This window comes from Deinococcus sp. YIM 77859, assembly GCF_000745175.1.
Lineage (GTDB): Bacteria > Deinococcota > Deinococci > Deinococcales > Deinococcaceae > Deinococcus.
Genome location: NZ_JQNI01000002.1, coordinates 1,325,001 through 1,372,500, shown reverse-complemented (window position 1 = coordinate 1,372,500; position 47,500 = coordinate 1,325,001). Strand labels below are relative to the sequence as shown.

Genomic DNA, 47,500 nt, shown 5'->3' with positions numbered 1-47,500 from the left:
TTCCAGGTTGCGCACGCCTGCCTCGCGGGTGTAGTGGCTGATGAGGCGTTCTAGGGCGGCGTCGGTGAGCTGGAACTGGTTCGGCTTCAGTCCGTTGGCCGTGAGCTGACGCGGCAGCAGGTAGCGCTTGGCGATCTCCAGCTTCTCCTGCTCGATGTACGAGGAGAACTCGATGACCTCCATGCGGTCCATCAGCGCCGCCGGGATCTGCTCGGGGTAGTTGGCGGTGGCGATGAACATGACCTCGCTGAGGTCAAAGGGCACGCCCAGGTAGTGGTCAGTGAAGTGCTGGTTTTGTGCCGGATCAAGAACTTCCAGCAGCGCCGCCGAGGGATCACCCTGGTAGGAACTGCCCAGTTTGTCCACCTCGTCGAGCAGAATCACCGGGTTTTTGGTGCCCGCCGTGCGAATACCCTGGATGATGCGTCCCGGCATCGCCCCGATGTAGGTGCGGCGGTGACCGCGGATATCCGACTCGTCACGGGCGCCACCCAGCGCGATTCGCACGTACTTGCGGCCCAGCGCCTTGGCGATGCTCTGCGCGATGGAGGTTTTACCCACGCCGGGAGGGCCAGTAAAGACCAGGATCGGCCCTTTGTTGACCTCTGCGGCGTCGATTTCGCCGCGTTCGGCACGTTCCCGGCGCAAGCGGCGCACAGCCAGGAATTCCAACACCCGGTCCTTGACCTTTTCCAAACCGTAGTGGTCTTCGTCGAGGATCTGGGCGGCTTCCGCGACGTCCAGCCGATCGTCACTGCGGACATTCCAGGGCAGCTCGGTGATCCAGGTGAGGTAGGTGCGAATCACCGAGGCCTCGGCGGCGTCGGGATGCATCCGGGCCAGACGGCTCACCTCGCGGTCGACTTCCTTTTTCACCTCGGGGGAGAGGCCCAGCGCCTCGATCTTGGCGCGGAAGGCTTCGGCCTCATCGGCGTCCTCATCGTCTCCGCCGCCCTGAAGTTCCTTTTGGATGACCTTCATCTGCTCGCGCAGGTAGTACTCGCGCTGGTTCTTGTCGATTTCTTCCTTCACCTGAGCGCGAATCCGGGCCTGCACCGCCTGCACTTCCTGTTCGGCGTCGAGCAGCATCAGCACTCGGCGCAAGCGGTCCGTCAGCCGGGTGGCCTCCAAAACCGCCTGCTTGTCCTCCAGCTTGAAGTCAAGGTGAAAGGCGATGTGGTCGGCGAGCTCGCCGGGGTCATCCTTGCTCTGGATGGTCTGAACGCTTTCGGCACTGATGCGCCCCCCCTGCGCAACGCTTTCGAACTTCTCGCGCAGCTCGCGGGTCAGCGCCTGAAGCTCGACCGAGTTGCCCGTTTCGGTGGGCAGCGCCTCGAGGTCAGCGCGCAGGTACCCGTCACGGGTGTACCGCAGCACACGAGCACGAGCGATCGCCGCAACCAGCATCTGTACGGTGCCGTCGGGGTTCTTGCGCACCCTCAGCACGTTGCAGGCCGTGCCGACGTCGTACAGATCGCTGCCCTGCGGGTCATCCACATCCTTGTCGCGCTGCGACACGATCAGGATCACCTTGTCGCCCTGCAGGGCGGCCTCGATGGCATGAATAGAGATGGCGCGGCTCGCGTCGATGTGCTGCACCATCGTCGGGTAGATGACGCTGCCCCGCACCGGGCACACGGGCACGTTGGCGGGCAGCGGGATGGTTTGTTCAGAGGGCATGGAGACTCCTTTCGCCCGAAGGTCGTTCTGGTAAGAGGTTTCTGGCACAGAGCATGCCATGAAACTTGAGTGCAACTATATCAACTTTCGGGGCCAGGAGCAAGCCCTCGCCTTGGCTTGAAGACGTGACTCAAAGCGCGCTGGCCACATCAAAACCCTACGCTCCGCCAGCTGACACAACCCTCACGAAAGGCTGACGGAACGTTGAGCGTTGATGGCCGCGTTCAGGCGAGCAGGCTGCGCGCGATGATCACCTTTTGAATCTCGCTGGTGCCCTCGTAGATTCGCAGAAGGCGCTGGTCACGGTAGAAGCGCTCCACGGGCGACTCCTTCATATAGCCCATGCCACCCGCGATCTGCACGGCCTTGTCCGCCACCTGCGAGAGCATCTCGGTCGCGTGGTACTTCGCCACACTGGCCATACGGCGCACGTCCTGTCCCTGGTCGACCATCCAGGCGACCTTTTGCCACAGCACCCGGCTCGTCTGGAGGGCAACCTCCATCTCGGCGAGCATAAACTGCACCGCTTGGAACTCGGCGATGGGCTGCCCGAACTGCTCGCGCGTCTGGGCGTGATGAACCGAGAGATCGAGCAGGCGCTGCATCGCCCCCGTCGAACGCGCGGCGATTCCCACCCGCCCGTTCGTCAGGATGCCCAGCGCCTCGCGGTAGCCCAGGTGTTCGGGGCCAAGGAGGTTTTCCGCGGGAATTTCCGCGTCCTGAAAGATCACTTCGGAGGAGAGGGCCCCCTTCTGGCCCATCTTCTCGTCAATCTTGCCGATGGTGACGCCGGGCGTGCGCTGCGGCTCGACCAGAAAGGCGCTCATGCCGCGCGTGCCCTGGGTGGGATCGGTGACCGCGATGACCGTCAGCAGTCCGGCTATCGGGGCGTTGGAGATGTAGTGCTTGGTTCCGTTGAGCACGTACACGTCGCCGCGTTTCTGGGCCCGGGTGCGGATATTGGCGGCGTCCGACCCGCTGGACGGCTCGGTGATCGCGAAGCCCGCGATGCATTCGCCGCTTGCCATGCGGGGGAGAAAACGCCGTTTTTGCTCCTCGGTCCCCAGTTTGACCAGCCCGCTGGTGCCGATGGAGGCGTGCGCGCTGATCACCCCGCCGAAGCCCATATGCCCCTGCCCCATCGCCTCGTAGACGGCGCAGCGGCCCAGCATGCTCAGACCAACGCCGCCGTACTCCTCGGGAATGCTGAGCCCAAAGAGGCCAAGTTCGGCAGCCTGCCTCAGCAGCTCGGGCGGAATCCGGTTCGTCTCCTCGATCTCGTGGGCGCGCGCCTCGACAGCACCAAGCATAAAGTCGCGAATCGTCGCCTGCATCTCCCGCAGGTCTCCGGGCAGGTTGAAGTCCATAGGTCATTCCAGGGTAGCGCCAGAAGAGGGGAGAAGAGAAACCCCGGGGGGCGCCGTGGCCTGCTCCCCCGCATTGACACCCCGCGCCGGCTCCCCTACAATGTGCGGGCCTGCGAGGGCGCGCCTGTGGTGGGTTTAGCTCAGCTGGTTAGAGCGCCGCTCTGTGGAAGCGGAGGCCGTGGGTTCAAATCCCATAACCCACCCCATTTCTCCCGGTCGCCACGTGGCCGGGGATTTTTTTCGCGAGGATGGCGGAACTGGTAGACGCACCAGACTTAGGATCTGGTTCCGAATAGGAGTGAGGGTTCAAGTCCCTTTCCTCGCACCAGCAGACACCAACAGGAAGAACGCGGCTTCTCGGCGGGCCGCGTTTTTTCCTGCCGGTATCGCGCAAAGGGCAGCTGAGGCACTATGATGCGCGGCGGCATGTCGCGTGCCCCCGGGCCAGGGCCCTTTTGGGCGAATCCAGCTAGGCGCAGGCGGCACAGGCACACAGCAACGCTGCGGCCCTACCGCTCGTTTCGGTGGTGGCGGCAGGCAGGATGGGAGAGGTATGGCAGAGCTGATCAGTAGAGAAGGCAACAAGGTGCAATTCCGAGTCGCGGTGCCCGCCGCCGAGGTGAACCGCGCCTACGACCAGGTGTGGGCGGGGCTCTCGCGCGACGTGCGCGTGCCCGGCTTTCGGCCCGGCAAGGCTCCGCGCAAGGTGCTTGAAAGCCGCGTGGGCAAGGGGTACGTCGAGAACGAGGTGCGCGAGCGCTTGCTCCAGGTGCATTTTCCGCAGGCGGCCCGCGAACTGAAGCTCAGCCTGGTGGACGCGCAGATTGACCCCGGGACGCTGGCGAGCGGTGAGCCCTTCACCTTTACGGTGCGCGGCGAGACGTACCCCGAAGTCACGCTGGGCGACTGGCGCTCGGCGAAGCTCAGCGCGGCTGCCCCCGAGATCACTGATGAGGTGCTGGAGCGCACGCTGGCCGACCTCCAGGAGCGCAACGCGACCTTCCAGACGGCGGACCGCCCCATCGAGGCGACCGATCAGGTCACCATCGAGGAACTCGGCGAGGAGGGCGGCAGCTACCCGGTGTACCTGGATGTGGCCGAGCCCCACGTACGCGACGCGCTGATTGGCAAGAACGTCGGCGACGAGGTGGAGATCACGGTCCCTGCCCACCAGCACGGCGATCACGAGCACCCGGAGCACACCGTGCGGGTGCGGGTGCAGGGCGTGCAGACCAAGCAGCTTCAGCCCCTTGACGACGAGTTTGCGAAGAGCCTGAATTTCGAGAGCCTGGAACGGTTGCGCACCGATCTGCGCGCCGAACTCGAGCGCCGCGCCCGCCAGGAGGGTGACGCGGCCCGCCGCGAGGAATTCATCAACCTGCTTGTGGAGGGCATGCAGGTGGATATTCCCCAGGCGCTGATCGACCGCCGCCGTCAAGCCATGCTGGAAGAAATCCAGGACGACCTGGGTCGCCAGGGCGTGAAGTGGGACGAGTACGAGACCTTTATGCGCGAGCAGGGCAAGCTCGACGAGTTCATGGCGGACCTCGCCAAGAACGCCGAGAACCGTGTGAAGCGTGACCTGGCCCTGGAAAAGCTGGCCGAGGACCTGGGTGTGCAGCTCAGCGACGCCGAGTTCAGCAGCACCATGAATGCCCTCGCGCAGGCGAATGGCCTCACGCCCCAGCAGCTTCAGAGCCAGCTTGGGCCCAACGGCATCAACGCCTACTACGTCAGTTTGACCCGCGAAAAGGCTCTTCAGCAGGCCCTTGGCGAGTTGGGGAACCAGGCGCAGGGCGAGCCCGCCACTCCGGAAGCGGGAACGGCACAGCCTGAAGAGGCAAGCCCCGCTGCGGGCGAGAGCCAGGAAGAGAAGCCGGGCGAGTAATTCCTACCCCATAGAGGCGGCGCGTCCAGCTGGGCTCGCCGCCTTTTGTGGATTGTGGGCACCGGCCTGGCCGTCTCACCCGGAGTATTCATTGAACGACTGTTCAAAGAATGCTAGGGTACCGCTATGAACACCTTTAGCGGGGCTACCGCCAGCCGCCCCAGCCTAGGCATCACCGCTCTGGGAACCTACGTGCCCGAGCGGATCGTGACCAATGCGGACTTCGAGGCGCGCCTAGACACAAGCGCCGAGTGGATCGAGAGCCGCACCGGGATCCGCGAGCGCCGCTTTGCCGCCCCGGATGAGTTCACATCGGACCTGGGGGTAAAGGCCGTGCAGGACATGCTCGCGCGGGATCCAGAGGCCCTGCGGGAGGTAGACGTGGTGATCTGCGCGACCGCGACGCCCGATGCCCTGTTTCCCTCCACCGCGGCCCTGATTGCCGGACAGGTGGGGCTCACCGGCGCCGGAGCCTTTGACCTCTCGACCGCGTGCAGCGGCTTTGTGTACGGCCTTAGCCTGGCGCAGGGCCTGATTCTGGGGGGGACAGCGCGGCGCGTGCTGGTGGTGGGCGCGGAAACGCTGTCGCGGCTGGTGGACCAGAATGACCGCAGCACCGCCATCCTGTTTGGAGACGGGGCGGGCGCGGCGGTTGTGGGTCCGGTTCCGCCGGGGCACGGCTTTCAGGACTTCGTGCTGGGCGCCGACAGCGCGGGTGGCCCCAGCCTCTTTGCCCGCTGTATGGCAGACCGCCTGCCCGGCGGCTTCGCGATGGGGGAGCAGGTGGGCATGAATGGCCGCGAGGTCTTTAAGTTCGCGGTGCGGGTGCTGGGTGACAGCGGCAACGAGGTGCTGGCCAAGAGTGGCCTTGCGAGTACGGACGTCGATTGGGTGGTGCCCCATCAGGCCAACATCCGCATCATCGAGGCGGCCAACGAGCGGTTTGGGGTGCCCATGCACCAGACGGTGGTCAACCTCGACCGCTACGGCAACACCTCCAGCGCCACGGTGCCCCTCGCCCTGCGCGAGGCGGTGGACGACGGCCGTATTCAGCAGGGCCAGCAACTGCTGCTCGTGGCCTTTGGTGGCGGCCTGAGTTGGGCCGCCTGCACGATGAAGTGGTGGTCAGGTGCTCCCAGCCTGACCGCTCGGACCACACGTGCAGAGGTGACGGCATGACGGTCACCGCCCCCCACATAGCGGCCCTCTTTCCCGGCCAGGGCTCGCACGCGGTCGGTATGGGTGCGGACCTCACCGCCGCCTTTCCCCAGGCAGAGCGCGTGTATGCCGAGGCCGAGGCCACCCTGCCCGGGCTGCGCGCCCTGATCGAGGAGGGGCCGCTCGAGGCCCTCACCCTCACTGCCAACCAGCAGCCAGCGCTGGTGGCCGCCTCCGTCGCGGCCTACCGGGCGTGGCAGGCTCAGACGGGCCTGACCCCCGCGTTTGGAGCGGGGCACTCGCTGGGCGAGTATTCGGCGCTGGTGGCGGCCGGAGCCCTGAGCCTCACGGACGCGTTGCGGCTCACGCGGCGGCGCGGCGAGCTGATGCAGGAGGCCGTGCCCGTCGGCAGCGGGGCGATGAGCGCCGTGATGGGGGATCCGGAGGTGGTCCGTGAGGTCTGCGCCGCTGTCGCGCTCACCTCCGGCGTCGTGCAGCCCGCGAACTTCAACGCACCTACCCAGACGGTCATCTCCGGTGAAAAGGCCGCCGTGGAGGCTGCCGCCGCCGAACTCAAGGCGCGGGGGCTCAAGGTGGTCCCCCTCAAGGTGAGCGCGCCCTTCCACTGTGCGCTGATGCAGCCCGCGCAGGACGCGCTCACGCCGGACCTCAGGGCGACGACCTTTCACGCGCCCGCCTTTCCGGTGTACGCGAACGTCACCGCAGAGGCGAACCGCGATCCCACCGCGCTTCCGGACCTCCTCGCGCGGCAGATCACCGGGAGCGTGCGCTGGGTGGAAACCATTCAGGCGCTGGCCGCTGCTGGTGCCGAGGTGTTTATCGAGTTCGGCCCCGGTACGGTCCTCACGGGGTTGGTGAAGCGGATTCTGCCGGAGGCGCAGACCGTGAATGTCGGGACGGCGGAGCAGGTGCTAAGGTTCCAGCTGCCCGTCGTCGGTCGCCCGCACTGATGCCTCCCGGGTTGGCTGCGGCAGGCTTTTGGCAAGGAGAACAATGACCGAACCTCAATCCTCCAACATCGCCCTCGTGACCGGCTCCAGCCGCGGCCTGGGCCGCGCGATGGCCCTCGCGCTCGCTCGTGCGGGCTACGGTGTGGCCGTGCACTACGGCCGCAACAGGGCCGAGGCCGAAAAGGTGGCCGAAGAGATTCGCGCGCTGGGTGTGCCCGTGCAGGTCTTCGGCGCGGATCTCTCTGTTCCGGCGAATGCTGGAAGCCTGGTGGAGACCGTGCTGAGGGCCTTGGGTCGCCTCGACGTGCTGGTGAACAATGCGGGCATCACCCGCGATACCCTGGCCATCCGGATGAAGGACGAGGACTGGCAGGCGGTGCTGGACACCAACCTCACGAGCGCTTTTACCGCCAGCCGTGCGGCCATTAAACATATGATGCGCGCCCGTTCGGGCCGAATCATCAATGTGACCAGCGTGGTCGGCCTGATGGGGAATCCCGGGCAGGCGAACTACGTGGCGAGCAAGGCGGGCTTGATTGGCCTGACCAAGGCCCTCGCCAAGGAGTACGGCGGGCGCGGCATCACCGTGAACGCCGTCGCCCCCGGCTTCATCGAGTCGGATATGACGGCAGGACTCCCCGAAGACGTGCAGCAGAACTACCTGGCCAACATTCCTCTTGCCCGCTTCGGCAAAGCCGAGGAGGTGGCGGCGCTCGTCGCCTTTCTTGCCTCGGACGCGGCCGGATACATCACCGGGCAGGTGATCGGGGTGGACGGCGGGCTGTACCCGCACTGAGGGTGTTCCGGGGACTTGCACCCCGTTCAAGCTTTGTTGCGTTGCGGCACCCCGCGTGTAGACTGGCGCAGACTTCAGCACCAAGGAGGTAGTCAACATGGCGACATTTGATGAAGTGAAGGAAGTGATCGTCGAGAAGCTCGGCGTCGACGCGGATAAGGTGACGCCGGAGGCGCGCTTCGTCGAGGATCTCGGCGCGGACAGCCTGGAGACGGTAGAACTCATCATGGGCCTAGAGGACCGCTTCGGCATCAGCATCAGCGATGAGGACGCCGAGAAGATCCGTACGGTGCAGGCCGCCGTCGATTACATCGGTTCGCAGCAGTAACAGGGCTGGAGCCACATTCGGGCCGGGCGGCGTGGGGAGTTTCCCTGCACCGTCCGGCTCTGCCGCCTGCTGGCCGGACTGGGGACGGCTCGCGCGGCACAAGCGCAAGGAGGGAAGGGGCAGCATGACCATCACAGGACTGAGAAGGGTGGCGATTACTGGCCTGGGGCCGGTGACCCCCATCGGAACGGGGGCCCAGGCCTTTGCAGAGGCGCAGCGCGCCGGCAAAAGCGGCATTGGGCCGATTACCCGTTTCGACACGGCAGAGGTGCCGAGCAAGATTGCGGGTGAGGTCAAAGACGACCTGAGTGAGTATGTCGATGCGCGCGAGGCTCGCAAGCTCGACCGCTACGTACAGTTGGCGCTTGCCGCCGCCGAACTCGCCGTGCGCGACAGCGGGCTTTCAGAAGAGGAGCTGCGTGGCGAGCGGACCGGCGCGGTCATCGGCAGTGGAATCGGCGGCGTCAAGACCTTTGAGGAGCAGGCCGCTGTGCTGCATACCCGTGGCCCCAGCCGCATCAGCCCGATGTTCATCCCGATGATGATCGCCAATATGGCGACCGGGCACGTCGCCATGCGCTACGGCGCGACCGGGCCCAGCAGCACGGTCGTCACCGCCTGCGCGACGGGCACCGGGGCGGTGGGGGACGCGGCGCGCTACATCCAGCTCGGCCTGGCCGACGTGATGATTGCGGGCGGCACCGAGGCAGCGGTGACCCCGATTGCCATCGGCGGCTTTTCCAACATGAAAGCCCTCTCGACACGCAACGACGAGCCCGAAAAGGCCAGCCGTCCTTTCAGCGCCAGCCGCGACGGTTTTGTGCTCAGCGAGGGGGCGGGCGTCCTCATTCTCGAAGACTACGAAAAGGCCAAGGCGCGCGGCGCGACCATCTACGCCGAGATCGTCGGCTACGGCACCAGCGCCGACGCGCACCACATCACCCTTCCGGCTCCAGAAGGCCGCGGCGCGCAGGTGGCCATGCGCATGGCTTTGGCGACGGCGGGGGTCAATCCCGAAGAGGTCGGCTACATCAATGCCCACGGCACCAGCACGCATTTCAACGATCTGCACGAGACGCAGGGCATCAAGCACGTCTTTGGCCCGCACGCGTACAAGCTCGCGGTCAGCTCCACCAAGTCCATGACCGGACACCTGCTGGGCGCGGCGGGGGCGGTCGAGGCCATCGCCGTCGCGCAGGCCTTGGCAGACGGCATCCTGCCCCCAACCATCAACCTGACCGATCCCGATCCGGTGCTTGACCTCGACTACATCCCAGAGGGGGCGCGGGAACAGCAGGTGGAGTACGCCCTCAGTAACTCCTTTGCCTTTGGGGGGCAGAACGCGGCGCTGCTCTTTAGGCGGGTTTAACTTCGCCTCCCCGCCGAAAGTCTTTTGTCGCTGGGTGCGTGCGAGGCTGCCCGCTACGCTCGCCCCAACCTCTTTGGGCGCCGTGACGCTTGCCTGACGCGACGAACGTTTCCTGCACTGAGGTTTACCGTGCCTGCCGAGACTCCCCTTCCGCCTGTTTCCCAAGAGTTGCCGCCTTCCGTGAAAGGCGGAAGACGCAAGAAGGGCCTGCGGGCCGCCCCTGCTGCCGAGGGGGTGGGGCAGACCTTCAGCACGGTCGCCAACCCGGACAGCCCGTTTCTCAACCGCGAGCTCTCCTGGCTGGCCTTTAACGCGCGGGTTCTGGCCGAGGCACGCGACGAGCGCAACCCGCCCCTAGAACGCCTGAAGTACGCGGCGATCTGCGGCAGCAACCTGGACGAATTCTTTATGGTGCGGGTGGCCGGAATTCACCGCCAGATCGCGGCGGGGGTCAACACCCCCAGTCCCGACGGCCTGCTTCCCCGCGAGACCCTCGCCCTCGTGCGCGAGCGAACTCAGGTGATGCTGCGCCAGATCGAAAAGGCCGCTCGGCGCACGCTGCGGGACCTCGCTGCTCACGGCGTGCGGCTGGTGCGCGTGGCAGACCTGGGCAAGCGGGCGCGGGCGGCGCTGCGCGAGCATTACCTCGCAGAAATTCAGCCGGTGCTCACGCCGCTCGTCGTGGACCCCAGCCACCCCTTTCCTTACCTCAGTAACCTCAGCTTGAATCTGGCCGTGCTGCTGGACGGGGGCGAGGGCGAGGAACCCGACTTCGCCCGCGTCAAGGTGCCCGTGGGCGTGTTGCCGCGTGTCGTGGCGGTGGGAGGCAGCCTGCTGCTCCTTGAAGACGTGATCGCCGCCCATCTCGGGGATCTGTTTAAGGGCCGGCGGGTGCTGGCCGCCCATGCCTTCCGCGTGACCCGCAACACCGACTACGAGTTCGAAGAAGAGGAAGCCGAAGACCTCCTCGCCACCATCGAAGATGGCCTCAGGCGGCGGCGTTTCGGCTCGGCGGTGCGGCTGGAAGTGATGGCGGACATGCCGCCGAGCGTGACGACCTTCCTCCAGGAACGGCTGCGGCTCGCGCCGGAAGATATCTTTCGGCTGGAAGGTCCCTTGGGGACCGCTGACCTGATGAGCCTGCCGGTGCAGCGGCCCGACCTGAGCTTTCCGCCCTACGCGCCAGCCGTCCCGGACCTCGATGGCGACGACGAAGACGCCATATTCAGCACGCTGCGCCGCGGTGACGTGCTGCTGCACCACCCGTACGACAGCTTCACGAATGTGCTGGACTTCGTGGAGGAGGCTGCCCGCGACCCGCAGGTGCTCGCCATCAAGCAAACCCTGTACCGCACCGGCGACGATCCCCGGTTGCTGGCGGCTCTGCGCCATGCCGCCGAAAACGGCAAGCAGGTCGTGGCCCTGATCGAACTCAAGGCGCGCTTTGACGAGCAGCGCAACATCTCCTGGGCACGCAAGCTCGAGCGGGCCGGAGCCCACGTCGTGTACGGCATGGCGGGCCTCAAAACCCATGCCAAAGTCACCCTGGTCGTTCGCCGCGAGGAAGGGGGGCTACGCCGGTACGTCCACATCGGCACCGGCAACTACAATCCCAAGACGGCGCGGCTCTATACCGACCTGAGCCTCCTCACCGCCGATCCCGATCTGGGGGCGGACGTCTCCGAGCTGTTTAACCACCTCACCGGGTATGCCGAAGCCCGCTACAGCCGTCTGCTGGTCGCGCCCGACACCGCTCGCCGCGGCTTCGAGGCGCTGCTGGACCGCGAGATCGAGCACGCGCGGGCAGGAGAAGACGCCTGGGTCCGGGTCAAGGTCAACCAGCTCACCGATCCCGGCATGATCGAGGCCCTCTACCGCGCCTCGCAGGGGGGCGTGCGGGTCGAGCTGATCATTCGCGGCGTCTGCTGCCTGCGCCCTGGCGTTCCCGGCCTTTCCGAGAAGATCCGCGTGCATAGCCTGCTGGGCCGTTACCTCGAGCACGCACGTCTCTACGCCTTTGGCAACGCGGGTGACCCCGAGGTGTACCTGGGCAGCGCTGACTGGATGAGCCGCAACCTCGATCGCCGCGTCGAGGCGGTCACTCCTGTTCTGGACGACGGCCACCGTGACCATCTTCTGCGCCTGCTGGCCACCGAATGGGCCGACGAACGAGGCTCCTGGGAACTGGGCCCGGACGGCGTGTACGAGAAGCTGAGCGGTGACTTCAGCGCCCAGCAGGCTTTTGCCGATGCCCGTCACCCCACCTGAGCACGGCAATACCGGAGATGCGGCGTGCAGCCTGCATCCCCGGTCCTAGAGGGCTTGGGTCAGCGGTCAGCCAGGAGGTCGGTGGCCTGACTGGCAGTTTGCTTGGCAGGAGCGGCAACACCATAGTCAGGGGGACCCGCCTGTGCCACCGAGAAGACGACCGCCGCCAGAACCGCCAGAACCTTCACGGTTTTTTTGATGGGCATGCCTTACTCTAGCATAGACGCGATGACCCCCGATGTGGACCGGTTCATAGAACTTCAGGCGCAGTTTGACGCCGGACGGTATGACATGGTCATCACGCGGCTGACGGCTGTCCCGCCCCGCACAGCAGCGGAGTGGCGTCTTCTGGGGATGGCGTATCTTTGGAGTCGGCTTTTACCCGAAGCAGAGTTACCCCTGCTGCGGGCCAGTGAGCAGGGAGACGCAGAAGCGCGGGTCGAATACGGCAATGTGCTGCGGCTTCAGGGCCGCTTTGCGGAGGCCATTCGGCACTTTCAGGCAATCACCCCCGGCCTGACGGGAGAACTCGCGCTGCGAGCGCTCAGGTGGTGGGGAACAGCGGAATTCCAGGCAGGGCACATGGCGGGGGGCCTGGAGCGCTGCGAGCAGGCCTGGCGCGGCTATCTGGCCCTGGGGGACGACGAGCGGATTGGGCGCGTGACCCAGACGGTCGCGCAGATGCTGGTCCAAATGGGGGATATGGCCCGTGCCCGGCACCTCTACGGCGAGGCGCTGCGCCTTCTGCCGACCGACAGAACGCCTGTGGCTCGCCTGTCCGCACTGACGGGGCTGGCCAATGTGCAGGTGCTGACCGGGGACTTCGCTGGAGCGCGGGCGACCCTGACGCAGGGCTGGGAGGTATTGACTGACACTGAGGCGCTTACACCTAAGGCTTATCTACTGGCCATCGAGGCGGAGCTGCACTACCTGACTGGAGAACAGGCCGCGTACATGCAGAACCTCCAGGATCTGCGCAGGATTGCCGAAACGACCCGTGATTTCGAGCTGCTGACCTGGACGGCCACTCGCCTCGCGGACCTGTACAGCCGCCAGGGAGAGCACGGGCGGGCGCTGGAAGTCCTGCTTGACCTGGCACCGGACGCCGCGCATCCAGCGGTGATCCTCACGCGGGGGATTCTCCTGCGGCGCCGGCAGCATCACGCCCAGGCGGCCGAGCACCTCACGCGAGTGCTCGAGACCCCAGGGCTGGGAGAGGGGCTGCGGGTTCGGGCGCTGCTGCATCTCGCCGAGGCCCAGGCCGCCCTGGGGGACGCGGCGGCGAGTCTCAACACGTTGGGCGAGGCGCTGAGGGTGCTCGTCAGCGCTCGGGACCGCATGCTGTACCGCCCCGATGTTCAGGAACTCCCCAATCTGGTCCAGCGTGCCCTGCTGGATCCGGACCTGGCCCCTGATACGCAGCTCGTGCTGGAGAAGCTGGCCTTTCCGAGGCCGCAGGACCCTCCGGCGACCCCCCTGCGCCTGCGCGTGTTGACGCTGGGCCGCGCGGAGGTGGAGCGGGGAGGCGAACGAGTGCCCCTCAGCCTGGAAGGAAGTGTCCTCACCCTCGCCTACCTCGCCCTCCATCCGGGCCGCAGCCGCCGGGAACTGGAAGCGAGCATCTACCCCGACCGCGATCCCAAGACCGCCGGGGATTACTTCCGAGCGGTGTTTCGTGAGCTGCGCCAGCGCCTCGGGCCAGAAGTGCTGCAGATGGAGGGCAGCGCCAAGCAGCCCCGCTATCGCCTGGGCCCAGACGTTCACGTGGAGCTCGACGTGACGGAGCTGCGCGCGGCGCTGAGGGCGGGGGACCTGGCCTGTGCGTTGGCCCTCTACCGTGGTCCCTTTTTGCCGGGCCTGCGGCTAGAGAGCGAGTGGGCCGACGAGCTGCGGGAGGAGCTGCGGGTGCTGCTCACGCTGGAGTTGCGCGCCCATCTGAACCGTGCCCGCGAGGAGGGTGATCTGCGGCGGGCACTCCTGCTGACCAACGAGTTCCTGCGCGTGGACCCCTACGATGTGGGGGTGCTGGAAACCCGGGTCGAGCTCGCCCGGCGGGTGGCGACCCCACAGGAACTCGCCCGCTACGTGGTGGAACTCCACCGCATGCGTTCCTGAACGGGAGCGGTTTGTGTCTCCTGCCGAACGCCCCTTTCTGAATGCCCCCGATCCCCGCGGAACAGCTCCGGGGGGCGCGGTGCCCGCCGCGCTTTTTGATCTGGCGGTGAACCGCGCGGCGGCTGCCCTGCGCGGCCTGCGTCCGGTGGACCCTGGTCCGGCGCTTGCCGCCTGGCACGCCCGCACCCGCTTTGCCCGGCGCGTGCCGCTCGCGGCGGTTCTGGACGCCTTGGCCCAGAAACCCCAGGAAGACGGCGAGTGGCACTGGGCCGGGGGACCCGAGGGCGGCTGGGTGGCGGGACGGGCACCCTTTCCGTAGGGAATGGAGGGGCGTTTCTCCGGCCGCTACAGCTCGTCTCCTACAACCTTTGCCGCCACCCAGACCGCCCGCGTGATCTCCTCCTGCGGGAGGTAGGGAAGGGCGGGGCGATCTTCTGGAACAGCCAGAGCCACGGCGGCATTGGCAGGCACGTGCAGGAAGCCGCAGGGAACGTGCCGGTGACCCGTGATGGCCAGGTGATGCAGGGCGCAGTACAGCACGAAGTTGCACACGTACAGGCCCGCCGTGTTGCTGATGTGGCCCGGAATCCCCGCCGCTCGCCATCCGGCCACGACCGAACGCAGGGGGAGGGTGCTGAGGTAGGCGGCGGGAGCTGCGGCGTCTGCGCAGGCGGGGTGATCGCGGTAGGTTTGCCCCGCGTTGTCGGGAATGGAAAAGTCCATGACGTTGAGGGCAACCCGCTCGACCGTCACTTGCGGGCGGCCCGCCGCGAGGCCCGTGAGCAGCACGGCATTGGGCCGATACTCATCCAGCAGTGCCCGGAGCTGCGTCGCCGCCGCCTGGGGCTCGACGGGCAGCAGCGCCGACTGGACGCGCGTTTGGCCCACGGCCTGCCCGTCCAGCGCTTGTGCCGCCTGCGCGCTGGGATTCACCGGGTGCGTGTGAAAGGGCTCGAAGCCGGTGAGGAGCAGCGTGGGCATGCGGCGAGAATACGGCAGAAGGAATTCAGTTGCCTCTTCCGCAGTGTTTGGCCTCCCGCGCCGGTATGCTCGACCGGTGCCGGAACTCCCCGAGGTCGAGACCACACGCCGCAAGCTCGAACCGCTCCTCATGGGGCGCACCATCCTTGAGATCACGCACGACGCCCCTCACCGCTACCGCGACACGCACCGCGCGCACGGGCGGCGTGTTCGTGGCCTTTCGCGCCGCGGCAAATACCTGATGCTGCACCTCGCGGCAGCCGGTGCGGCGGAGGACGAGCGCCATGACCTCGAACTGGTTGTGCACCTGGGCATGACGGGGGGCTTTCGGCTTCAGGAGGGGCCCCACACCCGCGCCGTTCTCACGACCGACGCGGGGTCCCTCTACTTCCACGACCCCCGGCGCTTCGGCAAGATGGCGGTGGTGCCCGCGGGCGAGTACCGGGGAATGCCCACCCTCCTGGCGATGGGGCCGGAGCCGCTCTCCGAAGACTTCCGCGAGGAGGACTTTGCTCGGTTGGCGGCACGAGCTGGAGCGGTCAAGCCCTGGCTGCTCTCGCAGAAACCCGTGAGCGGCGTGGGCAACATCTACGCTGACGAGAGCCTGTGGCGGGCTCGGATTCACCCCGCCCAAACCCACCTGACCCGCGAGGAGGCGGGCCGCCTCTACCACGCCATCCGCGCGGTGATGCATGAGGCGGTGGAGGCCGGGGGCAGTTCTCTCGGGGACGGCTTGGGCAACTACCGCCAGCACGACGGCGAGCGGGGCTCCTTTCAGGGGCGACACAACGTCTATGGCCGCGCCGGCGCCCCCTGCCCCCGCTGCGGAACCCCTCTTCAGAAGACGGTGCTGGGAGGACGCGGCACGCATGTTTGTCCGCGCTGCCAGCTCCTCAGGAGAAGAGATGCCTGACCTCACCTCGCTGCGCCTCACCTACGCCCGCGCCGAGCTGCGCCGCGCCGACCTCGACCCCGATCCCCTGCGGCAGTTTCACCGTTGGCTCGAGGAAGCCCTGGGTGCAGGGTTGCGCGAGCCCTACGCCCTCAGCCTGGCCACGGCCGACGCGTTGGGGCGGCCCAGCGTGCGGACCGTCCTGCTGCGCGGGGCGGACGAGCGCGGCCTGACCTTCTACACGAACTACGAATCGCACAAGGGCCGTGACCTGGCCCAGAACCCGCAGGCAGAACTGCTGTTCCACTGGGCCGAACACGAGCGGCAGGTGCGGGCCTACGGGCCGGTCGCGCGGGTGCCCGAGGAGGAAAGCACGGCCTACTTTCACGCTCGCCCCCGCGAGAGCCAGCTCGCGGCCCATGTGAGTACTCCGCAAAGCGCGCCGGTCGGGAGCCGAGAGGTGCTCGAAGCCCGGTTCGCTGCCCTGCAAACGCAGTTTCCTGAGGGCACGACCATCCCCAAACCCGACTTCTGGGGCGGCTACCGCGTTCAGGTGCAGGAGTGGGAATTCTGGCAGGGCCGGCCGGGCCGTCTGCACGACCGCTTTCGGTACACTCGGGCCGGGGAGAGCTGGCGCATCGAGCGCTTGATGCCGTAGAACCGGCCTGGCCGCTCCTCTCAGACGCTCAGGTGCTGCAACTTTTCCGCTGCCGAGGGCGTACCCTCTAGAGAGGAGGACCTGCTGGAATGGACCTGTATCTGCTGTGCCTGCTGGTGGGCGGCGGACTGCTTGCCCTGTCCCTGCTGGGTGGGCACGACGTGGATGTCGGCCACCCGGAGGCGGGCGACCTCGCCTCCTGGTTCTCACTGCGCGCGCTGGTGAGTTTTGCGGCCTTTTTTGGGCTCGCGGGGGTGGTGGGCGGCCTGATGGGTCTGGCCGGGCCGGGCCGGCTGACTCTGGCGCTTGTGACCGGGTTGGCGGTGGGGGGCTTTACCGCCTTTGCCCTGCGGCTGGCGCGAACGCGTGGCGAGGTGAGCGGCGCGGCGGGCCGCCTGGTGGGGCGCACGGGCAAGGTGCTGGTGCCCCCGGCACCGAGCCGGCCGGGCAAGGTGGCCCTCACGGTGGCGGGACAGATCGAACATGTGCTTGCCCGCAGTGACGACGCGCTGCGAACCGGTGACGCCGTGATCGTGATCGGCGTGCAGGGCGGCGTGCTGGACGTGAAAGCCTGGGACGGACGGGCGTGATGTCCCTTTCTCGCAAGAACCTTCCGCAAAGGAGAGACTCGTGCTGACTGGAACGCTGATGGCTGCCGCCCTGATCCTGCTGGGAATCATTCTCGTGCTCGTCCTCATCCAGAAGTTTTTGATTGTGGTGCCGCCCAACCGGGTGCTGGTGATCTCGGGCCGCAGCCGCCGCACAGAGGAGGGCGATACGGTGGGTTACCGCGTCATTCGCGGCGGGCGGGCCTTTCGTATTCCGGTGCTGGAAAAGGTGTCGTGGATGGACCTCACGACGATTCCACTTGACCTCTCCATAGAGAACGCCTACTCCAAGGGCGGGATTCCGCTCAAGATCCACGCGGTGGCCAACGTCAAAATCAACGCGCAGGAGCCGCAGCTTTCCAATGCGATCGAGCGTTTTCTGGACGTGCCGCGCGAGAGCGTGACCAACATCGTCCGCGACACGCTGGAGGGCAACCTGCGCGGCGTGGTGGCGACCCTGACGCCCGAGGAGATCAACGAGGACCGGTTGCGCTTCGCCGAAGCCCTGATCGAGGAGGCCGAGCACGACATGAATAACCTCGGCATCAAGCTCGATACCCTCAAGATTCAGAACGTGTCCGACGTGGGAGGCTACCTGAATGCCATCGGGCGCCGCAAGGCCGCCGAAGTGCTCAAGGAGGCACGCATCGCGGAGGCCGAGCGCAACGCCGAGGCGGCACAGGCCGAAGCCCAGGCCCTCCAGCGCAGCCAGGTCGCGCAGGCGATCAGTCAGCAGGCCATCTTGGAGGAGCAGAACAAGCTGGAGGTGCGCCGCACCGAACTCAATGCCATTCAGCTGTCGCGCCAGAACGAGGCCGCGGTCGAGTCCGAACTGGCCAAGGTGCGTGCCACCCAGAACTTTGAACAGGAACAGGCGGCCCTCCAGGCGGCCTTGCGTCAGCGCCGCGCTCAGGCTGAACGTGAGGCCCGTATGGTGGAGGCGCAGCAGAATGCTGAGGCCGCCGAGGTCGAGGCTCAGGCCCGGCAGCGCGCCACCATCGCCCAAACCACCGCGCAGCAGGCGATTTTGGAACGCGAGAACGAGCTGCGGGTGCGCAAGGCCGAACTGGAAGCCCTGGCGGCAGCTCGTGAGAACGAGGCGAAGGTTGCTGCCGAGCGTGCTCGTGTTGTGGCCGAGCAGGAACTCGAACAGGAGCGCGTGCTGCTCAACCAGAAGCGGCTGGAAGCCGACGTGGTGGCTCCTGCTCGCGCCAAACGCGAGGCCGAGCTGCTGGCCGCGCAGGCCGCCGCGGCCCCCATCATCGAGGAGGGCCGGGCCAAGGCCGAGGCGGTGCGCCTGATGGTCGAAGCCTTCCGCCAGGCTGGGCCGGAAGGCGAGCGGGCCTACGTCCTGAATATGCTGCCCGGCATCGTCGAGGCGTTCGCCAAGAGCGTGCAGGAGATGCAGATCGACAAGCTCACCGTCATTGATTCCGGGAACGGGCAGGCCACGCGCAGCGCGGTGCAGACCCTTCCCGCCAACATCATCGGCATGGTCGAGCAGGTGGAGAACGCGACGGGCGTGAACCTGCTCAGCCTCCTCCAGACTACCGGCAAGCCGAAGGGGAACGGGGCGAGCGCGGTGCAGCCCGCTCCCCCGGTGCCGGCCAAGACCGATGCTTGAGCGGGACCGGTTGAACACTTGGGCAGGCAGCGCCGCGGGCGGCATGATGTCCCTATGAGTAACCTCTACACCGCCGAAGTCACCGCCACCGGAGGCCGCGCCGGAGCAGTCAAGTCCAGTGACGGCCGCCTCGAACTGTCCCTGAGTGTGCCCGCTGAGCTGGGGGGTGAGGGCGGGCCCGGCACCAACCCCGAGGAACTCTTTGCGGCCGGATACGCGGCCTGTTTTCTGGGGGCGCTGGGGGTGGTTGCCCGCCGGCAGAAGATCGAGCTGGACCCCGCCAGCACCATGACCGCCCGCGTGGGCCTGCGAAAGAGCGGCCTCGCCTTTGCGCTCGACGTGGAACTGGAGGGCCGCTTTCCCGGCCTGTCTCGCGCGGAGGCCGAGGCGCTCATGCATGCCGCGCACCAGGTCTGTCCCTACAGCGTAGCGACTCGGGACAACGTGCCGGTTCGCCTCAAGGTCGCGGACTAACCCGGGCGGCATGAACGTCCTGATTGTCGTCGCCACCGCCGGGGAGGCCGCAGGGCTCGCGGACCTCCCCGCTCGGGTGGTGGTGAGCGGTGTTGGGCCGGTCGCGGCGGCGCTGGCCACGTGGCAGGCCTTGGCCCGTGAATCCTTTGACCTGGCCGTGAGTGCCGGAATCGGCGGCGCGTACCCCGGCAGCGGCCTACAGGCAGGTGATCTCGCGGTCTCCAGCGTGATGGTGCAGGCGGACTTGGGGGCGTGGGACGGCGAAAACTTCCTTGACCTCGCGGCCCTGGGCTTGTCGGTGCTGCCCGGAGCGGCACACACCGGGACGTTCGCTGTTTGGGACGGGGCGGCCCAACTCGCCGCGGCTCTGGGGGCGGCCTGCGGTCCCACCCTCACCCTGGGCACGGTGACCGGCACGGCGGAACGCGCCGCCGAACTCGCCCGGCGTTATCCCGGTGCGCTCACCGAAGGGATGGAGGGAGCAGGTGTGGCACACGCGGCGCTGCTTGCGGGAGTGCCGGTCCTCGAACTCCGCGGCGTCAGCAACCCGGTTGGTCCCCGCGACCGCCGAGCCTGGCGGATTCCGGAAGCGCTTGCCGCCACCCGGCGTGGTTTGGCAGGCCTCCTGGAGGGTGTGTAGGCGTCCGCCTAGTGCGCGGGCTGGTCCTCCCCTTGTTGCGGGGCGGGGTACTTCACGCGCACATGGACAACGGTGCCGACGGGTGTTTGCGGGTCCACGTTGATCCAGTGGCTGGCCAGAATGGGCGGGTTGGGCTCCGGGTCGAGCGCGCGGACCAGCATTCGGCCCTGCGCGGGAAGAAAGAGGCACCACCCTTCCGGCGTGGCGGAAAAAGCCCGCACCGGCAGGATGCTTTGCAGGGTGATGTCTTCGGGCGTTGCCCAGTACTCCACGAGCAGACAGGCCTGTTCGCGGTCCTGGTCAGCGGGATCAAGGTCGAGCTGAACCTCGACCGCGTCGGGCTGGCCGGGCACCAGATTCATCCAGCCGGGCACCACGGAGCGGCCGCTGCCCGCGCTTCTAAACTGCTGGGGTTCGTTCGGCTTGGTCATGGGGCCAGGGTAGCGCGGGCTTATCTGGCGTGCCGCTGGGAGCCCAGCAGCGCCCTGACCGTCACGTACCCCACCAGGAAAAACAGCAGCGGCGTGAGGTTCACGCTGATCTCGGTGTCCTTTTCGGGGTGCAGCGCGTTCTGCTGGTGATACCTGATCATGGGCTCAGCGTACTCGGCCTGCTCCTGCCCCGCCTTGAGGGTCACTTCGGCCTTCTCACCGGGGCGCTCTGTGCAGCGCGGCCTGGTCGGTGACCTGCCCGGGCGCTATGGTAAGACGTCCTGCTGCGCTGGCCGCTGCTGGCCGCGGCGCAGCCTCCACAACCCGCTTTCTGCCTCTCTTTCCGAAAGGAACTGTCATGACCGCTGTCCCAACTCCGCCCGCCACCATGAAGGCCCTCAGCAAGCAGGAAGCCCGCCCGGGCCTGTGGATGATCGAAACGGAAGTGCCCACGCCCGGGCCCAACGACCTGCTGATTCGCGTGAAGAACAGTTCCATCTGCGGCACCGACGTCCATATCTACCGGTGGGACGAGTGGGCGCAAAAGACAATTCCCGTTCCGATGGTGGTCGGGCATGAGTACGTCGGCGTGGTGGCTGGGATGGGCAGCGAGGTGCGCGGCTTCAGCCTCGGGGACCGGGTGAGCGGCGAGGGTCACATCACCTGTGGTCACTGCCGCAACTGCCGGGCGGGGCGGCGCCACCTCTGCCGCAACACGCTGGGGGTGGGCGTGAACCGGCCGGGTTCCTTCGCGGAATACCTCGTGCTGCCCGCCTTGAATGCCTTTAAGATCCCGGGCGACATCCCCGACGAGATCGCCGCCATTTTCGACCCCTTCGGCAACGCGGTGCACACCGCCCTCAGCTTCGATCTGGTAGGCGAGGACGTGCTGATCACCGGCGCGGGGCCTATCGGCGTGATGGCCGCCGCTGTCGCCCGGCACGTGGGCGCGCGCAACGTGGTCGTCACTGACATCAATGACTACCGCCTGGAGCTGGCCCGCCGGATGGGGGCGACTCGCGCCGTCAATGTCGCCCGTGAGGACCTGTGGGAGGTCGCGCGGCGCGAACTCGGGATGACGGAGGGCTTCGATGTGGGCATGGAGATGAGCGGGTCGGGGGCCGCCTTCGCGCAGATGGTCCGCGTGATGAACAACGGCGGCAAGATCGCCATCCTGGGCATCCCCTCCGGGCAGGTGGACATCGACTGGAACGACGTGATCTTCAAGGGCCTGACCCTCAAGGGCATCTATGGCCGCGAGATGTTTGAAACCTGGTACAAGATGACGGCCCTGATCCAGTCGGGCCTGGACCTCACGCCCGTGCTGACGCACCGCTTTTCCATCGACGACTACCAGAAGGGCTTTGATGCGATGCTCAGCGGGCAAAGCGGCAAGGTGATCCTGGACTGGGAGGCGGGGGTCTAGCCTGCTAGCATGTTCCCCATGAGCCTGCGCTTTGGCTGGTGGTGGCCCGGTTGTTAGCCGGGTGACTTTCCCTGACCCTGTGCAGGCCGCGCCCGGAGTGATCTGGGCGCGTTTTCTTTTCCCTCTGGAGGCTTCCCTATGAACAAACCCCGCATCCTGACCGGAGACCGTCCGACCGGCCCCCTGCATATCGGCCACTATGTCGGCTCACTGCGCAACCGCGTCGCGCTGCAACGCGACTACGACACCTACATCCTGATCGCGGACGTGCAGGCCCTCACCGACAACTTCGAGAACCCGCGGAAGGTGCGGGACAACGTGCTGGAGGTGGCGCTGGATTACCTGGCCGTGGGCCTGGACCCGCAGGAAGTGACCTTCGTGATCCAGTCGCAGGTGCCCCAGATCGCGGAGCTGACCGTCTTCTACCTGAACCTCGTCACCGTGTCGCACCTGCGGCAGAATCCGACCGTCAAGACCGAGATCGCGCAGAAGGGCTACGGCGAGGCGGTGCCCGCCGGGTTCTTCGTCTATCCCGTCTCACAGGCGGCGGATATCACGGCCTTCGGCGCGAACCTCGTGCCGGTCGGCGAAGACCAGCTCCCGATGATCGAGCAGACCCGCGAGATCGTGCGGCGCTTCAACCACCTCTACGCGCCCGTGCTGGTCGAACCGCAGGCTCTGGTTGGTGAAGTGGCCCGCCTGCCCGGCCTGGACGGCAAGGCCAAGATGAGCAAGTCGCTGGGCAACGCCATCTTCCTGTCCGACAGCGCGGACGAGGTGGCCCGCAAGGTCCGCGGCATGTACACCGATCCGGGCCACCTGCGCGTCGAGGACCCCGGCCAGGTGGAGGGCAACCCGGTCTTCGCCTATCTGGACGCCTTCGACCCCGACAAGGCGCGCGTGCAGGCCCTCAAGGACCACTACCGCCGCGGCGGCCTGGGCGACGTGAAGGTCAAGTGGCATCTGCTGGAGGTGCTGGAAGAAACGCTCGCCCCAATCCGCGAGCGCCGCGCCGAGTTCGCGCGGGACATGGCGGGTGTGGAAGCCATCGTGCGTGAAGGGACTGAGCGGGGCCGCGAGGTGGCCGCCGGAACGATGCAGGCGGTCCGCCAGGCGATGCACCTGGACTACTTCCCGGCTGCCCACATCCCCCAGCCCACACCCTAGACGCACCCACGTTTCTTGAGTCCGCTCGTGTTAACCTAGGGCACGGAGGTCGGGCCGGGTCCCGGCGTGAACACACATGGACTACTACGAACTGCTGGGTGTCTCGCGCACCGCGAGCGCCGACGAGATCAAATCCTCCTACCGCAAGCTGGCCCTGAAGTTTCACCCCGACCGCAACAAGGAACCGGGGGCCGCCGAGCAGTTTGCCAAGATCAACGAGGCCTATGCCGTGCTCTCGGACCCCGAGAAGCGCGCGCACTACGACCGCTTTGGCAGCGCGCCGGGCGCGGGCATGCCGGGCGGGGATCCCTTTGGCGGCATGGGCTTTGACCCGATGGACATCTTCGAGCAGCTCTTCGGGGGACTGGGCGGACGTGGGGGCCGCCGGGGTCCGGCGCGCGGTGACGACATCGAGACCGAGGCGCGCGTCACGTTGGAGCAGGCCCGCGCGGGTGATGAGATCGAGGTGGAGGTCGACCGCCTCACCACCTGCGAGCACTGTCACGGCAGCCGCACCGAGCCGGGGGGAAAGCCCCCCAAGAGCTGCCCGACCTGCGGGGGGCTGGGGGTGGTGCGCGCGCAGGCCCGCACGATCTTCGGCGTGGTGGAGACGCAGCAGCCCTGCCCCACCTGCCGCGGCGAGGGCCAGGTGATTCAGGAGCCCTGCACGGTTTGCCACGGAAGGGGCCGTACCCTCAAGGCCGAGAAGGTGGGGGTCAAGCTGCCGCGCGGCATCGACGAGGGGTACCGCATCCGCGTGGCGGGCATGGGGCACGAGGGGCCGGGCGGGAACGGCGACCTGTACGTGCATATCGAGATGGTGCCGCACCCCGAGCTGCGCCGCGAGGCCGAGAACCTGATCTACACCGCTTCGATCAGCTTTGCCAAGGCTGCCCTCGGCGGGCAGATTACGGTGCCCACCCTAGACGGTCCGCAGACGGTGGAGGTCAAGCCAGGAACGCAGCACGGCGACCTGTACCGCCTGCGCGGCCAGGGTCTGCCCCGCCTGCAAGGGGCCGGAGTGGGCGACCTGGTCGTTGAGTACGAGATTGCGGTGCCCAAGCCCTCGCAGCTCACGCCGGAGGCGCGCGAGGCCCTGCACGCCTACGCCCGCGCCGTTGGGGACGAGGTCCACGAGCACCGCGAGGGCTTTTTTGACCGGGTGGGCAAGATTTTCCGGGGCGAGTGACCGGAGCAGCCGGGCGGGGGAGGTGCAAAGAGCGCGCCTCCCCCGTATGGTCTGTCCCGGCCTGACTGTCCCGTGACAGCAGCGTGAAGGGCCGGGTATGCTGCTGTGCGGTCGTCTCCCCGCGACCCTTTCTCACCTGCCCCGGAGGTATTCCCCGTGACCGTGACTGAACCCGCCGTGTCCGAACGCACCCTGGCTGAGCGTCTCTCGCAGAGCCGCCGCCGCCCGCTGCTGGTCTTTGCCGGGCAGAGTAACCGCCCGCTTGCGCAGGCGATCTGCGACAACCTGGGTATCCCGCTGGGTGTCAGCAAGACCGAGAAGTTCACGAACGACAACATCATCGTGCACTACGAGCAGTCACTGCGCGAGGGGGACGTCTTTATCGTGCAGTCCTTTAGTACGCCGGTGAGTGACGCGATTATGGAGCTGCTCCTCATGATCGACGCGGCCAAAAGCGCGTCGGCGGGCCGCGTCACGGCGGTGATTCCCTACTTCTCCTATGCTCGCAGCGACAAAAAGGACAGCCCGCGCATCTCCATTGCGGGGCGCTTGCTGGCCGATATTTTGCAGGCGGCGGGAGCGGACCGCGTGCTGACCATGACGCTCCACGCGCCGCAGGTCCACGGCTTTTTCAAGGTGCCGGTCGATCACCTCTCGGCAGACCGCGTGCTGAGCGCGCACTTCAGGCAGTGTGTGCCCAACGCCAGTGAAGGCGTGGTCCTGGCCCCCGACGCCGGCAGCATCAAACGGGCCAGTCAGATTGCGCGCCGCCTGGGCGCAGGCCTCGCCATGATCGACAAGGAGCGCCTCTCGGATACCGAGGTCCGCCCGCGCGCCCTGATCGGCAGTGTGGAAGGCAAAACAGTATTCATTGTGGACGACGAGATCAGCACGGCGGGGAGCCTGGTCGAGACCGTGAACATCGCGCGCAGCATGGGCGCCAAGGACGTGTACGTCGGGGTGACCCACGGCGTCTACACCGGGCCTGCCATCGAGCGCATCGCCAGCCTGGACGTGACCCAGGTCGCCAGTACGAACACGGTCTACGTGTCGCCGGAGAAGGTGGCCGCCGCTGGCGGCAAGCTGGCCGTGCTCGACGTGTCGCCCCTTTTTGCCAATGCCATCGCCAACATCCACACCGGGGAGAGTGTCAGCACGCTCTTCGAGTGAGCGGAGCGCAGGGCAAAGGGGGAAGACCCAAGGCCGGTCTTCCCCTCCTCGTTGTGTCGCTCTAGCCAGCTTGCCGGGGTAGCCTCCAGGTCATCAGGCCCACGAGCAGCGTGCCCGCTGCCAGCAACGTGAGTAACAGGCCGGAGTGTCCCACGACCAAGAAAGCGAGCGGGATCAGGGCGGTGACGAGGAGCGGCGGGAGGAAGGCGCGGCCCAGGGCCAGCACGCTGAAGAAGAGGCCTGCCAGCGCACCGAGCGGCAAGGCCAGGGCGGGCGGCAGGTACGCGGTGAGCACGCCGCCCCACACGAAGCCGAGGGCAAGCCCCAGAACCGCGCCCGCCAGGCGCAGCGGTGGCAGGGGCAGGCGGCGCAGCCCCGCCCACGCGAGGGCCAGCAGTGCGGCGAGGAGCAGCGTGGGCGGCTCCATCAGCCCGATCTTGGCGAGCATCTCGCGCACACTGCCCTGTGCGAACACCACCGCCACATTCTGCGCGGTGATCACGTCCTGAAGCCGCCAGCGCAGCGTTTGCAGGCCGCCGAACGCCGAGCGGGTGACCGACGTGGGGTAGAGGCTGTAGCGCTCGAACTTGGCGGGCCGGTCGGCGGTGACGGTCAGATCGAGGTTCCGCAGCGGTTCCCGGCGATCGGCGAGACGGTAACTCCAGCCGCGCGACCCCTGATGCCGGTAGGTGACGCTGACGCGCACCGTCTGTCCGGCGGGAACCACGCCCTCCCAGACGCTCCCTTCGCGCAGATCGCTGGCGCGGTAGCTCTGGCCGTTCACCGTCAGCCGGAAGCTGCTGAGGGTGCCGCTGCCGGAGGGAAGCGGGAAGACGAAGCGCACCGGAGCCGCCTCCTGACGCGGGTTGGTGAAGGTGTAGTCGGCGCTGAACGTGGCGTTGTAGTACGTCCCGCGCCCGCCCGCCGGGTCCACGAAGCGTAGGTCGGCGCGGGCACGGGTGGTGTCCAGGCCCAGCGGCTCCTCGGTTTGCAGGGTCACGTCACGGGCGTAGATCAAGTTCTCACCCTGCCGGGTAAAGCCCTCGCGCAGATCCTGCACAGTCAGGCCGGGTGGGTTCCCGAAATAGGGCAGCAGCGTTTCCCAGCCGCCACCGAGGTTCAGCCGGGCGTACACGTCGGCGGGCAGCACCAGGCGGCGCGAGTACGTGCGGGTCGTGAGCAGGCTCACGCGCGGGGCCGACTGCACGGTTTGTCCGCCCGCCGGGTCCGCCGCGTTCGCGTAGCGGGCATTCAGTTGGGCCCCCAGCCGTGCATCCACCGCCCGCCGCGTGACCTCGGTCGCGAGAATTCCCGCCCCCACCGCGAGCGCCACCAGCAGCCAGCGGCCCAGCCCTGGCAGTTGGGAACCCGCCCAACTCAGCCCCACCCGGAACCGCTCGCGGTCCAGCAGCCCGATCAGCAGCAGCGCCACGAGCAGCGCCGCGAGCATCATCGCCAGCGGCACCACCAGCCCAGCCAGCCAGGAGAGGGCCCCTAGAAGGGTATGGAGCGCAGTTTGAACCATAGGGCCTCCAAGAATTGAGGTTATACTCTTCTGAGTATGAGCCTCAAAAGAGGCTCGATCATCCACCTTTTGGTGGATCAGGTTCTTGGTATTGATTTGTATTCAAAAGGGCTTGACCTTTTAAAGCTAAAGGGCCACGCTGAGGCGTGACCGCTGCTCCGCCTGTTCTGTCCGCGTCCACGCACGTCGGCCCCGTCACGCTGCTGGCGCGGGATCTGCCGCGGCTGGCCGATTTCTATACCACCCTGCTGGGGCTGGGGCCGCTGGCACAGGCGGCGGACTCGGTCACGCTCGGCGCACACGGCAGGCCCCTCCTCCACCTGTTGGCCCGCCCCGACCTCCCCGCGCCGCGGCCCAGCCGTCCGGGGCTCTACCACACGGCGTTTTTGCTTCCCACCCGCGCTGATCTGGGCCGCTGGCTGGCGCACGCCGCTCGCCTGGGCTTGCGCCTGGGAACCGGGGATCACCTCGTCAGCGAGGCGATCTACCTGACGGATCCCGAGGGGAACGGCATCGAGGTCTACCGCGACCGCCCCCGCTCGGAGTGGACCTGGGACAACGGTCTGGTGCGGATGGACACGCTGCCGGTGGATGTGCAGGGTGTGCTGGCCTCCGCCGAAGGAAGGCCTTTCAAGGGCGCCCCCGCCGGGACCACGGTCGGTCACGTTCACCTCAAGGTCGGGAACGCGGCGGAGGCAGCCCGCTTCTACCGCCGTGCCCTTGGCCTGAATATCGTCTCACACCTTCCGGGCGCGAGCTTCCTGTCCTGGGGGGGGTATCACCACCACCTCGGCCTCAACGAGTGGCACTCGTGTGGGCAGGGAAAACCTGAGACGCCTGCGGCCGGTCTGGGCGGTATCGAATTCGTCACGCCCGACCTCGCGCCGCTGCGGGCCCACCTCGCGGGTCTGGGCCTGAACGTGCAGGATGAGGATGGGGCACTGGGCTTCGAGGATCCCTGGGGTCACCGGGTGACCGTGCGGCTGGGGTAGGCCGCGGTGACGGTCAGAGGGACTCGGGCAGCGCCGTCGGCTGGCCGTTCACCCAGCGCAGCGGGGCGGCGTGCAGCTGCCGCCGGGTGCGTGCCTCGTTCCAGGCGTGAAAGACCAGGATGTCTTCCTCGCCCCGCCGGGTGACGCTGGCATGACCAGGGCCGCGCAGGTGCCCGGCCGTCCTGAGCACGTTCGCGCCCGGCAGGGGCTCGGTCCAGGGCCCCAGGGGGTGGTCGGCCACCGCATGCCCCACGCCGTACGTCTCGTTGATCCAGGCGCCGCCCGAATACAGCAGGTGGAAGCGCCCTTCCCGGTACAGCACGAAGGGGCCCTCCAGGGTGTGCCAGTCGTAGACGGCCCCGTACATCGGGCGGGCGCGCTGGTAGACCTGCCAGTCACCGCTTGCGCGCAGGATGGTCTGCGGTTCGCCCAGATGGGTCATGTCTTGCAGTGGGGCAACGGCAAGCAGCGTGCCGGGCCGCTCGCCGCTCAGGTCGTCGCGGGCATAGAAAAGCCACCACGACCCGTCCGGGGCCCGGAAGGGGTGCGGATCGATGGCGAACAGCTCTCCCGGTGTGAGGTTCAGGCCCAGGTCGGTGAAGGGACCGAGCGGATGGGTGGCGGTCGCCACCCGCAGGTGGTGATGCTTGTCGCCGTGGCCCACCGAGTAGTACAGGAAGAAGGTGCCGTTCTCCGACGCGACTTCGGGTGCCCAGTAGTCCAGCGGCTCCGCGCCCAGGGGCTCCAGCACGCCCCCGTGCGAGGTCCAGTGGATCAGGTCGGGGGAGGACAGCACCTCAAAGGCACGCTGGCCTGCCTGACCGTGCAGGCCGGTGCCGTAGGCGTAGTACGTGCCGTCCACGTGCAGCACAAAGGGATCCGCAAAATCGCCGGGGTACAGCGGTGCCTGGGGCAGGGGAGCGGTGAGGGTCATCGGCCCAGCCTTTCCAGAACGAGGGGACGGTCCAGGCCGTTGACGGGAGCCTGCGGCCAGCGCGGGTCGAGGGTGAGCACTTCCAGTCCCTCTCCCGTCAGCGCGATGGTGTCCTCGATCTTTGCGCCGCGTACGCTGGGATTCCAGGCGAGGACATTCCCGGCCGACAGGGTGACGGAGGCATCCGGCGTGGCGATGGCCTCGCGTGCTCGGTATCCAGCGATTCCCCCCTGATGGTGCTCAAAAAGAGCCTGCGGATGTCCCAGGTCGCGGTACGCCTGGGCCAGCACCCCGTACAGGTCCGCGAGGGCGGCGCCGGGACGGGAGGCCGCCAGCACGGCAGCCTCTACGGCGCTGACCTCCGCGTGCGCGGCGCGCAGTTCGGCGGGCAGGGGAGCAAAGGCCACAAAGCGGGTGAGGCTGGCGACCAGGCCGTGCCCCCGGGCGCACACCACCAGCATGGCGACCGACCCCAGCGGCTCGGCCTGTGGCGTGGGATGGCGGTACAGCGGCAGGCGGCGTTCGCCCGCGACCAGGGCGAGCGCGTCTTCCAGCCCGCGCCGCCGCAGCGCCGCGCTGGCCTCCCCGGCAAGGTCCAGTTCGGTCATGTCCGGGGTGGCGGCAAACAGCACCTCGGTCACGGCCTGGGCTGCGTCCCGTCCCACCCGGCGAAAGCGGTCCAGCTCGCTGGGCAACAGAATCCGTTTGCGGGCTTCGAGTTCGGGGGGCAGGGGGGCTTCGCTTGGTCCCGGGCGGTCACTCAGGATTCGGGTGGCCTCTTCGCGCGCCGCCGCCTCCCAGGCCTGCCCGTCCCCCCAGGGCACCGCGCGGACAGGCAGCACCGCGTCCAGCTCTCCGCCGCCGAGTTCCTCTGCGGTGAGCCGCGCAGCCTCGATCCGGTCGGTGAGGACAAAGGCTTCTTCTGGCCGGACCACCACCTCCGCTACGCCGGTCTCAGCGGTCAGGAGGACGGTGCTGGACCCTCCTGCCGTCGCCCAGGCAAACCAGTCTGTTCCGCGCAGGCGACAGGTTTCCGCCCCCGCCTGGGCCAGCGCCTCCCGCACCCAGGTGAGTTTGGTCTCCACTTCCTCCCGGCGGTTCATGGTGTGGGCGCCCTCTGCGGCGTGAGGGTCGGCCCCGCCACCTTCACCCGGCCGCCCGCAAAGGTCACCGGGTCCAGCCGCAGGCTGCGGTAGCCCACCGCGTCCCCGATGCGCCCCGCCGTCCAGGCGTGGTAGGCCAGCCAGGTGCGGCCCGCGCCGTCCTGGATCACCGCCTGATGACCGGGCCCGGCGACCGCGCCTTTGCTCACCAGAATGGGATTTTCCGGCGCTTTGCGGTACGGGCCGGTGAGCCGCCTGGCCGTCGCGTAGCCCACTCCATACAGGTCGCTACCGAAGGGACCGCCCGAGTACAGCAGGTAATACACGCCGCCCGAGTGGTAGAGGGTCGGGGCCTCGATCACGTTGCCCTCCCACAGCTCGAAGTTGTGGAGGAGCGCTGTGGCCTTGCCGGTCAGTTTCAACCCGCCTTCCGCGAGGGGCTGAAGGTAGAGGTTGGTGAGTTGGTTGCAGCAGTTCCCGTCGTTTTTCCACAGCAGGTACCACCGGCCGTCCACATCCCGGAAGGGGCTGGCGTCGATGCTGCCGCCCTCGGCCTCCTGGCACACCAGGGGCCTCGCGGCTGCGTCACGAAACGGCCCGGCGGGCGAGGTGGCGGTCGCCGCGCCGATGCACTGGCGGCCACTCAGGGTGTCGTGCGCGGTGAAGTACAGCACGAAGCGGTTGCCGATGTTCGCCACCTCTGGTGCCCAGGTCCGTCCGCCTTCCGCCCACCTGGGGAGCACCGGCAGCGCGTCTCCTGACCGTTTCCAGTGCACCAGATCGCGGCTCACCGCGTAGGGCACGTTGTCGTTGCCGCTGTTCGTCGAGTAGGCGTGGTAGGTGTTGCCGACCTTGAGAATGAAGGGGTCGGGGAAATTCTCATCCAACACCGGATTGCGAAAGGTTGTGGTGGAAGGGGGTCCTCCGCCTGCCAGCGTTGCGCAGGGAATGAGCAGCGCCGTGAGGGTCAAAGCCAGAGCGAGCCGGGGGTGGGGCATGCTTACTCCTTCAAACCGGTGGTAGAAAGGCCCTCGATCAGGTACCGCTGCGCCAGCAGGTACGCGATCAGCACTGGAATACTCGCGATGGCGGTCGAAGCCATCAGTTTGCCGTACTCGGTGACGTACCGTTGGGAAAAGGTATTGACCCCTACCGGCAGCGTGAGCTTATCGATGTCGGTCACGACAAAGGTCGGCCAGATGAAGTTGTTCCAAGAGCCCATAAAGGCAAAGACGCCGAGCGTGACCAGCGCAGGAAGACTCAGGGGCAGGACGACGTGCCACAGCACCTGAAGGCTGCTAGCACCGTCGAGCCGCGCCGCCTCCTCGAGCTCGCGCGGCAGGCTGATGAAAAACTGCCGCAGCAGAAAGACACCAAAGGCTCCAGCGAGGCCCGGCCAGATCAGGGCGTGAAAGGAATTGATCCAGTCAAAGCGCAGCATCATCAGGTACGTGGGGATCAGGGTCACCACGCCGGGCACCATCATGCTGCCCAGGATGAACCAGAAGATCGCGTCCCGTCCTGGGAAGCGCATGCGGGCGAGCGGATAGGCGGTGAGCGCACAGAGGGCGACATGCAGCACGGTAAACACCGCGGCGACAAACAACGAGTTCCACATCCAGCGCAGGATGTTGCCGTCGGGCGAGGTGAGCACCTCACGGTAGTTGTTCAGCGTAGGACGCAGCGGAACCCACTGGGTCGGCGAGGCGATCACGTCCGTTTCCGGCTTGAGGGACGTGGCGACCATCCAGTAGATCGGTGCCAGAAACAGCACGGCGAGCAGGCACAACAGCACGAAGCGCGGCAAATCACGCGGGACGCGGCGCTTCCTTGCCTGGAGCCCTTTGGGAACGGGCGCGGTGCGGTGCGGCGTAGGGCTGGGCGCGGCCATCTCAGCTCTCTCCTCGAGCGTCTTTCGCCATGATGCGGAACTGCAAGAAGGTAAAGATCAGCATCACCAGGCCGAACACAAAGGACATCGCGGCGGCGCTGGAAAACTGGTTGTTGCTGAAAGCTTCTTCCGTGATGTACTGGATGGCGCTCTGGGTGGTGCGGTTGGGACCGCCCGCCGTGATGACCAGCGTCTGTCCAAACAGCTGGAAACTGGCGAGCACGGTCGTCACAAAGACAAACAGCGTGACCGGCCCCAGAAGCGGCCAGGTGATGAAGCGGAACTTGGCCCAGGAGGTCGCCCCGTCGATCTCGGCCGCCTCGTAGTAGCTCTGGGAGATGTTGCCCAGCGCGGCGAGGTACAGGGTCATGTTAAACCCCACCGTCCACCACACTGTCCCCACGACGATCGGAAGCCAGGCAAGCCCCTCGGTGGAAAGAAACGGCACGGGGGGCAGGTCCAGCAGATCGGTGCGAACGGCATTCACCAGCCCGATCTGGTTATCGAACATCCAGCGCCACAGAATGCCCATCACCGACACCGTCAGAATGCCCGGCAGAAAGAAGACCGCCCGGAAAAAGGCCCGCCCAAAGATGGGCCGGTACAGCAGCAGTGCCAGCCCCAGCGCCGTCCCGATCAGCAGGGGCACACTGACCAGCGTGAAGAGGGCCGTATTCCTCATGCTGTTCCAGAAAAACTGTGCCTGCGGCGTGCTCGGGTCAAAAAGGTTGCGGTAGTACTCCAGCCCCACAAAAGGCCGCGTCTCGGCCAGCAGGTCCCAGCGGTGCAGGCTGACATAGAAGCCGTACCCCACCGGATACACCACAAAGACCAAAAACAGCAGCGCAAAGGGCAGCAGGTACAGGTACGGCACCAGGGGCGGGCGCGTGCTCCTTCGGCGCGGGGCAGCGGCGCGCGGCAGGCTAAGACTCATTGGGGCTTCCGTGGCAAGGGGGACGCAAGGTCATGGGACACCCTCTTTCTGACGGCTGGCAGCTGAGAACAGGGGAGCCGGTCCCGGCCTGCTGCGGACGCTGCTGCTCATCCTCCGCTCGTCCGGGACCGGCGCGGTGTCTCAGGCTGCTCGCGGACTCACTGGAAGGTCTTGCGGGCCTGCTGAATCTGCTTGTTGGCCTCGCTCACCCCCGCGTCCAGGGCAGCTTTGACGCTCATCTTGCCGCTGTAGGCGTTGGCCCAGGCGTTGTCGAACGGCCCCAGCACCTGCCCGCTCCAGGGGAAGCCACTGGTGGCGTAGATGCTGCCCAACTTCTCGAAGACACCCGAGATGGGGCGGCCCTCGAACTTTTTGTCGTTGGCGACGGCGGGCATGGTGGGTAGGCTGCCCGCTTCCGTCCAGGTGAGGTTTTGGGCGGGTTGCGTCATCCAGTTGATGAATTCCAGCGCGGCGCGGCGCTTGTTGGCGTCGTAGCCGGGCCGCTGCCGGGGAAGCGTCAGGTGGCTGCTGCCGCCCCACGCCGCATCCTGCTTGCTGCCGATACGCGGCACAAAAGCCACGCCGAAATTCATCTTCTGCCCCTCGAAGCGGTCGAGGTACCACTGGCCGCTGGGGAAGAAGCAGACCTTGCCCTGGCTAAAGGCCGCCAGTTCTGCCTCCTCGGTGCTGTTGGGCCGGGCCACGCCGTGCTTTTGGACCAGGTCCACCAGGAACTGCACGGCCTCCACGGCCTGCGGGCTATTGAAGCTGGCGTTCAGGGTTTTGTCCACCAGGCTGCCGCCGTTCTGGAGGATGGCGGCATAGGCCAGGCGCGAGCCCACCCAGTTGTTGTACAGGCTGATGCCCCAGGTGTCGAGGTTCTTGGGGTCAAAGCCCGCCTGCCCTGGCTTCCGGCCATTCTTGTCGGTGGTGCAGGCCCGCGCGGCGGCGAGCAGTTCGGCGCGGGTGGTGGGCACCTTGGTGATGCCCATCTTTTTCATGAGGTCTTTGTTGTAGAACGTCACGTACGCGACCGAGGAGATGGGGACGCCGTAGGACCGGCCCTCGTAATCGGCCGTTTTAAAAAGTGGTCCGTAGAAGCGCGCCTTGTTGATGCCTGCCGCCTTGAGCTCGGCGTCCGTCAGGGGCGACACTGCGCCACGGGCGATGAAGTTGGTGATCTGGTCCTCGTTGATCACCACCACGTCCGGAGCGCGCCCCGAGGCGACCAGCGCCGGGAGCTGCTGCCAGGTCGTGCCCCAGGGCTGCGCCTGCGCCCGCACCTGAATGTTGGGATGGGTGGCATTAAACTGCTGAATCAGCCGCTCCATCACGGGCCGGTCGGCGCCGGTAAAGCCGTGCAGATACGTGAGGGTCACTTTGGGGCCGGTGTACTGGGCGTGGGCCGCGCCGCCGAGCGCGAGCAGGGCCAGCAGAACAGTGCGGGACAGGGACGCGGTCATGACGGGTCAACCTCCTGGGGACGCGAGCCAGCTCAGGCGGGCTCGGAGGAGCAGGGTGGCGGAGTCACCGGTGGTGCTCGTTGGCGAGAGAGGTGTTCACCTGGAAGCCTACACCCGCACTGGGAGCCCGTCAAATAGAATTGCGCCCCCACCCTGAACGTTCTTTTATCGTTGTGGACCTGGGAGACGGAGCCAAGTCCTGTTGCTCTGGTCCGGCGGCCCGCTAGACTCGCCCCCATGAGCGAGCAGGTCAGCGTGGAGCGGGTGCGGGTGGGCGCGGAGGCAGAACTTCCCGAGGGCAGCCAGACCGAGGTGATGGTGAATGGCGTGAGCGTGGTCGTCGTGCGCTACGAGGGCCAGTTCTATGCCCTGCGCAACAACTGCACCCACAAGGACTACCCGTTGCTGGGCGGTGAGGTGAGCCAGGGCCGCATCACCTGCCAGAAGCACGGCGCGAAGTTCGAGCTCAGTACCGGCAAGGCCAAGACGCTGCCCGCCGTGAAACCCGTGAGGATCTACCGAACGCTCGTAGAGGACGGCGAGGTGTATGTGCTCCCGCTCTAGGCGCGTGCGCCCCCACCGGAACATGCCGTCACCGAGCAGCGATGCTGATGGGCGGCGTGACCTGGGGCAAGGAATGGGGGATCAGCGGCCTTTTCTCGTCAGCCGCCACAGCGTCACGGCGTTGGACACAAGCAGCAGCGCGCACAGCAGGGCAAAGGGTACGTCTCCCTTCTGTGCGAAACGGATCGTCAGGATGCCCCAGCCGCACACCAGGGCCGTCACCAGCCAGATGCGCCAGGCGGGGGCGTTCACGGGTTCCTCCGAAGCGACATGCGTCTAGGGTAGCGTGCCGAGCGTCGCGCGCACCGCGGCCTCCGCGTTCAGCAGGCCCCGTCCACAGCTTTTCCGGGGATCGGGGTCGCAGCGGCCTCCGGGAAAGGGGGTGGCCGTGCGCGTGAGGAGGTCGCGGACCTCGGCGGGCGTCAGCGTCGGCTTTAGCCCGAAAAGCAGGCTGGCCACGCCCGCCACGTGGGGCGCAGCGAAACTCGTGCCATTCGGGCTACGCTCTCCAGCCTGACCGCTGACACTGCTGCTCACGATGCCGTGTCCCGGCTCGCCACCGGGCGCGGCCAGGGCCACCCTCGGCCCCCAGTTGGCATACGCGGGCCGCCGCCCGTCTGGAGTCACACTGGTCACCGTCAGGACATTCCGGCACCCGGCGGGCGAGTAGCCGCTCGCGTCCGCCCCGTCGTTCGCAGCTCCGGCGACCACCAGCGCTCCGCTCGCCGTGACCGCGTCCACCGCCGCCTGAATCCGCGCGTCGCAACCGGTCAGGGGAATGAAGTCGGCGTACAGGCTGAGGTTGAGCACCCGGGCCGGGTTGGGATTGGGAGGGGCCCCCGGCACGCTGAGCCCCGCCGCCCAGCGCAGCCCGTCGGCCAGGTCCTGCGGGGCGATCAGGCCGTCTGTTCCCGCGACCCGCACCTGCACCACGCGTGCCTGCGGGTTGATTCCGGCCATCCCCCGGCCGTCGTGCGCGGCACCGATCAGGTTGCCAATCACTTCCGCGTGGTAGGCGAACGGCCCCAAGCCGCTGGCGTCCCGGTCACGCCCGTCACCGTCTCCCGCCCGGGCGGGGTCCGAGACGAAGTCGTAGCCATTGACCACCCGGCCTGCGAGCTCCGGCGAGGGGACGAAGCCCGTGTCCAGCACCGCGACCGTCGTCCGCGCGCCCCGCCCCCCGCTGAGGTGTGCCCAGGCCCCCGGCGCCCGGATCACCGCCAGATTCCACTGCCGGGCGTAGAGGGGATCAGCCGGGCGGTAGGTGGTGGAAACGGTGGGTGCGGGTGAGAGCGGCAGCAGCGGTGGCGCGGGCTGCGGGCGGGCGGGCAGCGGGGTGAGTTCGGGGAGGATGGGAGCGGACGTGCCCGAGGTTGGCGGCAACGCCGGGATGGGCACGACCCGCGGGGCGGCGAGGGCGAGCGTGCCCCCGAGCGCAGCGGTGAGGAGAAGAGGCGGCAGCAGCTTCACCCTGCCAGTCTCGCGCAGTCGCCTGACCGGGGGCTGAGGAGCAATGGGTGAGAAGTCCGGGGGCGTCGCGCTAGCATCCTGCCATGAGGGCACCCCAGGTCATCCCCCGGACGATTCTTCTCACCGGTGCGTCGAGCGGCATCGGGCGGGCCACTGCGGCCGTGCTCGCCTCCCGGGGGCACCGGCTGGTGCTGGCGGCGCGCCGGGCGGAAGCACTCGCCACCCTGGCCCGCGCCCTCGACCCCAGCGGCTCGCGCGTGCTGGCCGTCCCGACCGACGTGACGGATGACGCCTCGCGCCGCGCCCTGGTCGAGGCGGCTCGTGCCCAGTTCGGAATGGTGGACGTGCTGATCAATAACGCGGGCGTGACCGTCGAGCGCGGCTGGTGGTGGGATGATCTCGATCCGCTGCGGGTGCTGCGCGTGAACCTCGAAGCGCCCATCGAGCTCACGCGGCTGGTCCTGCCGCAGATGCGGACGCGGGGAGCCGGACACATCGTCAATATTGGCTCGGTCGCCGGGCGGGTGCCCTTCAACGGCCTGTATTCCGCCAGCAAGTTCGGCTTGCGCGGCTTCTCGCAGGCGCTGCGGCGCGAACTGCTGGGCACGGGCGTAGAGGTCAGCCTCGTCTCGCCCGGCTTCGTGCGCAGCGAGATGACCCGGGCGGCTCGGTTGCCCATGCCCGGGCCGGAGATCGTGGCTCGGGCGGTCGCCGACGTCCTGGAGCGTCCCCAGCGCGAGGTGATCGTTCCGCGGGCCTACCGGCTGCCGGTCCTGCTTGATGCTCTGTTCCCCGGCCTGGTGGACCGGGTGGTGCCGCTCGTCTTCCGCCGCCGGTATGCGCACCGCCGCTGACCCAAAGAGACGAGCGGATAAGGAGGACGGGAGAGGCAGGAGCTGAGGGCCGTGCCGAAACGGCCTTGTGGGCGTCTTCGTCAGCCCGCAGGGGCGTGATTCACCGACCTGGGTCATCCTTGTAGACTGTCCTGTACATGAGTTCCGCCAAGGCCGCCTTCAAGGCGATTCAACCCTCGCTGGAACGGGCGCTGCTGGTTCTTGACCACGCCGTCAGCGGGTACGTGCAGCCCCGCCGAGCGCGCGGCAAGCTGATTCTGCAACCCTACGTGGGCTGGGGCACGCCGGAGAGTGTGGAGCTGACCGGGCGGGTGCTGCTGCCCCGCACCCTCGCTCCTGCCAGAAAGGGTGACCCGCGCTGGCGCAACGTGCGCAACAGCGTGCGCCGCCTGCTCTCGCGGGAGGTGGGCGGGGTGCGCGTGACCGGGACGCTGGGCGGGAGTACGGCGAGCGCGGTGAGTGACAGTGACGGGTACTTCACCCTGGTCTTTGCGCCCGAGTCGCCGCTGGCCGGGGGCTGGCACGAGGCGAGCCTCGCCATTGAGGGCCGTCCGGGCAGTACTCGCGCCCGCGTGCAGGTGGTCGCGGAAGCCCGTTTTGGCATCATCAGCGACCTGGACGACACCGTGATTCAGTCCGATGTGACCAGCCTGCCGCGAATGCTCTACACCAGCCTGACGGGCAACGCCCGCACCCGCTTGCCCTTTCCCGGAGTGGGGGCCCTGTACCGCGCGCTCACCCGCGACGGCGAGCGGCGCAACCCCATCTTCTACGTGTCCAGCAGTCCCTGGAACTTCTTCGACCTGCTGTGGCAGTTTCTGGAGTACCGCCGTATTCCCTTGGGGCCCCTCTTCCTGCGAAACTGGGGAGTTGACCTCCTCAAGGGCCACGGCGGGTACAAGCACGGCGTGATCGAGCGCCTCTTTGCCCGCTTTCCGCACCTCAACTTTGTTCTGGTGGGGGACAGCGGCGAGAAAGATCCCGAGATCTACGCCGAAGTGGTGCGCGCCCACCCTGGCCGCGTGCTGGCCGTGTACATCCGCGACGTGACCGGTGCCGAGCGAGACCAGGGCGTGTTGAGCCTGCGCGAGGAGGTTCGCCGGGCAGGGGTGGACCTGGTGCTTGCGGCCGACAGCCTCAAAGCCGCCAGTCACGCGATGGCGCTGGGCCTGATTACACCCGGCGAACTGCGGAGCGTCCTGACAAGCGTGGCTCGGACCTACGAGACCTGAGGTGAGGACCGCCCTGGCCACCAGCAAGGGGGCCAGAGGTGTGCCCCTGGCCCGCCCTTGGGGGGTGCCTAGCCTTGAGCGCCGCCCCCGTTTCCGCTCCGGCGACCGCGGCGACGGCGACGGCGGCGGTTCTCAGACCCGTCCGCCTGTTCCCCCTGGGCGGCGTCAGGCTGAACGGGGAACTGGGACTGTGCGGCGCGCTGCGGGCGGCCATTCAGGTCGCGGACCGCGCCCCGGTCGTTTCCACCGCGTGAGGTGCCCGGACCGCGGCTCTCCCGCTCCCGGCGCTCGAAGCCGCGGCTGCCCCGGCTGGCTCCCTGATCCTCGTCGGGCGGCAGGTTATCCACCGTCCAGTCACCGAAGTACATACGCTGCACCGTGATGTTCACCGGGCGCAGGTGCTCGTTGCGGGGGCGTTCCAGCGTGATCACGCGCCGCACGCGTCCGCCTCCCTGACGCAGGGGCGTACGGCTGCCCTGACCGCTGCCGTCTCGTCCCGCCGGGTTCCGAGCGCCGCGCCCCTGACCCTGCGGCCGGGTGGGACCGCTTGGCGCAGCGGGCTGGGGGTCTTCCAGCGTGAACCGGCGGGGAGGCGTGCTGCTGACAGTCTGAAGACGCTCGCGTTTTTCTGCTTCGCGGTCCTCGCGGCGGCGTGCGCGGGGCCGGGGGGTATTGCCGTCCATGTCGGTGTCCTCCGGGATGAAGTCGATCTGGCGGGCCAGGGGATTGACCTGGCTGATGGTCACGGTGACGGGGTCACCCAGGCGGAAGATGCGGCCCGTGGAACGGCCCCGCAGCATCTGCGCGTCTTCGAGGTAAACGTAGTAGTCGTCGTCCAGGTGGGAGATGTGCAGCTTGCCCTCCACACCGTTGTCCAGGGCCACAAAAAGCCCGCTGGCCACCACGCCCGATACGTTGCCGGGAAAGGTCTCGCCCAGGTGTTCTTGCGCCCACTTCGCCTGGTAGTACTTCGTGAGGTCACGTTCGGCCTCGGCGGCGGCCCGCTCGCGCTCGGAGGTGTGCTCGCCCATGCCGGGAAGGCGGGAGCGCAGCGCTCCTACGGCCCGGCTTCCGGCCGTCAGGTCGCCCGACAGCACCGCCTTGAGCACCCGGTGCACAAGCAGATCCGGATAACGGCGGATGGGCGAGGTGAAGTGGAGGTACTCGTCGAAGGCAAGGCCGAAGTGCCCCAAGTTCTCCTCCGCGTACTTCGCCTGCTGCATGCTTCTGAGAAGCAGCGTGTTGACGACGCCTTCGCGCGGCGTGCCCCGCACGGCCTTGAGGACCGCCTGGTACGCCTGCGGGGTGGGCTCTCCACCGGGAAAGGCAAGGCCCAGCCGCCCGAGCGCGTTGCTGGTTTCTTGGAACTTCTGGAGGGTGGGTTCCTCGTGAACGCGGAAGAGGGTGGGAATCTCGCGCTCGATCAGGTAGTGCGCGACCACCTTATTGGCGAGGAGCATCAGGTCCTCGATCATGCCGCGGGCGGTTTCCTCGCGGATGGGGATCAGGTCCATGCGCCCGTCCGGACCGACGTCCACCTTCACCTCACGCAGCTTGAAGTCGAGGGAGCCCTCGCGCAGCCGCTTCTGACGCAGCTTGGTCGTCATCTTGAGCAGCAGGTGCAGGTCGCCTTCGAGGTGCCGCGCGTGTTCGGGCAGCGTGGCGGTGCCCTCCGAGTACGCCTGCACCTCGTCGTAGGTGAGGCGCGCCTTGGAGCGGATCACGCTGGGCATGAGTTTGACGTCCAAGACGTCGCCTTCGGCAGAGAGCTCCACCCACGCCGTCACAGTCAGGCGGTCCTCATGGGGCACCAGGCTGCACACGCCGTTGCTGAGGTGCTCGGGCAGCATGGGCAGGACGCGGCCCGGCAGGTACACGCTCGTCGCCCGCGCGTACGCTTCCTTGTCGAGCGGCGTGCCCTCGCGCACATAGTGGCTTACATCCGCGATATGAATGCCCACCACAAAGGTGCCTTCCGGTGTGGGCTGGATATGAATGGCGTCGTCGAAATCCTTGGCATCCCGTCCGTCCACCGTAAAGATGTTGAAGTCACGCAGGTCCAGGCGACCGACAAGCGCCTCTGCCGGAATCTGCGCCGGAATAGCCTGCGCCTCGGCGAGCACGTCCTCTGGGAACTCGCCGCGCAGGCCGTACTTCACGATCACAGCTTCCGTCTCGGTGGCCGGGTCGTCCTGCTCGCCCAGCACGCGGGCAACCTGGCCAAAGACCTCATCCTCACCGGTCTGCTCGGGCCAGAACAGCTCGGCCACGACGCGCGTCCCGCTGTGTAGGCCCTCAAGCCCCTCGGGCAGCAGCAGAATGCGGTGCCGAGCACGGGGGTCGTCGGCCTTGAGAATGGGGTGGCCCTTGCTGAATTCCAGCGTTCCGACGAGTTGCCGGTACGCGCGCCGCACGATTCGCACGACCGAGGCGCGGGGGCTCCCGTCGCCCCGCTGGCCCCGCCGCGGACCGTTGCTGCGTCCGGTGTCGCCCCGGCCCTCCATGCGGACGAGCACGGTGTCCCCGTTCCAGGCTTCCAGGGTGTCTTCGGGCGCGATATAGAAGTCTTCGCCGCCACTGTCGGGAATCACGAAGCCAAAGCCCGCCGCCGACGCCTGGAAGCGCCCGCGCACCAGGCTCATCGCTTCCGGCAGCCCGTAGGTACGCCTGCGGGTGCGAATCACCTCGCCCGAACGGGTCAGGTCGTCCAGCAGCGTTTCTAGGTCTCGCCAGCCCCCCAGCCGGTCGAGCATCTGCCGGGTAAAGGTACGCTCGAGGTCACGCACGTGAATCGGACGGCCCAGCCTGCGAAGCTGCGCGACCACCAGGTCACGAGCGGGGTTCTGTTCGCCTTCCGGGACGGCTTCCGGCTCGTCCTGCGCCTCCGCGGTCAGGGCCTCAGGTTCGGCACGGACTTCGGCCGCTGCTCGTGCTTCGCGCTTCGGCTTGCGGTTGCGGCGGCTGTCGCGGGCAGGAAGGTCCACCTGCTCGACAAGCGGCGTGTCCACCACCGGTTCGGGCGTGTCCGCCTGGCCGTTGCCCGTGACCGTCAGCACGGGCTCGGCGACACTGGCTTCCGGGGAGGTGTCCTCGACCGCGACGGGCTCCACGCCACCCAGGACCTCTGCCAGGGGCACCTCTTCCGGGGCCGCTTCGACTTCGGGGGCGGGTGTCTCCTCGGCGGGCGCGGCCTCGGCCGTCTTCGGCCTACGCCCCCGCCGCCGCTTGGGCACCTCGAGCAGAACCGGGTCGGTGGGTTCCGCGACGGGCGGCAGCACCTCGGGGGCCGCGGTCGCCTCGGCCTTCGGCTTGCGGCCGCGCCGGGTGTTCGTGGGGGCCGGCTGTTCTTCTGTTCCTGTAGCCTCCGCCGTCACGGTTTCTGTAGGGGTCGTCTTCGGCTCGCTGCCGCCCTGCGCCCTGCGTCCCCGGCGAGCCGGTGCTTTGGGGGAAGGGGCTGCGCTGGCCTCTGCCTGGGGTTCCGCCTTCGGCTTGCGCCCTCGGCGGGGCTTGGCAGCGGCGGCCTCTTGCAGGGCCGGCGCTGGGGCGGCTCGGGTCTGGCGCGTGCGTTTGGGGGCGGCCGGCGTCGTGCCCGCCGCGGAAAGAGTCGCTCCATGGCCTTCGGAAGCGGGGGGCGTGTCGGCCCCAGCTCGGCTCCCGGTGTTCACTTGTTCGTCGGAGGGGGTGAGGTCTTGCCGTTCATCCTGCACCGCCTGCTCCTTTTTTGCTCTCGGCATTCCTCACCTGTCAGGACGCCCGTGGGATGTTCTCGTGTAGGACGCGGGGCGCGCGGGGACCATTCGGGCGCATGCACGCTCACCTTGGCATGGTCGTGGCCCCAGCTCGGGCATCTCACCCACGGGGTAGAGGGGTCGCTTGTCTCGGGCGGCGTCCGGCCCGCCTCCCTGGGCGGAGCGGGGGCGCTGTCCTGTTGCCCGGCAGCAAGCAGAGTCTATCACGTGTTCCCGTGAGGCAGGCCGCAGGGGAACGCCCCTAGTCTGGCACGACGAGTTCGGTCTCTGGTATGGTGCCGCGCTTCGGCAGCTCGGCCGTGCCGGTAAGGGGGGCATGGTCACTCAGGCGCGCTTCCCGGTCCACCCAGAGGTCCCGGAGCCGCACGCCCGCCGCGAGCAGGTAGTCGATTCGCCAGCCCACGTCTTTCACGTAGGCATTCCCGCGCTGACTCCACCAGGTGTACTCCGCGTGGTCCCCTAGCTGCGCCCGGTGCGTGTCGGTGAGGCCAGCGGCGAGGTGCGCCGTCATCCACGCGCGCTCGTGCGGAAGAAAGCCGCTGTTTTTCCGGTTTCCGCGCCAGTTTTTCAGGTCCACCTCCTGATGGGCCACGTTGTAGTCTCCACCGATCACGAGGGGCAAGCCTTCTGCGAGCCTCCCCACCGTCCAGGCGTGGTAGTCCCCCAGCACCCGGTCCTTGAAGCTCTGGCGCTCCGGCCTGCTGCTGCCGCTGGGTAGGTACACGCTCGCAAACCGCACGCCCTGCACCACGGCGCTCAGCACGCGGCCTTCTTGGTCCATCTCCTCGTGGCCCATGCCGACCCGCACGTCCGACAGGGGGTGCAGACTCAGCAGGGCCACGCCGCTGTACCCGGCCTTTTGGGCTGGAAACCACGCCCCCGCGTAGCCCAGCCCGGCCAGCGCCTCCGGCATGGGATCCGCGCGGATCTCCTGAAGCAGCAGCACGTCGGGCCGCTCACGCGCTACCCAGCCTTCGAGCCCCCGCCGCAGGGCGCTGCGCAGGCCGTTGACATTCAGCGTCGTGACCTTGAGGGTGGTGGGCGCGGCCGCGGGCATCGGCGGGAGAATACGGCATTGGGAAGCCGTTCAAGAAATGCTCAGACTCTTCGTGGGTGGGGTACACCGGACGTCCGTTACGCTGTTCGTATCATGGCTGAGATCAAGTTCCGCAACGAGAGAGACGGCAGCGAGTACCAGATGACCCATCCCCGAGCGGCGCGGGTGCTCGCCGATGTGCAGGCCTGGGCGGACAAGAATGGCTTTGAGCACCTCACCTTTTGGCGCGATCAAGAGGACGAACACAAGCTGTGGGTCCAGCTTGGCGAGGACCGCCTGAACTACTGGATGCACGACAGCACCTTCACCGAAGGCCGGTCCGAGACCGTCGAGATGCAGCTGGACTACGCGCGGGGAGCGCAGCGCCGCAGCGCCGCGGGATACGACAAGTTTGACCGGTGACCGCCCCGCGGAGACTGCTTGCCCCCACAGCTTAAGGCCCTTTTCGCGCGGCAAAAGCCTGAACTCACTGTGGCAGGCGGAAATCTATCCATCCTTTAGTTGGGAAGAAGGCTCACGTTTTGTGGCCGGGGGACGGGACAGAGTTGCTTGTGTCGGTTGCAGGGTGGTGAGGAAGGTTACGGTTCTCATCACTCCACGGTGAAGGCCTCTCTGTTCTCGAAAGCAGGTACCCTATGAAACTTTCCAACGTCATGTACATCCTCGGGTTTGCTTCCATTCTGGTGTCTGCGGGCAGCTTCGTGGGGGGCAAGGCTGACGGCGGCCCTGGCGACAAGACCGGCGAGGAAAAGCAGCGCAGCGGTCTTTTCGTCGGCTTCTGGCCGCCCACGTTCTTCATTCTGGGCAAGATCATCGAGGACCGCGAAAACAAGGGTCAGAACATTCTGACGGGCGAATAAGCCCAAGCAGGTCTGGGGGACGTGGGTCAGTGCCCACGTCCCCCGCTTGTTGTTCCAACCAGAGCCTGGGGCGGAGGCTAGACCTCCAGGCGGGTCTTGAGGAAGTTCGTCAGCACCGCGCCCCGCTTGTAGAAGGGATTCTCCATAATCTTGATGTAGAGCGGAATGGTCGTCTTTGGCCCCTGGATGACGGTTTCTTCCAGGGCGCGCTTCATTCGCGCGATGGCGTCTTGCCGGGTGTCGTGGTGCACGATCAGCTTGCCGATGAGGGAATCGTAGTGCGGGGGGATCACGTACCCCGTGTAGGCGTGGCTGTCCACACGCACGCCGGGGCCGCCTGCGAAGTGCACGTCGTCGATTCGACCTGCGGCCGGGCGAAAGTCCTTGTCGGGGTCTTCGGCGTTGATGCGGCATTCGATGGCGTGACCGCGCAGCTTGATGTCCTCCTGCCGGAGGGAGAGGCCCTCGCCGGCCGCGATCTGAAGCTGAAGCTTCACGAAGTCCAGGCCGGAAATCATCTCCGAAACGGTGTGCTCCACCTGGATGCGCGTGTTCATCTCCATGAAGTAGTAGTTGCCGTCACGGTCCACGATGAATTCCAGCGTGCCCGCCCCGGCGTAGTTGACGTGCTTGGCCAGACGCACGCCCGCATCCAGGATCTCTTGGCGCAGCGACTCGGGCAGGGTGGAGGGCGCTTCCTCGATCAGCTTCTGATTGCGGCGCTGAATGGAGCAGTCACGTTCCCCGATATGGATCACGTGGCCCTGGCCGTCGCCCATCACCTGCACCTCGACGTGCCGGAACTCCTCCAGGAATTTCTCCATGATGATCGCCGGGTCACCGAAGTACAGCCGCGCCTCCTCCTGGGCTTGACCAAAGGCGCTGCGCAACTCCTCCTGGGTGCGAACCACCTTCTGCCCGCGGCCACCGCCGCCCGCCGACGCCTTGAGCAGCACCGGATAGCCGATCTGCTTGGCGGCCAGCAGGGCGTCCTCCACGCTTCCGAGGACCCCTGTTCCCGGCACCGTCGGCACGTTGCTTTGCCGCGCGATCTCGCGCCCGCCCGCCTTGCTTCCCAGCGCCCGCATGGATTCGGGCGTCGGCCCGATAAACACCAGACCGTGTTCGCGACACATCTCGGCGAAGTCGGGGTTTTCCGCCATGAAGCCGTAGCCGGGGTGCACCGCCTCTGCGCCCGTCATCAGGGCCGCCGAGAGGATGTTGGGAATGTTCAGGTAGCTGGCGTTGGAGGCGGGCGGCCCCACGCACACCGATTCGTCGGCCAGCAGCACCGGCAGGCTTTTTTCATCGGCGGTGGAGTACACCACGACCGTCTTGATGCCCATCTCCCGCGCGGTGCGAATCACGCGCAGGGCGATCTCGCCGCGGTTGGCGATCAGGATTTTTTTGAACATGTTGGCTCCGGCAAGGGGTGAGGTCGGCTTTGATCCCTCACGCCTCATTCAATGATGAAGAGCGTCTGCCCGTACTCGACCGGCTCGGCGTTTTTCACCAGAATCTCGCGCACCGTGCCGCCCACCTCGGCCTCGATCTCGTTCATCAGCTTCATCGCCTCGATGATGCACAGGACCTGTCCAGGGCTCACGGTATCGCCCACCTTCACGTAGGGCGGAGCATCCGGGGAGGACGCCGCGTAGAAGGTCCCGACGATGGGCGCCTTGACGGGCGTGCCCTTGCTCGTGCTTTTGGGCGCTTCTGCAGTCTGCTCGGCAGCAGGCGCGGGGGCGGCCGGCAGTTCGGCGGCGGGCGCGGCGGGTGCCGGAGCGCTGACCGGGGCCGGAGCCGGTTGGAAGCTGGGTGCGGGCAGCGGCGCGCTCTGGACGCTCTGGACCGCTGCGGGACTGCTCACCGCAACCGGGCCGCGTTTGAGGTCCAGGGCAAAGCTGCCGGTCGTCAGGCTAAACTCGCGCACGTCGGCAGCGCTGAGGGCATCGAGAATCTTTTTGAGATCGTCTGGGTTCATGGTCCCTCCTGATGAAGTGAAATCTGCTGCGCCCATCATGCCGTGAGAGAGACAGACCAGGCTGTTACCCGCTCCCGAACGGTCGTTAGGCTGAACTGAGTCTAACTGCAAAAGCGAACGCCGCCCCAGACCGGCTGGGAGCGGCGTCGGGCGCGGTCATCAGGCGCGGCTGAGGTACTGGCCGGTGCGGGTATCGACCTTCACGTCGGTGCCCTGCTCGACAAAGAGGGGCACCTGCACGACGGCGCCGGTTTCCAGGGTGGCGGGTTTGGTGCCGCCCGAGACGGTATCGCCGCGCACCCCGGGGTCGGTCTGCACGATCTTGAGAATCACCTGGTTGGGGAGGGTGATGCTCAGGGGCTTGTCACCGTACATCGCCACTTCCACCTCGGTGTTCTCCTTCATGAACTTGGCGGCGTCTCCAACCAGACTGGGGGGCAGGTACACCTGATCAAAGGTCTCCAGGTCCATAAAGACGTAGTCCTGACCGTCCTTGTAGAGGTACTGCATCTTTTTGCCCTCTACATAGATGTCCTGGAGCTTCTCGCCGCTGTTAAAGGTGCGGTCCACGATGGCCCCGGTTTCCATGTTGCGGAACTTGGTCACCACCTTGGCGCCGCCGCGTCCCATCTTGAGGTGGGAGTACTCCAGGCACTCCCACAGCCCGCCGTCCATCTCCACCTTGGTGCCGTTGCGCAGTTCAGTCACGCTGATCATGGGTTCTCCTTTTTCACAGGGGCAAGTTTCACCGGGGCAAGCGCCGTACCAGCCCGCCGCGCGGCAACAGGCACGATTCTAGCAGAGGGGAGAGAGGGCCGAAAACCACACCCGCTCCAAGTTTTGCTACACTGCCAGGGTTGCTTGGCCCCCGCCCACGCCGCCTTCCCCGGCCGGCGCGGCGCGCCCGAGGCGGCCAAAGCCTTCCCGGAGGAAAAACAGCACATGGAACTAAGAGCCACCCCCCGCAAGAGCCAGGAGAAGCTGGCACCCGGTATGATTCCCGCCGTCGCCTACAGCAAGGAGAAGAACGTCACCTTTGCCATCGAGCGCAAGGCGTTTGACCGCGCCTTCCGTCAGCAGGGCACGACCGGCCTCTTTGACATCGTGATCGAGGGTGGCGAGACCTTCCCCGCGCTGGTCAAGACCGTGCAGATGGACAAGCGCCGCCGCGAGGCCATCCACGCCGACTTCTACATGGTGACCTACGGCCAACCTGTCGAGGTTACCGTGCCCGTCCACACCACCGGCAAGGCTCAGGGTGAGATTCAGGGCGGCCTGGTGGATGTGGTTGTGCATAACCTGAACGTCATCGCCCCCGGCCCGCGCCGTATCCCCCAGGAAATCACGGTGGACGTCACTGCCCTGAATATCGGTGACCACGTCACGGCTGGGCAGATCAAGCTGCCCGAGGGCGTCAAGCTCGCCGTGGAAGAGGACCTGGTGGTGATCAGCGTGCTGCCGCCCCGCCTCACCGCCGAGGAGCTTGCCGCCGAGCAGCAGGCGGCGCAGGTCGCTGGCTTGGTCGCGGCGGGTGAGATCTCGCCCGAGGCGGCTGAAGCTGTGCTGGAGGGTGCGGCCAGCGTTGAAGAGGTCAAGACGGAGAGCCAGGCCCAGCAGGACACCGAAGAGGCGAGCGAGCGGGCCAATCAGGGCCAGTAAGCCGCAGGCACCCAGGGCCGGGACTCCCG

The 47,500-nt window shown here is 67.3% G+C and carries 46 protein-coding genes and 2 tRNA genes (1 of these 48 running past the window's edge); 28 read left to right on the top strand and 20 right to left on the bottom strand.

Translation table 11 applies throughout. The annotated features are described in order from the left end of the window. On the bottom strand, window positions 1–1,680 hold the 5' portion of the coding sequence (gene lon / locus EI73_RS06820) for an endopeptidase La (RefSeq protein WP_034385378.1). It extends 771 nt beyond the left edge of the window; 1,680 of the gene's 2,451 nt are visible here — the first part of the coding sequence; the start codon lies at window positions 1,678–1,680; its stop codon lies beyond the left edge, outside the window. Between the two features lie 224 nt (window positions 1,681–1,904). After that, entirely contained in the window at window positions 1,905–3,047 is a 1,143-nt protein-coding gene (locus EI73_RS06815; RefSeq protein WP_034385376.1) for an acyl-CoA dehydrogenase family protein, read from the bottom strand. Window positions 3,048–3,176: 129 nt separating this feature from the next. Between EI73_RS06815 and EI73_RS06810 the strand changes: the two genes are divergently transcribed. The 9 genes from EI73_RS06810 to ppk1 all read left to right on the top strand — a co-directional run bounded on the left by EI73_RS06810 (window position 3,177) and on the right by ppk1 (window position 11,825). Continuing rightward, window positions 3,177–3,253: transfer RNA gene (locus EI73_RS06810), tRNA-His, on the top strand. Between the two features lie 36 nt (window positions 3,254–3,289). Then, a tRNA-Leu gene (locus EI73_RS06805) sits at window positions 3,290–3,375 on the top strand. A 225-nt stretch (window positions 3,376–3,600) separates the two neighbouring features. Beyond that, window positions 3,601–4,935: a trigger factor gene (gene tig / locus EI73_RS06800; RefSeq protein ID WP_034385374.1), complete on the top strand. Its 1,335-nt coding sequence runs from the start codon at window positions 3,601–3,603 to the stop codon at window positions 4,933–4,935. 126 nt (window positions 4,936–5,061) lie between these two features. After that, complete coding sequence (locus EI73_RS06795) at window positions 5,062–6,114, top strand: beta-ketoacyl-ACP synthase III (RefSeq protein WP_034385372.1); 1,053 nt, start codon at window positions 5,062–5,064, stop codon at window positions 6,112–6,114. Beyond that, window positions 6,111–7,064 (top strand): ACP S-malonyltransferase, encoded by a 954-nt coding sequence (gene fabD / locus EI73_RS06790; RefSeq protein WP_034385369.1) that lies wholly within the window; start codon window positions 6,111–6,113, stop codon window positions 7,062–7,064. Before EI73_RS06795 ends, fabD begins: the two co-directional genes overlap by 4 nt. Before the next feature lie 43 nt (window positions 7,065–7,107). Next, the gene (gene fabG, locus EI73_RS06785; RefSeq protein ID WP_034385367.1) at window positions 7,108–7,860 is read left to right on the top strand and encodes a 3-oxoacyl-[acyl-carrier-protein] reductase; all 753 of its coding nucleotides are present in this window, start codon (window positions 7,108–7,110) and stop codon (window positions 7,858–7,860) included. 97 nt (window positions 7,861–7,957) lie between these two features. Further along, window positions 7,958–8,188 carry an acyl carrier protein gene (gene acpP, locus EI73_RS06780; RefSeq protein ID WP_034385365.1) on the top strand — a complete coding sequence of 77 codons (231 nt, stop codon included), beginning with the start codon at window positions 7,958–7,960 and terminating at the stop codon, window positions 8,186–8,188. A gap of 124 nt (window positions 8,189–8,312) precedes the next feature. Then, a complete protein-coding gene (gene fabF / locus EI73_RS06775; protein ID WP_034385363.1) occupies window positions 8,313–9,557 on the top strand; it encodes a beta-ketoacyl-ACP synthase II in 1,245 nt (414 codons plus the stop codon). Between the two features lie 180 nt (window positions 9,558–9,737). Continuing rightward, entirely contained in the window at window positions 9,738–11,825 is a 2,088-nt protein-coding gene (gene ppk1 / locus EI73_RS06770; protein ID WP_231557302.1) for a polyphosphate kinase 1, read from the top strand. Window positions 11,826–11,884: 59 nt separating this feature from the next. Here the strand turns inward: ppk1 and EI73_RS16240 are convergent, their stop codons facing one another. Beyond that, the gene (locus EI73_RS16240) at window positions 11,885–12,031 is read right to left on the bottom strand and encodes a hypothetical protein (RefSeq protein WP_156103475.1); all 147 of its coding nucleotides are present in this window, start codon (window positions 12,029–12,031) and stop codon (window positions 11,885–11,887) included. 22 nt (window positions 12,032–12,053) lie between these two features. On the opposite strand from EI73_RS16240, the gene EI73_RS06765 reads away from it, so the two are divergent. Together EI73_RS06765 and EI73_RS06760 are read left to right on the top strand one after the other, a co-directional pair. Further along, window positions 12,054–13,940, top strand: coding sequence for an SARP family transcriptional regulator (locus EI73_RS06765; RefSeq protein ID WP_034385361.1), 1,887 nt, complete (start codon window positions 12,054–12,056; stop codon window positions 13,938–13,940). A 13-nt stretch (window positions 13,941–13,953) separates the two neighbouring features. After that, window positions 13,954–14,259, top strand: coding sequence for a hypothetical protein (locus EI73_RS06760; protein ID WP_034385359.1), 306 nt, complete (start codon window positions 13,954–13,956; stop codon window positions 14,257–14,259). 26 nt (window positions 14,260–14,285) lie between these two features. Here EI73_RS06760 and EI73_RS06755 read toward each other — a convergent pair whose 3' ends face one another. Continuing rightward, window positions 14,286–14,921, bottom strand: coding sequence for a pyroglutamyl-peptidase I (locus EI73_RS06755; RefSeq protein ID WP_034385356.1), 636 nt, complete (start codon window positions 14,919–14,921; stop codon window positions 14,286–14,288). A 76-nt stretch (window positions 14,922–14,997) separates the two neighbouring features. On the opposite strand from EI73_RS06755, the gene EI73_RS06750 reads away from it, so the two are divergent. The 6 genes from EI73_RS06750 (at window position 14,998) to mqnB (ending at window position 19,817) form a co-directional block, all read left to right on the top strand. Beyond that, complete coding sequence (locus EI73_RS06750) at window positions 14,998–15,834, top strand: DNA-formamidopyrimidine glycosylase (RefSeq protein ID WP_034387871.1); 837 nt, start codon at window positions 14,998–15,000, stop codon at window positions 15,832–15,834. After that, the gene (pdxH, locus tag EI73_RS06745; RefSeq protein WP_034385354.1) at window positions 15,827–16,471 is read left to right on the top strand and encodes a pyridoxamine 5'-phosphate oxidase; all 645 of its coding nucleotides are present in this window, start codon (window positions 15,827–15,829) and stop codon (window positions 16,469–16,471) included. The genes EI73_RS06750 and pdxH overlap by 8 nt, the downstream gene beginning before the upstream one ends. 89 nt (window positions 16,472–16,560) lie before the next feature. After that, the gene (locus EI73_RS06740; RefSeq protein ID WP_034385352.1) at window positions 16,561–17,061 is read left to right on the top strand and encodes an NfeD family protein; all 501 of its coding nucleotides are present in this window, start codon (window positions 16,561–16,563) and stop codon (window positions 17,059–17,061) included. 40 nt (window positions 17,062–17,101) lie between these two features. Next, entirely contained in the window at window positions 17,102–18,703 is a 1,602-nt protein-coding gene (locus tag EI73_RS06735) for a flotillin family protein (protein WP_231557301.1), read from the top strand. Window positions 18,704–18,757: 54 nt separating this feature from the next. Beyond that, complete coding sequence (locus EI73_RS06730) at window positions 18,758–19,177, top strand: organic hydroperoxide resistance protein (RefSeq protein ID WP_034385351.1); 420 nt, start codon at window positions 18,758–18,760, stop codon at window positions 19,175–19,177. A 10-nt stretch (window positions 19,178–19,187) separates the two neighbouring features. After that, window positions 19,188–19,817 carry a futalosine hydrolase gene (gene mqnB / locus EI73_RS06725; protein WP_034385349.1) on the top strand — a complete coding sequence of 210 codons (630 nt, stop codon included), beginning with the start codon at window positions 19,188–19,190 and terminating at the stop codon, window positions 19,815–19,817. A gap of 8 nt (window positions 19,818–19,825) precedes the next feature. Here mqnB and EI73_RS06720 read toward each other — a convergent pair whose 3' ends face one another. Then, the gene (locus EI73_RS06720) at window positions 19,826–20,248 is read right to left on the bottom strand and encodes a hypothetical protein (RefSeq protein ID WP_034385348.1); all 423 of its coding nucleotides are present in this window, start codon (window positions 20,246–20,248) and stop codon (window positions 19,826–19,828) included. 20 nt (window positions 20,249–20,268) lie between these two features. Then, on the bottom strand, window positions 20,269–20,454 hold the full coding sequence (locus EI73_RS06715; protein WP_034385345.1) for a hypothetical protein: 186 nt from the start codon (window positions 20,452–20,454) through the stop codon (window positions 20,269–20,271). Window positions 20,455–20,636: 182 nt separating this feature from the next. Here EI73_RS06715 and tdh point away from each other — a divergent pair, with 182 nt between their 5' ends. The 4 genes from tdh (at window position 20,637) to EI73_RS06695 (ending at window position 25,200) form a co-directional block, all read left to right on the top strand. Further along, the gene (tdh, locus tag EI73_RS06710) at window positions 20,637–21,674 is read left to right on the top strand and encodes an L-threonine 3-dehydrogenase (protein WP_034385343.1); all 1,038 of its coding nucleotides are present in this window, start codon (window positions 20,637–20,639) and stop codon (window positions 21,672–21,674) included. Between the two features lie 138 nt (window positions 21,675–21,812). Then, window positions 21,813–22,841, top strand: a complete 1,029-nt coding sequence (gene trpS / locus EI73_RS06705) for a tryptophan--tRNA ligase (protein ID WP_034385341.1) — start codon at window positions 21,813–21,815, stop codon at window positions 22,839–22,841. 76 nt (window positions 22,842–22,917) lie between these two features. Then, window positions 22,918–24,030 (top strand): molecular chaperone DnaJ, encoded by a 1,113-nt coding sequence (dnaJ, locus tag EI73_RS06700; protein WP_034385339.1) that lies wholly within the window; start codon window positions 22,918–22,920, stop codon window positions 24,028–24,030. A 156-nt stretch (window positions 24,031–24,186) separates the two neighbouring features. Further along, window positions 24,187–25,200, top strand: coding sequence for a ribose-phosphate pyrophosphokinase (locus tag EI73_RS06695; RefSeq protein WP_231557300.1), 1,014 nt, complete (start codon window positions 24,187–24,189; stop codon window positions 25,198–25,200). 61 nt (window positions 25,201–25,261) lie between these two features. Here EI73_RS06695 and EI73_RS06690 read toward each other — a convergent pair whose 3' ends face one another. Then, window positions 25,262–26,725 carry a hypothetical protein gene (locus EI73_RS06690; protein ID WP_034385336.1) on the bottom strand — a complete coding sequence of 488 codons (1,464 nt, stop codon included), beginning with the start codon at window positions 26,723–26,725 and terminating at the stop codon, window positions 25,262–25,264. Between the two features lie 146 nt (window positions 26,726–26,871). Here EI73_RS06690 and EI73_RS06685 point away from each other — a divergent pair, with 146 nt between their 5' ends. Further along, window positions 26,872–27,717 carry a VOC family protein gene (locus EI73_RS06685; RefSeq protein ID WP_034385334.1) on the top strand — a complete coding sequence of 282 codons (846 nt, stop codon included), beginning with the start codon at window positions 26,872–26,874 and terminating at the stop codon, window positions 27,715–27,717. 13 nt (window positions 27,718–27,730) lie between these two features. Here the strand turns inward: EI73_RS06685 and EI73_RS06680 are convergent, their stop codons facing one another. From EI73_RS06680 to EI73_RS06655, 6 genes are all read right to left on the bottom strand, one after another. Next, entirely contained in the window at window positions 27,731–28,651 is a 921-nt protein-coding gene (locus tag EI73_RS06680; protein WP_034385333.1) for a glycoside hydrolase family 43 protein, read from the bottom strand. Beyond that, complete coding sequence (locus tag EI73_RS06675; protein ID WP_034385331.1) at window positions 28,648–29,754, bottom strand: Xaa-Pro peptidase family protein; 1,107 nt, start codon at window positions 29,752–29,754, stop codon at window positions 28,648–28,650. Before EI73_RS06675 ends, EI73_RS06680 begins: the two co-directional genes overlap by 4 nt. After that, window positions 29,751–30,752, bottom strand: a complete 1,002-nt coding sequence (locus EI73_RS06670) for a glycoside hydrolase family 43 protein (protein ID WP_034385329.1) — start codon at window positions 30,750–30,752, stop codon at window positions 29,751–29,753. Before EI73_RS06670 ends, EI73_RS06675 begins: the two co-directional genes overlap by 4 nt. Window positions 30,753–30,754: 2 nt before the next feature. Continuing rightward, on the bottom strand, window positions 30,755–31,645 hold the full coding sequence (locus EI73_RS06665) for a carbohydrate ABC transporter permease (protein WP_034385327.1): 891 nt from the start codon (window positions 31,643–31,645) through the stop codon (window positions 30,755–30,757). Between the two features lies 1 nt (window position 31,646). Further along, window positions 31,647–32,579, bottom strand: a complete 933-nt coding sequence (locus EI73_RS06660; protein ID WP_034385325.1) for a carbohydrate ABC transporter permease — start codon at window positions 32,577–32,579, stop codon at window positions 31,647–31,649. Window positions 32,580–32,737: 158 nt separating this feature from the next. Then, on the bottom strand, window positions 32,738–34,042 hold the full coding sequence (locus tag EI73_RS06655; protein WP_034385323.1) for an ABC transporter substrate-binding protein: 1,305 nt from the start codon (window positions 34,040–34,042) through the stop codon (window positions 32,738–32,740). Between the two features lie 237 nt (window positions 34,043–34,279). Between EI73_RS06655 and EI73_RS06650 the strand changes: the two genes are divergently transcribed. Next, entirely contained in the window at window positions 34,280–34,606 is a 327-nt protein-coding gene (locus EI73_RS06650; protein ID WP_034385321.1) for a non-heme iron oxygenase ferredoxin subunit, read from the top strand. Between the two features lie 81 nt (window positions 34,607–34,687). On the opposite strand, the gene EI73_RS16510 is transcribed toward EI73_RS06650, so the two are convergent. Together EI73_RS16510 and EI73_RS06645 are read right to left on the bottom strand one after the other, a co-directional pair. Beyond that, window positions 34,688–34,858, bottom strand: coding sequence for a hypothetical protein (locus tag EI73_RS16510; RefSeq protein WP_197050747.1), 171 nt, complete (start codon window positions 34,856–34,858; stop codon window positions 34,688–34,690). 24 nt (window positions 34,859–34,882) lie between these two features. Beyond that, window positions 34,883–36,076 (bottom strand): S8 family serine peptidase, encoded by a 1,194-nt coding sequence (locus EI73_RS06645; protein ID WP_034385318.1) that lies wholly within the window; start codon window positions 36,074–36,076, stop codon window positions 34,883–34,885. Window positions 36,077–36,159: 83 nt separating this feature from the next. On the opposite strand from EI73_RS06645, the gene EI73_RS06640 reads away from it, so the two are divergent. Continuing rightward, the gene (locus EI73_RS06640) at window positions 36,160–36,930 is read left to right on the top strand and encodes an SDR family oxidoreductase (protein WP_034385316.1); all 771 of its coding nucleotides are present in this window, start codon (window positions 36,160–36,162) and stop codon (window positions 36,928–36,930) included. 137 nt (window positions 36,931–37,067) lie between these two features. Continuing rightward, window positions 37,068–38,162 carry an App1 family protein gene (locus tag EI73_RS06635; RefSeq protein WP_034385313.1) on the top strand — a complete coding sequence of 365 codons (1,095 nt, stop codon included), beginning with the start codon at window positions 37,068–37,070 and terminating at the stop codon, window positions 38,160–38,162. Between the two features lie 68 nt (window positions 38,163–38,230). Here the strand turns inward: EI73_RS06635 and rnr are convergent, their stop codons facing one another. After that, entirely contained in the window at window positions 38,231–41,536 is a 3,306-nt protein-coding gene (gene rnr, locus EI73_RS06630) for a ribonuclease R (RefSeq protein WP_034385312.1), read from the bottom strand. A gap of 616 nt (window positions 41,537–42,152) precedes the next feature. After that, on the bottom strand, window positions 42,153–42,968 hold the full coding sequence (locus EI73_RS06620) for an exodeoxyribonuclease III (RefSeq protein ID WP_051935435.1): 816 nt from the start codon (window positions 42,966–42,968) through the stop codon (window positions 42,153–42,155). A 93-nt stretch (window positions 42,969–43,061) separates the two neighbouring features. Between EI73_RS06620 and EI73_RS06615 the strand changes: the two genes are divergently transcribed. Continuing rightward, a complete protein-coding gene (locus EI73_RS06615; RefSeq protein ID WP_034385310.1) occupies window positions 43,062–43,370 on the top strand; it encodes a hypothetical protein in 309 nt (102 codons plus the stop codon). 233 nt (window positions 43,371–43,603) lie between these two features. Next, window positions 43,604–43,828, top strand: a complete 225-nt coding sequence (locus EI73_RS06610; protein ID WP_034385309.1) for a hypothetical protein — start codon at window positions 43,604–43,606, stop codon at window positions 43,826–43,828. A gap of 77 nt (window positions 43,829–43,905) precedes the next feature. On the opposite strand, the gene accC is transcribed toward EI73_RS06610, so the two are convergent. The 3 genes from accC to efp form a co-directional block, all read right to left on the bottom strand. Continuing rightward, window positions 43,906–45,243, bottom strand: a complete 1,338-nt coding sequence (gene accC / locus EI73_RS06605; protein ID WP_034385308.1) for an acetyl-CoA carboxylase biotin carboxylase subunit — start codon at window positions 45,241–45,243, stop codon at window positions 43,906–43,908. Between the two features lie 44 nt (window positions 45,244–45,287). Beyond that, complete coding sequence (gene accB, locus EI73_RS06600) at window positions 45,288–45,812, bottom strand: acetyl-CoA carboxylase biotin carboxyl carrier protein (protein WP_034385307.1); 525 nt, start codon at window positions 45,810–45,812, stop codon at window positions 45,288–45,290. A gap of 159 nt (window positions 45,813–45,971) precedes the next feature. Continuing rightward, window positions 45,972–46,529 carry an elongation factor P gene (gene efp, locus EI73_RS06595; protein ID WP_034385306.1) on the bottom strand — a complete coding sequence of 186 codons (558 nt, stop codon included), beginning with the start codon at window positions 46,527–46,529 and terminating at the stop codon, window positions 45,972–45,974. Between the two features lie 225 nt (window positions 46,530–46,754). Between efp and EI73_RS06590 the strand changes: the two genes are divergently transcribed. Then, window positions 46,755–47,471, top strand: a complete 717-nt coding sequence (locus EI73_RS06590; protein WP_034387866.1) for a 50S ribosomal protein L25/general stress protein Ctc — start codon at window positions 46,755–46,757, stop codon at window positions 47,469–47,471. The last annotated feature ends 29 nt before the right edge of the window (window positions 47,472–47,500 follow it).

Bases quoted from the DNA above. Each gene is read 5' to 3' on its own strand.
- EI73_RS06680 (WP_034385333.1), bottom strand. From the start codon at position 28,651: ATGACCCTCACCGCTCCCCTGCCCCAGGCACCGCTGTACCCCGGCGAT.
- EI73_RS06610 (WP_034385309.1), top strand. From the start codon at position 43,604: ATGAAACTTTCCAACGTCATGTACATCCTCGGGTTTGCTTCCATTCTG.
- EI73_RS06675 (WP_034385331.1), bottom strand. From the start codon at position 29,754: ATGAACCGCCGGGAGGAAGTGGAGACCAAACTCACCTGGGTGCGGGAG.
- EI73_RS06670 (WP_034385329.1), bottom strand. From the start codon at position 30,752: ATGCCCCACCCCCGGCTCGCTCTGGCTTTGACCCTCACGGCGCTGCTC.
- EI73_RS06690 (WP_034385336.1), bottom strand. From the start codon at position 26,725: ATGGTTCAAACTGCGCTCCATACCCTTCTAGGGGCCCTCTCCTGGCTG.
- EI73_RS06815 (WP_034385376.1), bottom strand. From the start codon at position 3,047: ATGGACTTCAACCTGCCCGGAGACCTGCGGGAGATGCAGGCGACGATT.
- fabD (WP_034385369.1), top strand. From the start codon at position 6,111: ATGACGGTCACCGCCCCCCACATAGCGGCCCTCTTTCCCGGCCAGGGC.
- EI73_RS06590 (WP_034387866.1), top strand. From the start codon at position 46,755: ATGGAACTAAGAGCCACCCCCCGCAAGAGCCAGGAGAAGCTGGCACCC.
- EI73_RS06640 (WP_034385316.1), top strand. From the start codon at position 36,160: ATGAGGGCACCCCAGGTCATCCCCCGGACGATTCTTCTCACCGGTGCG.
- EI73_RS06660 (WP_034385325.1), bottom strand. From the start codon at position 32,579: ATGAGTCTTAGCCTGCCGCGCGCCGCTGCCCCGCGCCGAAGGAGCACG.
- EI73_RS06740 (WP_034385352.1), top strand. From the start codon at position 16,561: ATGGACCTGTATCTGCTGTGCCTGCTGGTGGGCGGCGGACTGCTTGCC.
- EI73_RS06720 (WP_034385348.1), bottom strand. From the start codon at position 20,248: ATGACCAAGCCGAACGAACCCCAGCAGTTTAGAAGCGCGGGCAGCGGC.
- EI73_RS06730 (WP_034385351.1), top strand. From the start codon at position 18,758: ATGAGTAACCTCTACACCGCCGAAGTCACCGCCACCGGAGGCCGCGCC.
- acpP (WP_034385365.1), top strand. From the start codon at position 7,958: ATGGCGACATTTGATGAAGTGAAGGAAGTGATCGTCGAGAAGCTCGGC.
- EI73_RS06635 (WP_034385313.1), top strand. From the start codon at position 37,068: ATGAGTTCCGCCAAGGCCGCCTTCAAGGCGATTCAACCCTCGCTGGAA.
- fabF (WP_034385363.1), top strand. From the start codon at position 8,313: ATGACCATCACAGGACTGAGAAGGGTGGCGATTACTGGCCTGGGGCCG.
- pdxH (WP_034385354.1), top strand. From the start codon at position 15,827: ATGCCTGACCTCACCTCGCTGCGCCTCACCTACGCCCGCGCCGAGCTG.
- EI73_RS06665 (WP_034385327.1), bottom strand. From the start codon at position 31,645: ATGGCCGCGCCCAGCCCTACGCCGCACCGCACCGCGCCCGTTCCCAAA.
- EI73_RS16240 (WP_156103475.1), bottom strand. From the start codon at position 12,031: ATGCCCATCAAAAAAACCGTGAAGGTTCTGGCGGTTCTGGCGGCGGTC.
- EI73_RS06755 (WP_034385356.1), bottom strand. From the start codon at position 14,921: ATGCCCACGCTGCTCCTCACCGGCTTCGAGCCCTTTCACACGCACCCG.
- accB (WP_034385307.1), bottom strand. From the start codon at position 45,812: ATGAACCCAGACGATCTCAAAAAGATTCTCGATGCCCTCAGCGCTGCC.
- mqnB (WP_034385349.1), top strand. From the start codon at position 19,188: ATGAACGTCCTGATTGTCGTCGCCACCGCCGGGGAGGCCGCAGGGCTC.
- EI73_RS06765 (WP_034385361.1), top strand. From the start codon at position 12,054: ATGACCCCCGATGTGGACCGGTTCATAGAACTTCAGGCGCAGTTTGAC.
- accC (WP_034385308.1), bottom strand. From the start codon at position 45,243: ATGTTCAAAAAAATCCTGATCGCCAACCGCGGCGAGATCGCCCTGCGC.
- EI73_RS06655 (WP_034385323.1), bottom strand. From the start codon at position 34,042: ATGACCGCGTCCCTGTCCCGCACTGTTCTGCTGGCCCTGCTCGCGCTC.
- EI73_RS06650 (WP_034385321.1), top strand. From the start codon at position 34,280: ATGAGCGAGCAGGTCAGCGTGGAGCGGGTGCGGGTGGGCGCGGAGGCA.
- EI73_RS06795 (WP_034385372.1), top strand. From the start codon at position 5,062: ATGAACACCTTTAGCGGGGCTACCGCCAGCCGCCCCAGCCTAGGCATC.
- tdh (WP_034385343.1), top strand. From the start codon at position 20,637: ATGAAGGCCCTCAGCAAGCAGGAAGCCCGCCCGGGCCTGTGGATGATC.
- fabG (WP_034385367.1), top strand. From the start codon at position 7,108: ATGACCGAACCTCAATCCTCCAACATCGCCCTCGTGACCGGCTCCAGC.
- dnaJ (WP_034385339.1), top strand. From the start codon at position 22,918: ATGGACTACTACGAACTGCTGGGTGTCTCGCGCACCGCGAGCGCCGAC.
- EI73_RS06615 (WP_034385310.1), top strand. From the start codon at position 43,062: ATGGCTGAGATCAAGTTCCGCAACGAGAGAGACGGCAGCGAGTACCAG.
- trpS (WP_034385341.1), top strand. From the start codon at position 21,813: ATGAACAAACCCCGCATCCTGACCGGAGACCGTCCGACCGGCCCCCTG.
- EI73_RS06620 (WP_051935435.1), bottom strand. From the start codon at position 42,968: ATGCCCGCGGCCGCGCCCACCACCCTCAAGGTCACGACGCTGAATGTC.
- efp (WP_034385306.1), bottom strand. From the start codon at position 46,529: ATGATCAGCGTGACTGAACTGCGCAACGGCACCAAGGTGGAGATGGAC.
- tig (WP_034385374.1), top strand. From the start codon at position 3,601: ATGGCAGAGCTGATCAGTAGAGAAGGCAACAAGGTGCAATTCCGAGTC.